Source organism: Klebsiella sp. B345, from assembly GCF_051131735.1.
Classification (GTDB): Bacteria; Pseudomonadota; Gammaproteobacteria; order Enterobacterales; family Enterobacteriaceae; genus Klebsiella.
Genome location: NZ_CP180443.1, coordinates 2,577,722 through 2,633,180, shown reverse-complemented (window position 1 = coordinate 2,633,180; position 55,459 = coordinate 2,577,722). Strand labels below are relative to the sequence as shown.

At 57.1% G+C, this 55,459-nt stretch carries 56 protein-coding genes (2 of these 56 cut by a window edge); 27 read left to right on the top strand and 29 right to left on the bottom strand.

Going from position 1 to position 55,459, the window contains the following annotated elements; genetic code table 11:
* The 14 genes from ACMYSO_RS12460 to ACMYSO_RS12395 all read right to left on the bottom strand — a co-directional run.
* On the bottom strand, window positions 1–947 hold the 5' portion of the coding sequence (locus ACMYSO_RS12460) for a beta-ketoacyl-[acyl-carrier-protein] synthase family protein (protein WP_434670682.1). Its footprint begins 223 nt before the window's first position; only the first 947 of its 1,170 coding nucleotides appear in the window; the start codon lies at window positions 945–947; the stop codon falls past the left edge of the window.
* A gap of 1 nt (window position 948) precedes the next feature.
* A complete protein-coding gene (locus tag ACMYSO_RS12455) occupies window positions 949–1,533 on the bottom strand; it encodes a DUF3261 domain-containing protein (RefSeq protein ID WP_434670680.1) in 585 nt (194 codons plus the stop codon).
* Entirely contained in the window at window positions 1,530–3,854 is a 2,325-nt protein-coding gene (locus ACMYSO_RS12450; protein WP_434670679.1) for an MMPL family transporter, read from the bottom strand. Before ACMYSO_RS12450 ends, ACMYSO_RS12455 begins: the two co-directional genes overlap by 4 nt.
* A complete protein-coding gene (locus ACMYSO_RS12445) occupies window positions 3,823–4,428 on the bottom strand; it encodes a LolA family protein (RefSeq protein WP_434670678.1) in 606 nt (201 codons plus the stop codon). The genes ACMYSO_RS12450 and ACMYSO_RS12445 overlap by 32 nt, the downstream gene beginning before the upstream one ends.
* On the bottom strand, window positions 4,425–4,847 hold the full coding sequence (locus tag ACMYSO_RS12440) for an acyl-CoA thioesterase (RefSeq protein WP_123757260.1): 423 nt from the start codon (window positions 4,845–4,847) through the stop codon (window positions 4,425–4,427). The genes ACMYSO_RS12445 and ACMYSO_RS12440 overlap by 4 nt, the downstream gene beginning before the upstream one ends.
* Before the next feature lie 3 nt (window positions 4,848–4,850).
* On the bottom strand, window positions 4,851–6,542 hold the full coding sequence (locus tag ACMYSO_RS12435) for a glycosyltransferase family 2 protein (RefSeq protein ID WP_434670677.1): 1,692 nt from the start codon (window positions 6,540–6,542) through the stop codon (window positions 4,851–4,853).
* Complete coding sequence (locus tag ACMYSO_RS12430; protein WP_434670675.1) at window positions 6,533–6,886, bottom strand: ApeI family dehydratase; 354 nt, start codon at window positions 6,884–6,886, stop codon at window positions 6,533–6,535. The genes ACMYSO_RS12435 and ACMYSO_RS12430 overlap by 10 nt, the downstream gene beginning before the upstream one ends.
* Window positions 6,873–8,231, bottom strand: coding sequence for an AMP-binding protein (locus tag ACMYSO_RS12425; RefSeq protein ID WP_434670674.1), 1,359 nt, complete (start codon window positions 8,229–8,231; stop codon window positions 6,873–6,875). Before ACMYSO_RS12425 ends, ACMYSO_RS12430 begins: the two co-directional genes overlap by 14 nt.
* The gene (locus tag ACMYSO_RS12420) at window positions 8,228–8,809 is read right to left on the bottom strand and encodes a hypothetical protein (protein ID WP_434670673.1); all 582 of its coding nucleotides are present in this window, start codon (window positions 8,807–8,809) and stop codon (window positions 8,228–8,230) included. Before ACMYSO_RS12420 ends, ACMYSO_RS12425 begins: the two co-directional genes overlap by 4 nt.
* A gap of 5 nt (window positions 8,810–8,814) precedes the next feature.
* Window positions 8,815–9,066, bottom strand: coding sequence for an acyl carrier protein (locus tag ACMYSO_RS12415; protein WP_434582666.1), 252 nt, complete (start codon window positions 9,064–9,066; stop codon window positions 8,815–8,817).
* A gap of 10 nt (window positions 9,067–9,076) precedes the next feature.
* Window positions 9,077–9,334 carry a phosphopantetheine-binding protein gene (locus ACMYSO_RS12410; protein ID WP_123757266.1) on the bottom strand — a complete coding sequence of 86 codons (258 nt, stop codon included), beginning with the start codon at window positions 9,332–9,334 and terminating at the stop codon, window positions 9,077–9,079.
* The gene (locus ACMYSO_RS12405; RefSeq protein ID WP_434670796.1) at window positions 9,315–10,118 is read right to left on the bottom strand and encodes a lysophospholipid acyltransferase family protein; all 804 of its coding nucleotides are present in this window, start codon (window positions 10,116–10,118) and stop codon (window positions 9,315–9,317) included. Before ACMYSO_RS12405 ends, ACMYSO_RS12410 begins: the two co-directional genes overlap by 20 nt.
* A gap of 8 nt (window positions 10,119–10,126) precedes the next feature.
* On the bottom strand, window positions 10,127–10,849 hold the full coding sequence (locus tag ACMYSO_RS12400; RefSeq protein ID WP_434670671.1) for a beta-ketoacyl synthase chain length factor: 723 nt from the start codon (window positions 10,847–10,849) through the stop codon (window positions 10,127–10,129).
* A 481-nt stretch (window positions 10,850–11,330) separates the two neighbouring features.
* On the bottom strand, window positions 11,331–11,720 hold the full coding sequence (locus ACMYSO_RS12395) for an LptM family lipoprotein (protein WP_434670670.1): 390 nt from the start codon (window positions 11,718–11,720) through the stop codon (window positions 11,331–11,333).
* A gap of 415 nt (window positions 11,721–12,135) precedes the next feature.
* Here ACMYSO_RS12395 and ACMYSO_RS12390 point away from each other — a divergent pair, with 415 nt between their 5' ends.
* Window positions 12,136–13,356 carry an MFS transporter gene (locus tag ACMYSO_RS12390; protein ID WP_434670668.1) on the top strand — a complete coding sequence of 407 codons (1,221 nt, stop codon included), beginning with the start codon at window positions 12,136–12,138 and terminating at the stop codon, window positions 13,354–13,356.
* Here the strand turns inward: ACMYSO_RS12390 and ACMYSO_RS12385 are convergent, their stop codons facing one another.
* On the bottom strand, window positions 13,357–13,914 hold the full coding sequence (locus ACMYSO_RS12385; protein ID WP_123757270.1) for a DcrB family lipoprotein: 558 nt from the start codon (window positions 13,912–13,914) through the stop codon (window positions 13,357–13,359).
* Between the two features lie 73 nt (window positions 13,915–13,987).
* On the bottom strand, window positions 13,988–14,653 hold the full coding sequence (locus ACMYSO_RS12380; protein WP_434582672.1) for a 7-cyano-7-deazaguanine/7-aminomethyl-7-deazaguanine transporter: 666 nt from the start codon (window positions 14,651–14,653) through the stop codon (window positions 13,988–13,990).
* Window positions 14,654–14,863: 210 nt separating this feature from the next.
* On the opposite strand from ACMYSO_RS12380, the gene tusA reads away from it, so the two are divergent.
* Window positions 14,864–15,109, top strand: a complete 246-nt coding sequence (gene tusA / locus ACMYSO_RS12375; protein WP_434582674.1) for a sulfurtransferase TusA — start codon at window positions 14,864–14,866, stop codon at window positions 15,107–15,109.
* A gap of 109 nt (window positions 15,110–15,218) precedes the next feature.
* Here tusA and zntA read toward each other — a convergent pair whose 3' ends face one another.
* Both zntA and ACMYSO_RS12365 read right to left on the bottom strand, forming a co-directional pair.
* Entirely contained in the window at window positions 15,219–17,417 is a 2,199-nt protein-coding gene (gene zntA / locus ACMYSO_RS12370; protein ID WP_434670667.1) for a Zn(II)/Cd(II)/Pb(II) translocating P-type ATPase ZntA, read from the bottom strand.
* A 78-nt stretch (window positions 17,418–17,495) separates the two neighbouring features.
* Entirely contained in the window at window positions 17,496–18,122 is a 627-nt protein-coding gene (locus ACMYSO_RS12365) for a lysoplasmalogenase (RefSeq protein WP_434670665.1), read from the bottom strand.
* Between the two features lie 141 nt (window positions 18,123–18,263).
* Here ACMYSO_RS12365 and ACMYSO_RS12360 point away from each other — a divergent pair, with 141 nt between their 5' ends.
* Window positions 18,264–18,623 carry a DUF2500 domain-containing protein gene (locus tag ACMYSO_RS12360; RefSeq protein WP_434670664.1) on the top strand — a complete coding sequence of 120 codons (360 nt, stop codon included), beginning with the start codon at window positions 18,264–18,266 and terminating at the stop codon, window positions 18,621–18,623.
* 9 nt (window positions 18,624–18,632) lie between these two features.
* Here ACMYSO_RS12360 and ACMYSO_RS12355 read toward each other — a convergent pair whose 3' ends face one another.
* Window positions 18,633–18,911: a DUF1145 family protein gene (locus ACMYSO_RS12355; RefSeq protein WP_434670662.1), complete on the bottom strand. Its 279-nt coding sequence runs from the start codon at window positions 18,909–18,911 to the stop codon at window positions 18,633–18,635.
* Window positions 18,901–19,497, bottom strand: coding sequence for a 16S rRNA (guanine(966)-N(2))-methyltransferase (rsmD, locus tag ACMYSO_RS12350; RefSeq protein ID WP_434670660.1), 597 nt, complete (start codon window positions 19,495–19,497; stop codon window positions 18,901–18,903). Before rsmD ends, ACMYSO_RS12355 begins: the two co-directional genes overlap by 11 nt.
* 191 nt (window positions 19,498–19,688) lie before the next feature.
* Between rsmD and ftsY the strand changes: the two genes are divergently transcribed.
* From ftsY to rpoH, 4 genes are all read left to right on the top strand, one after another.
* Window positions 19,689–21,320, top strand: a complete 1,632-nt coding sequence (gene ftsY, locus ACMYSO_RS12345; protein WP_434670658.1) for a signal recognition particle-docking protein FtsY — start codon at window positions 19,689–19,691, stop codon at window positions 21,318–21,320.
* Window positions 21,321–21,322: 2 nt separating this feature from the next.
* On the top strand, window positions 21,323–21,991 hold the full coding sequence (ftsE, locus tag ACMYSO_RS12340; RefSeq protein ID WP_123757278.1) for a cell division ATP-binding protein FtsE: 669 nt from the start codon (window positions 21,323–21,325) through the stop codon (window positions 21,989–21,991).
* Window positions 21,984–23,042 carry a permease-like cell division protein FtsX gene (gene ftsX / locus ACMYSO_RS12335; protein WP_123757279.1) on the top strand — a complete coding sequence of 353 codons (1,059 nt, stop codon included), beginning with the start codon at window positions 21,984–21,986 and terminating at the stop codon, window positions 23,040–23,042. The genes ftsE and ftsX overlap by 8 nt, the downstream gene beginning before the upstream one ends.
* A 260-nt stretch (window positions 23,043–23,302) precedes the next feature.
* Window positions 23,303–24,157 (top strand): RNA polymerase sigma factor RpoH, encoded by an 855-nt coding sequence (gene rpoH / locus ACMYSO_RS12330; RefSeq protein WP_123757280.1) that lies wholly within the window; start codon window positions 23,303–23,305, stop codon window positions 24,155–24,157.
* A gap of 51 nt (window positions 24,158–24,208) precedes the next feature.
* Here the strand turns inward: rpoH and ACMYSO_RS12325 are convergent, their stop codons facing one another.
* Window positions 24,209–25,732 carry a PLP-dependent aminotransferase family protein gene (locus tag ACMYSO_RS12325; protein WP_434670656.1) on the bottom strand — a complete coding sequence of 508 codons (1,524 nt, stop codon included), beginning with the start codon at window positions 25,730–25,732 and terminating at the stop codon, window positions 24,209–24,211.
* Window positions 25,733–25,850: 118 nt separating this feature from the next.
* Between ACMYSO_RS12325 and ACMYSO_RS12320 the strand changes: the two genes are divergently transcribed.
* The 3 genes from ACMYSO_RS12320 (at window position 25,851) to livJ (ending at window position 29,867) form a co-directional block, all read left to right on the top strand.
* Window positions 25,851–27,116, top strand: a complete 1,266-nt coding sequence (locus tag ACMYSO_RS12320; RefSeq protein WP_434582686.1) for a 4-aminobutyrate--2-oxoglutarate transaminase — start codon at window positions 25,851–25,853, stop codon at window positions 27,114–27,116.
* 145 nt (window positions 27,117–27,261) lie between these two features.
* On the top strand, window positions 27,262–28,506 hold the full coding sequence (locus tag ACMYSO_RS12315; RefSeq protein WP_434670655.1) for an aromatic amino acid transport family protein: 1,245 nt from the start codon (window positions 27,262–27,264) through the stop codon (window positions 28,504–28,506).
* 257 nt (window positions 28,507–28,763) lie between these two features.
* The gene (gene livJ, locus ACMYSO_RS12310; protein WP_434582688.1) at window positions 28,764–29,867 is read left to right on the top strand and encodes a branched chain amino acid ABC transporter substrate-binding protein LivJ; all 1,104 of its coding nucleotides are present in this window, start codon (window positions 28,764–28,766) and stop codon (window positions 29,865–29,867) included.
* Window positions 29,868–30,031: 164 nt separating this feature from the next.
* On the opposite strand, the gene panM is transcribed toward livJ, so the two are convergent.
* Entirely contained in the window at window positions 30,032–30,415 is a 384-nt protein-coding gene (gene panM, locus ACMYSO_RS12305; RefSeq protein WP_434670654.1) for an aspartate 1-decarboxylase autocleavage activator PanM, read from the bottom strand.
* A 545-nt stretch (window positions 30,416–30,960) separates the two neighbouring features.
* On the opposite strand from panM, the gene livK reads away from it, so the two are divergent.
* From livK to livF, 5 genes are read left to right on the top strand one after another with little or no spacing between them, the layout of a single operon-like run.
* Entirely contained in the window at window positions 30,961–32,070 is a 1,110-nt protein-coding gene (gene livK / locus ACMYSO_RS12300) for a high-affinity branched-chain amino acid ABC transporter substrate-binding protein LivK (RefSeq protein ID WP_434670653.1), read from the top strand.
* 53 nt (window positions 32,071–32,123) lie between these two features.
* The gene (livH, locus tag ACMYSO_RS12295) at window positions 32,124–33,050 is read left to right on the top strand and encodes a high-affinity branched-chain amino acid ABC transporter permease LivH (RefSeq protein WP_123757287.1); all 927 of its coding nucleotides are present in this window, start codon (window positions 32,124–32,126) and stop codon (window positions 33,048–33,050) included.
* Window positions 33,047–34,324, top strand: coding sequence for a branched chain amino acid ABC transporter permease LivM (gene livM, locus ACMYSO_RS12290; protein ID WP_434582690.1), 1,278 nt, complete (start codon window positions 33,047–33,049; stop codon window positions 34,322–34,324). The genes livH and livM overlap by 4 nt, the downstream gene beginning before the upstream one ends.
* On the top strand, window positions 34,321–35,088 hold the full coding sequence (gene livG, locus ACMYSO_RS12285) for a high-affinity branched-chain amino acid ABC transporter ATP-binding protein LivG (RefSeq protein WP_434670651.1): 768 nt from the start codon (window positions 34,321–34,323) through the stop codon (window positions 35,086–35,088). Before livM ends, livG begins: the two co-directional genes overlap by 4 nt.
* Window positions 35,089–35,090: 2 nt before the next feature.
* The gene (livF, locus tag ACMYSO_RS12280; protein ID WP_123757290.1) at window positions 35,091–35,804 is read left to right on the top strand and encodes a high-affinity branched-chain amino acid ABC transporter ATP-binding protein LivF; all 714 of its coding nucleotides are present in this window, start codon (window positions 35,091–35,093) and stop codon (window positions 35,802–35,804) included.
* A 46-nt stretch (window positions 35,805–35,850) separates the two neighbouring features.
* On the opposite strand, the gene ACMYSO_RS12275 is transcribed toward livF, so the two are convergent.
* The 4 genes from ACMYSO_RS12275 to ACMYSO_RS12260 form a co-directional block, all read right to left on the bottom strand.
* Window positions 35,851–37,446, bottom strand: a complete 1,596-nt coding sequence (locus ACMYSO_RS12275) for a UxaA family hydrolase (RefSeq protein ID WP_434670650.1) — start codon at window positions 37,444–37,446, stop codon at window positions 35,851–35,853.
* A gap of 34 nt (window positions 37,447–37,480) precedes the next feature.
* Window positions 37,481–38,791 (bottom strand): MFS transporter, encoded by a 1,311-nt coding sequence (locus ACMYSO_RS12270; RefSeq protein ID WP_434670795.1) that lies wholly within the window; start codon window positions 38,789–38,791, stop codon window positions 37,481–37,483.
* Between the two features lie 18 nt (window positions 38,792–38,809).
* Window positions 38,810–39,709 carry a dihydrodipicolinate synthase family protein gene (locus ACMYSO_RS12265; RefSeq protein WP_434670649.1) on the bottom strand — a complete coding sequence of 300 codons (900 nt, stop codon included), beginning with the start codon at window positions 39,707–39,709 and terminating at the stop codon, window positions 38,810–38,812.
* Window positions 39,710–39,931: 222 nt separating this feature from the next.
* A complete protein-coding gene (locus ACMYSO_RS12260) occupies window positions 39,932–40,699 on the bottom strand; it encodes an IclR family transcriptional regulator (protein ID WP_434670648.1) in 768 nt (255 codons plus the stop codon).
* Window positions 40,700–40,979: 280 nt separating this feature from the next.
* Between ACMYSO_RS12260 and ugpB the strand changes: the two genes are divergently transcribed.
* The 5 genes from ugpB (at window position 40,980) to ugpQ (ending at window position 45,940) form a co-directional block, all read left to right on the top strand.
* Window positions 40,980–42,296, top strand: a complete 1,317-nt coding sequence (ugpB, locus tag ACMYSO_RS12255) for a sn-glycerol-3-phosphate ABC transporter substrate-binding protein UgpB (protein WP_434582692.1) — start codon at window positions 40,980–40,982, stop codon at window positions 42,294–42,296.
* Window positions 42,297–42,401: 105 nt separating this feature from the next.
* Window positions 42,402–43,289 (top strand): sn-glycerol-3-phosphate ABC transporter permease UgpA, encoded by an 888-nt coding sequence (gene ugpA, locus ACMYSO_RS12250; protein ID WP_434670646.1) that lies wholly within the window; start codon window positions 42,402–42,404, stop codon window positions 43,287–43,289.
* Window positions 43,286–44,131, top strand: a complete 846-nt coding sequence (gene ugpE, locus ACMYSO_RS12245) for a sn-glycerol-3-phosphate ABC transporter permease UgpE (protein ID WP_123757293.1) — start codon at window positions 43,286–43,288, stop codon at window positions 44,129–44,131. Before ugpA ends, ugpE begins: the two co-directional genes overlap by 4 nt.
* Window position 44,132: 1 nt before the next feature.
* On the top strand, window positions 44,133–45,203 hold the full coding sequence (locus ACMYSO_RS12240; protein WP_434670644.1) for a sn-glycerol-3-phosphate import ATP-binding protein UgpC: 1,071 nt from the start codon (window positions 44,133–44,135) through the stop codon (window positions 45,201–45,203).
* Window positions 45,200–45,940 (top strand): glycerophosphodiester phosphodiesterase, encoded by a 741-nt coding sequence (ugpQ, locus tag ACMYSO_RS12235; protein WP_434670642.1) that lies wholly within the window; start codon window positions 45,200–45,202, stop codon window positions 45,938–45,940. Before ACMYSO_RS12240 ends, ugpQ begins: the two co-directional genes overlap by 4 nt.
* An 18-nt stretch (window positions 45,941–45,958) precedes the next feature.
* Here ugpQ and ACMYSO_RS12230 read toward each other — a convergent pair whose 3' ends face one another.
* Window positions 45,959–46,282 carry a DUF2756 family protein gene (locus ACMYSO_RS12230; RefSeq protein ID WP_123757296.1) on the bottom strand — a complete coding sequence of 108 codons (324 nt, stop codon included), beginning with the start codon at window positions 46,280–46,282 and terminating at the stop codon, window positions 45,959–45,961.
* 180 nt (window positions 46,283–46,462) lie between these two features.
* Between ACMYSO_RS12230 and ggt the strand changes: the two genes are divergently transcribed.
* Window positions 46,463–48,205, top strand: a complete 1,743-nt coding sequence (gene ggt, locus ACMYSO_RS12225; protein ID WP_434670641.1) for a gamma-glutamyltransferase — start codon at window positions 46,463–46,465, stop codon at window positions 48,203–48,205.
* 53 nt (window positions 48,206–48,258) lie between these two features.
* Here ggt and yhhY read toward each other — a convergent pair whose 3' ends face one another.
* Together yhhY and ACMYSO_RS12215 are read right to left on the bottom strand one after the other, a co-directional pair.
* Window positions 48,259–48,735, bottom strand: a complete 477-nt coding sequence (yhhY, locus tag ACMYSO_RS12220) for an N-acetyltransferase (protein WP_434670794.1) — start codon at window positions 48,733–48,735, stop codon at window positions 48,259–48,261.
* Window positions 48,736–49,002: 267 nt separating this feature from the next.
* Complete coding sequence (locus tag ACMYSO_RS12215; protein ID WP_434670640.1) at window positions 49,003–49,650, bottom strand: bactofilin family protein; 648 nt, start codon at window positions 49,648–49,650, stop codon at window positions 49,003–49,005.
* A 298-nt stretch (window positions 49,651–49,948) separates the two neighbouring features.
* On the opposite strand from ACMYSO_RS12215, the gene ACMYSO_RS12210 reads away from it, so the two are divergent.
* The 6 genes from ACMYSO_RS12210 to asd all read left to right on the top strand — a co-directional run.
* Window positions 49,949–50,986: an oxidoreductase gene (locus ACMYSO_RS12210; protein WP_434670639.1), complete on the top strand. Its 1,038-nt coding sequence runs from the start codon at window positions 49,949–49,951 to the stop codon at window positions 50,984–50,986.
* Between the two features lie 121 nt (window positions 50,987–51,107).
* Window positions 51,108–51,803: a pirin family protein gene (locus tag ACMYSO_RS12205; protein WP_434670637.1), complete on the top strand. Its 696-nt coding sequence runs from the start codon at window positions 51,108–51,110 to the stop codon at window positions 51,801–51,803.
* A gap of 113 nt (window positions 51,804–51,916) precedes the next feature.
* Window positions 51,917–52,912, top strand: coding sequence for a gluconate operon transcriptional repressor GntR (gene gntR, locus ACMYSO_RS12200; RefSeq protein ID WP_123757301.1), 996 nt, complete (start codon window positions 51,917–51,919; stop codon window positions 52,910–52,912).
* Window positions 52,913–53,098: 186 nt separating this feature from the next.
* A complete protein-coding gene (gntK, locus tag ACMYSO_RS12195) occupies window positions 53,099–53,629 on the top strand; it encodes a gluconokinase (RefSeq protein ID WP_434670636.1) in 531 nt (176 codons plus the stop codon).
* Window positions 53,629–54,969 carry a gluconate transporter gene (gene gntU, locus ACMYSO_RS12190; RefSeq protein WP_123757302.1) on the top strand — a complete coding sequence of 447 codons (1,341 nt, stop codon included), beginning with the start codon at window positions 53,629–53,631 and terminating at the stop codon, window positions 54,967–54,969. The genes gntK and gntU overlap by 1 nt, the downstream gene beginning before the upstream one ends.
* 428 nt (window positions 54,970–55,397) lie before the next feature.
* Window positions 55,398–55,459: the beginning of an aspartate-semialdehyde dehydrogenase gene (gene asd / locus ACMYSO_RS12185; protein ID WP_154144988.1), read on the top strand. The gene runs 1,045 nt beyond the window's last position; 62 of the gene's 1,107 nt are visible here — the first part of the coding sequence; the start codon lies at window positions 55,398–55,400; the stop codon falls past the right edge of the window.

The following is a 55,459-nucleotide window of genomic DNA, read 5'->3' as shown; positions in this document are numbered from 1 at the left end:
GTGTGCCCGGTAAGGTGTTTGGTAGAGCTGCACGGTACGTGATCCCCGAACAGCGCCTGGACGACCTGCGACTCCACCCGATCGTTTAGCGGAGTCGCGGTGCCGTGCAGGTTGATATAGCCCACGTCATCCGCACTGATACCGGCATCATTGAGGGCCATGGCAATCGCACGGATCGCCCCCTCGCCCTGTGGATGCGGGGCCGAAATATGGTAAGCGTCGCTTGACTCGCCGACCCCCAGTAGCGCGATGGACTGCGGCTCGCGGGTGAGCAGCATCAACGCCGCCCCTTCACCAATGGTGATCCCGCTGCGGTCGCGGGCGAAGGGCTGGCACCGCGTGGGGGAGAGCGACTCGAGGCTGTGAAAACCATTCACCGGCATTCTGCTCAGGGTATCGGCGCCGCCGACGATAGCAACGTCGGCGAGCCCGGCGTCAATCAGCCGGCGTCCGCTGATAATAGCCCTGGCGCTGGAAGAACAGGCGGTAGAGAGGGTAAATGCCGGGCCGTCTAACGCCAGCCAGTGGCTCAGGAAGCGCGAAGGATCGCCCAGCTCCTGCTGTGGGTATTGCCAGTCGGTGCTGGCGTGGCCGTTGAGGGTGCGATCAACGTGAATATCCCCCTCGTCGAGCCCGGAGGTACTGGTCCCGAGCACCACCGCCACTCTGTCGTGGCCGAAACGCGTGATGGCTTCGTCAACCTGGGGACGAATCTGCGCCAGTGCCGCCAGCAGCAGCTGGTTGTTGCGCGAGCGATGGGCGGCAAAGCGGTCGGGGATCGTTGGCAGGGTGGCATCAACGCCGCCGAGCACGGCCTCGGGGACTCCCCGTAGCCAGCCGGCGCGCGGTTGCATCCCCGGCGCCACGCCACACGTCAGGTTGGCGGCGATCTCATTGGTATCGTTGCCGAGCGCATTGATCATGCCAACTGCAGAAATATAGATCATCTCAGTCACCCAGATATTGAATGGTGATGTGGTATTTGAAAGCCAGCTGCTCGATGCTGATGGGCATGCGTTTCCCCTGGCGGTTCAGATAGACGATAGCCGTGACCAGCTTGCCCTGCGCATTGCGTAGTTCCCGGCGATCGCCGCTGTCGGCCAGGGTCCAGCCGGCCGGCAGCTGTTTCTGCCAGACGGCGATCGGCCAGTGGCTGAGCATGACATCCGCCAGCACCTGGCTGGCGGGCGGCAGCTGCGGCACCACGATGGATTGTTCAGCGCGCAGCCCGCGTTGATCGTAGGTGACGAGAAACAGACGGATCCCCACTGACGAGAGGCCGGCGAGGGTGATTTTTTGGTCGTCGGCATTGAGCATCACCAGCAGTGACTGGGTCTGGCCGTGAAAACGCCCGGTCAGCAGCTGCTGCGCGCTCAGCGGCGGTGCGATCCCCGGCGGCGGCAAGGTGACGCGGGTCCCCGGCTCCAGCCAGGCCTGGGGGCGGCCGTCCTGCGGTTTTTGTGAGTGGCTGCACCCGGCAAGGATCAGGGTGGCAACCAGCGCGGCGGCGCGCCACAGTCTGTGGGTGATCATCGTATTTTTTTCTCTTTTTTACCGGGCATCGCCATCGGTGACAGCAGGAAGGCGGTGAAAATACCGCTGACCAGCACAATGCCAAAACTGCTGATGGCCTGAGTGGCGCTGAAGACCAGCATGCCCAGGGTCAGCAAGGTGGTCATCATGGCCAGAATAATCGCCAGCAGCGACGTCAGCGGCGTACCGCGAGGGTTACTGAAAAACAGGGTGTAGTTGATGCCAATCCCTAACACCAGCACCAGCGCCAGCAGTGAAAACAGATTCACAGAATGGCCGCTCAGGCTGAGCGCCGCCAGCCCGCAGCCTAACGACAGCACCGACGGCACGAGGCTTTTCAACCCGCTACGCCAGCCGAGGCGCAGCATCGCGCCGCAGGCGATCACCGCCAGCGCCACCGCCAGTAGCCCCGTCAGAATATGGCGATAAAGGGCGAACAGGCCGTCAAAGGTGCTTTTTCGGTCAACCCACGCCACGCCGGGTTGTTGTTCGCTCAGCGCCTGCAATGCCGCGCTATCTTTTACGCCGTCAACCGGGATCAGCACGCCGCTTTCCCCGCCTTTCAGGGTCAGCCACAGCAGGCGCCAGCCTTCACTGGCCGGGCTGGCAAGCCACTCCTCAACCGTGACCGGTATGGCGTTAAGATCGACATTAACCGTCTGCACGCCGGCCTGCTGCAGCGCCTGGCTGACCGCCGGGACTGCGGCCTTTAGCAGCCCCAGGTCCTGGCGCTGGCGGGCCAGCGAATTAAGCGGCAGCGGGCGATACCCGGCGATCGTTCCCTGTTTTTTGGCCTGTTCTAGCTCCGGGACAAAGGTCTCCAGCCGTTCCAGGGTTTGCTGCGGGGTCGCCCCGTAGACAACGAACCATTTCTGGTCGACGCTCTGGCCGGTTAAGGCCACGATGGCCTTTTCCTGGGCCAGGATCTGCGGCGGCAGCGCCTGCAGCTGCGAGATATCGTCATCAATACGCAGCGTGGCGATCCCGGCCAGTGATACCAGCGCCAGCGCCAGCGGCAGGCCGAGGTACAGTTTTTTACTGCGCCGCCATGCCGCCAGCCAGCGCAGCATCGGCACCATTGCCGGAACCGGGCGAACCGGCAACCCGCGGGACAGCAGCGGGTGCCAGAAAATCACCGTCAGGCAGGAGGCGCTCAGCCCGACGGCGGCAAACACCGACATCTGGCGAATACCGGGGAACGGGGCGAGCATCATAATAAGATAGGCCACCACCGCGGTCAGCAGGGCCAGCAGCAGCGCGCTGCGTACTTTGGCCAGGCTTTGCCACGGCGTGCTCTCGTGGCCGTGGACCATCCGTTCCGTCAGATAGTAGAGCGTATAGTCGGCGGAGATGCCGATAATGCTCATGCTCATCACCAGTGTCATCAGATGCAGCTCACCGAACAGCATCAGCGTGGCGACGGTGCCCGCCAGCCCGCCAATACCTACGGAAATCAGACACAGCACCAGTGGCCGCAGCGAGCGGAAGGTCACGATGATTAGCAGCATCACGCCGAGTATCGTGGCGATGCCGAGCGTGGAAATATCCTGCTTCGCCTGCTGGCTGGCGTAGTCGCTGTAAAAGACCGTACCGCGCGACAGCAACTGCGCCTGCGGGTAGCGCGCTTTGAAGGTCTGCTCCAGCCCGGAAAGGGTGGTCACCAGGCGGTGCGTCTGCTGCATATCGAAAGAGGAACCGGCCAGTTCGCCGTGGATCAGATACCAGTGATTGCCCTGAGCATCCTGGGTGACCAGCCAGCCCTCTTTCAGCTGCAGGCGCTGGCCGCTTTTTGCCATCGCCAACTGCGAGCCGCGCATCAGCATCAGCGGATCGCTGTGCAGCTCTTTGCCGCTGACGCCGGAGAAGGCGGAATAGAGCTGGGAGAGCACCCACTGCGCCTGCGCGCCGCCGCCGTTTTGCAGACGGGCGCGGGTCTCGGAGTCGATCATCCCGTTGCGGTGCTGCCAGAAGAAGCTGCCCCAGGCCTGCTGGCTGGCGGCATCCATCGGGCCTTTGACCTCCGCCAGCGCATGGGACTGTTGCAGCAGGCTGAGCCACGCTTGCGCTACCTGCGGGTCGGCCTGCTTGCCAGAGCTCACCAGCCAGACCAGCTGCCGGTCAAGGCGCTGGGTAAAGCCTTCGTTGAGCGCCGGCGGAATGGCGCCGAGGGTCTGTTTCGGCAGCATGGCCAGCACGCTGCTGTTGATACGCGACTGCGGCAGCAGCGTCAACAATACGCCCAGCATCAGCAGGCAGACCAGTCCCCACAGCAGCGCAATGCTTCGACGGTTACGGTGCGGTAAATCGTTGTCGTTCGTCATCGGTCAGGTGCGCGGGAGTCAGTTGATGTTGCGATAGCGTGATGTCGGTGCGATCGCCCTGTTTATCATTGAGCTGGATGTGGTCGAGATAGGTCTGCCCGGCCAGATCGATGGTGGCGAAGATCTTATCCAGCGGGGTGGTGAGCGGCGTCAGGCTCAGGGTCCAGCGTCCCTGGCCCTTATCGCTAAATTCGACGCGGAAATTCTGCTCCAGCACGCGGCGGTCGGCCTGGAACAGGGCGCGCAGCAGGTGGTTGAACTGGAACATCTGCGGGTTGTTTTCGGCGGTGATGGTTTGCGGCGGCTGGCCGTTGATCACCTGGACCATCCGTTTATCATCCAGCAGCAGCTGCATCGGGAACGGCGCGGTTTGATCCCACAACAGGCCGGTGTCGCGGGCGATCAACATCGTGCCCTGGGATCGCAGCGGCTGCGGCAGATCCTTAATAGTGCGGGTTTGATCGAAGTGGGCGCGGATCACCGGCTGTTCGGTAAAGCGCTGCTGAAGATCGTCCAGCGTCAGGGCGCTGACCAGCGGGCTGAGCAGCAGCGCCAGCAGAGGCCACCATCTCATGGTTTCACCCCCATGCGCTCAAACAGAATATCCGGGCTGACAAAGCTCATCTCACGGCTCTGCTCATGGACCGCCACCTGAATGGTGTAGCCTGTGGTGGTGCGTTTCCCGCTGTCGGCGGCGAAAATCTCATAGCCGATGCGCAGCCGGTTTTCGTACTCTTCGAGCCGGGCGCGCACGCGGATACGCTGTTCAAAGGTCAGCACATCGCGGTACTTCACGCGGGTGTCCACCACCGGCCAGACGTAGCCGGATTCTTTCATCTGACGGTAACCGTAATTAAACTGGTTGAGCAGCGCCTCGCGGGCAATCTCAAAGTAGCGAAAGTAGTTGCCGTGCCACACCACACCCATCATATCGACGTCGTGAAACGGGATGGTCAGCTCTACTTCGGTAGTAAAACGGGGATCGTTAAGCACCCTTTACTCCTTCTCTTTGGCATCCGGCAACTGCCAGAAGTCGAAAAAATTGAACCAGTCCAACGGTGACTGGAGCGCATAGTGTTCCAGGCGCTGCGCGTAGCGTTCGACCGTCTCCTGCAGGGCCGCCTGGCGTTCAGCCCGCGGCAGCACCAGCGGATCGGCAAAGGGTTCGCAGTGAATATGCAGCTTGCCCTGCTGGCGCAGTGCAAAAATAAGCTGTACCGGGCAACGCAGAATGGCGGCCAGAATAAACGGCCCCTGCGGGAAGGGGGCCGGCTGGCCCATAAATTCACTCCAGCAGACGCGCCATTCGCCGCCGCGCTGGGGCGTCACGGCAATGCGATCGCCGACGATAGCCACCCATTCGTTACGCTCCAGCTTCTCTTTCAGCAACATGGCGGTATCCGGGCCGATATCGTTGACCGGTATCAGGTTCACCCCGGCCTGCGGCGCCATCTCTTCCATGATCTGCTTAAAGCGGCGGGCGTTCTCGCTAAACACCAGCGCGTTAATGACCTGACCGCCCTGCAGCTGCGCCAGCGCCCGACAGGCTTCGACATCGCCGAGGTGCGAGGCCAGCAGCAGTTTGCCGGTCGGGGTGCCGTTATTGAGCGCGGCTTCGGCTCCAGGTGCGAAAACGACATCACGATCGAAGCGTAACTCCCCGCGCCAGCTGGCGATTTTATCGAGCATTGCGTCACCAAAACGCAGGAAATGGCGGTAGCTGGTGAGCTGCGCCGGCAGCGGCTGCTGGCGGGCGGCCAGCTGTGTTCGCACCCGGGCCAGCCAGTTCTGTGAGGCGCGACGGGCACGATGCGCCGTCAGCCAGTAAACGCCGACCACCGGGTAGAGCAACCATGAGAATACGTTGCGGCCCAGGAGACGCCACACCAGCAGCATCAGCCGCATTCCCCACAATCCTCTGACCTCATCCTGGCGCGCCCAGTGGGTCGCCCGGCGGCGGCGCAGCAGGGAAGGGATGCGCGGCAGCATGCCAAGGAACAGGCGGGTGTGCATCCACGAGATGCGGCAGTTGTCCTTCAGGGCGTCGAAATGAGACAGCCCGTCGGTGGGATAGGTGACCCGGGTCGGGACAAAATAGCTGTCATGACCCTGCCAGTAGAGGCGCACCATGACTTCAGTATCGAAATCCATTCGCTTACCCAGCGCTACGCGCTGCGCCAGCTGCAACGTCGGGCCAATCGGGTAGACGCGAAAGCCGCACATGCTGTCTTTCAGCTGCAGCGAGAGGGTTTCAATCCACACCCAGATATGGGTTATCCAGCGGCCATACAGCCGCGAGCGAGGAATGGAGTCGTCGTAAATGGGCTGGCCGGAAATCAGCGCGGTGGGGTGCGCCTGTGCCTGCGCGAGCAGCCGGGGAATATCCTCAATAGCGTGCTGGCCGTCGGCATCCACCTGCACGGCATGGCTGAACCCGGCGTCCGCGGCGGCCTGCAGACCGCGGATCACGGCGCAACCTTTGCCAGCGTTCTCCGCCAGGCGGATCAGCATCAGGTTAGGTTCCTGCAGGGCCAGCTGCGCCAGGACCTCGCGAGTTGCCGCGTCGCTGCCATCATCGACGACGATGCAGGGCAGGGCGAAAGGCTGCAGGCGCGCAATGACCTGCGCCATCATGGCGCCGTGGTTGTAGCAGGGGATCACCACACAGGGATTGACGATTAGCGACATAGGCGGATCTTCCCGCTGCTGGCGATATGACGCGCCTCACCATCGTGGCGTTGATAGCTGAAGGCCAGGATCTGGCGCTCGGGCTGCCAGCTGAGGCTGAGGGTGACGGTGGTCTCCGGCAGCAGCGGCGCCTGAAATTTAACGTTTTGAATGCCCTGGAACCGCCAGCCCGGCGCCAGCAGGGTGGTGGCATAATGCATCACCCAGTCCAGTTGCGCGACGCCGGGCAGCAGCGGCTGGACGGCAAAATGACCGCGAAACCACGGCAGGTCCGGGTCGAGATGCAGAACAATCTCCACCTGTTGGGGTTGTGCCTGATGGCGTTCAATCTCACGGGGTTTCAAGAAACAACTCCTGTAATTGCGCATAGACACGCTTGTTCATGCTGTTGACCGGAATGTCGTCGATAACGCGCCAGTAGCGGGGGATGGCGACCGGCTCCAGCGTCGGGCGCAGGGCCCGCCGCCACGTTTTTTCAAGGGCTTTGCTGGCGTGTTGCCACGTCTGGCGGGTGTGCTCATCCAGCACCAGCAGGACGCCGATATTCTGGCGACCGCCGCGGGTCACAAGCAGCGCGACCGCGTCGCGAATGCCTTCCAGCTCCAGCAAGCGCTGTTCAATGTCGCTGAGCGAAATGCGCTTTTCTTCAATTTTCACGACCCGTCCACGGCGGCCTGCCAGCTGGAAATGACCGTTGGCGGTGAACTGCAGGTTGTCATCGAGCAACAGGCCATCTTCTTCGGCTATCAGCGGTGAAAAAACGCGAAACGCCTGGTTTTGTGGCATAAATCTGACGCCGGGTAGCGGCTGCCAGTCGCCGTCTGGCCGATCGCGAAAACGCCAGGCCAGAACGCCGGTTTCGGTGCTGCCGTAAATCTCGTCCGGCCAACGTTTAAGCCAGCCAAATGTGCGGGTGACATCCTGCCAGGCGAGCAGGCCCCCGGCGGAGATAATGAGCTCGACCGGCGGTGGCGTCAGCCGGGCATCCAGGCGTTTTAATAAGGCCGGACTGCTGATAAACGCATAACGATGCTGTGGGTTGAGGGCGCTAAGCTGTTCGGCGTAGTTCAGCGTGGTGGCGTGCAGCGGCAGGCCAAGCGCCATCGGTAAAAACAGGCGGAAGGTCAGGCCGTACAGGTGCTGGGGCGCCACCGAGGCGACAATGCGGCAGCCGGCTAGCCGTTCGCCAAAGTGCGCGGCCAGCAGGGCGGCTTCGCGGTCGAGGCACACCAGCGGCTTGATCACCCGCTTCGGTTGTCCTGTTGACCCGGAGGTGAACAGCTCCACGCAGGCGTCATCGGCGATATCGCGTAGCGCGATGGATTGTGCTGGGTCCTGCGGCGAACTGCTGATGGTCAGCGCCGGGCCGTTCCAGCCGAGAGGTTTATCGCTGAGCAGGCCATCAAACAGCGCCCGCTGTTCATTCAGCAGCGAAACCCGGCTGTGCCCCGGCATCATCGGCGTTTTGCCAGCGTGCAGGGTGGCCAGCAGCGCCACCAGAAACAGGTAGCTGTTGTCGAAGCACAGCGCCCAGCGCTGGCCCTGCTGCTGGTCCAGATAAGTTACCCAATGCGCGACATCGTGGCGCAGGTGGTCGACCGTCCAGCGTTGCTGGCCTTGCCAGGCGATGAGGGTATCGGCGGGGCGTGGGGCGCTCAGCCAGCGAGAGATGGGCAGTGGCGCGTTCATCCGGCGTCTCGCTTTATGACCCGGCGGCGTACCAGCCACTCTCCGGCCATCAGCGTCCCCATCAGCAGGTAGGCAATCATGCCATTCCAGGCGGTCCACAGCGCCATATCGCCATGCAGCGCGGTGAACAGGGCGATACTGCCGTTGGCGATAAAAAACAGGCTCCAGATCTGCGTGACCCGGCGGGTATAGCGGATAGCCGCGGCGGGAAGCTGAGGGTCCTGAATACGTGCCAGGCGTTCAACGATCGGCATCGCCGACCACAGCGAACCGCCGAAAATGGTCAGCATCACGGCGTTGACCACCACTGGGTAAAATAGCAGCAGCTGGTGCGTTTTCAACACATAGCTGGTCGCGCACAGCGTGATACCGGCCAGCGCCACGACCTGGGTGACGATGCGCAGAGGCCCGGCCTGACGCCGGGACTGCGTGAAGCGTAAAAACAGCAGCAGCGCCATCAGCGGAAGCAGCCAGTGCAGACTGTTATGCGCCAGACCCAGCCAGATTAACACGGGCCAGGCGAGCAGCAGCAGATTCGTCAGCAGCGGTATCCCCCGACGCGAAAAGGCCTCCGACATGCGGATCAGGCTTCTCGGGAGAGACGTTCTAGCGCATCAACGACATCCTGCACGGTGCGCACGGCTTTAAACTCTTCGGCCTTAATCTTCTTGCTGGTTTTCTTTTGCAGGTGGACGATCATGTCGACCGCGTCAATGCTGTCCAGCTCGAGATCTTCGTACAGGCGCGCCTGCGGCGTGATGTCCTGGGGATCGATCTCAAACAGTTTGACCAGCAGTGCCGAGACTTCTGCGTAAATATCTTGTGGTTCAGTCATGGTACGTGCCTCAGGTTCGTTGAGCGTGGATAAAAGCGGCCAGGGTAGCAACGGAGAAAAAGTGTTGGCGCATCTCGTCGCTTTCGGCAGAGAGCACGACGCCATACTGGTTTTTCACCGCCAGCCCCAGCTCCAGGGCATCAATCGAATCCAGACCGAGTCCATCACCAAAGAGTGCTGCATCGGTGTCGATGTCGTCAGGCGACAGTTCGTCCAGATTCAGCGTAGTTATTATGAGTTTTTTAATTTCAAGATAGAGCGCTTGCATCATTAATTCCTGAGCCAGGCGTAGTACCTGATTGTAACTGGAGCAAAAGATGCCGGTTGAGCTGCCTCGCCGCCAGGGACGGTTCATGCAGGTTGGCATCGTAAAACTGGCTTATATCTACCCGCTCGCGTACCTCGATGGTAAACAGCGGTTTGGTTGGCGGCGCATCGTACCATTTGCACTGCTTACCAAGCATGTGCTCGCTGCAGCGGATCGTCACGATCCGTACATCGCTGGCACAACGCACGGCAATATTGGCCGCGCCGCGTTGTAATGTCATTTTCTCGCCGGGGCGGGTACGGGTGCCCTCAGGAAAGATCAGGATGGTATCGCCCTGCTGCAGTCGCTGCAGGCAGGCGGGCAGTAGTGAATCAGCCTGGTCGTTGATCAAATAGTCCGCCGCGCGGATCACGCCGCTGACGAAAGGGTTGTTGAGTAAGGCGCTTTTCACCAGGCAGTCGGTCTCGGGCATGATCGACGCCAGCATTACATAATCAATCAGGCTGGGATGGTTGGCGACGACCAGGCACCCGCGTTCCTGACGCAGAATTGCTTCGCCCTCAATACGGTAGTCCAGCACGCCGACGGTTCGAACCACCGTTAAAAAGAGGCGGAAGCTGGCCCCGATGCTGCGTCGTGCCAGACGACGACGGCGGGTTTTATTCCTCACCACCACCAGCAGCAGGTTGAACCAGATAAGAGACAGCACTAATCCACCGAGGCCAAACAGGGCGAAACAGACGCCGGTCATGGCGCCACGCCAGACCCGGTTTACGCCCTGCATAACGCCGCTCACGCGCGACTCCAGCACCACTGCAGGCGTTCGCCCGGCAGGGTAAAGTCGGTGTGGTCTTGCAAGTAGTGCTGTAAAAACAGCAGGCTTTGCGGCAGGTCAGGCTCTTCGTCGCGCACGTCGCCTGTCGTGGCGCAGCGCCACGCGTCACCGGCCTCGATCACCAGCGCCAGCGCGTAGGGCCAGGTGGGCATGGTAGGGGCCAGTTGCGGATGGTAAAACTCCGGCAGTTGACCGTCGAAATCGACCATCAGCACCCGCTGATAGCCGGCGTTCAGCAGGCACATCACTTCGCATAACCCTTGCTGGAAGGAGTCCCGTCCGGCACAGAGCGAAGAGGAGGTAATCGGATGTTGAGCAGTGATGGTCAGATTGCCCACCGCTGAGTTGTGTACCGAAAGCGCGAAGTCGGTAGGAGAGATGTCCTGCCCCGTCGCCAGAGCGTGGAGGAGGCGATAGTTGCGCTCCAGTTCCCCGTGGCGGCTGGTGTACAGCACGGCGTCGATGTGATGACGGCGCAGCATTGCCAGTCCACACTCCACGGCGAGCTTGCTCCCCGAACTGAGTCGTCTGGCGGCCATCATCGGTAATTCACTTAATTTTGCCTGCGGCGCTGCCGGATCGATGGCGTGCGGCTGCCGTGACCATTGCTGCCACTGCGCTGTTTCGCTAAGCCCAGGGGCTCTGCCCTGCCAGTCAACTATGTTTAGTGAGAATTTCATCAACGCGCATCCGCGATAAACCGGTGATTCCAGCTACGTTTTTTGAACGCCGCTTTGTATTTTCTTCTGGCCCGCGAATACAGTATGGCTAACGTCTGAACCAACGGCGTGTTACCAGCCAGGATTTTTACCGCTCGGCTTTTTCTGCCGAACGGGTATCTGCTGCTCAGTGCAGAGTGAGGGCATACTGGCAAGCATATTCACCGCCTGGCAAATTAGGTGGTGAAGTCAGCGCGTATTTTCATTATTTTCGCATGCCAGTGCAATTTATTATGGTAATTATTCGCGGCTGATAGCGATATTCCGTTATTCCATCAACAGGCCGATGACTACTCTCTGACATTTCCGCCACAAATTGCCGCAGCAGGCAGGCGAATACATAGGAGAATGCCGAATTCACTCCCGCCATCCCTATTTTTCAGCATGAGGAAGCGTATCAGTACTTCCTCAGGAAACAATAGCGATGGCGGAGGTAAGGTAGTTAGCGAATCGCGTCAGCGGCCAGGTTGGCCTGAATATCTTTATCCAGATTATGTACCCAGCGGTTGTAGTTTTTATGGATCTTCCCGCCGGAGGCCATCAGATTGAAGCTGCTATCGTAATGAATGGCATAGCCGTTGGCGGAGTACGGAATACGGACTTCAGCAATATGGTCGCGAACCTGCTGGCGGGCTTTGATGACGCCGGGTGCCGGCTCTGTCATGATCCACTGACGCTGAACACCGGCCCGCAGAATGGCCTGCTTGACCTGGTCGGCACTGTGACCGGCGCTGACGGTGGTCTGAATTTGTTCAACCGGCGCCGTACGTGCGCAACCTGCCAGGGTACCGGCGACGGCAATAACGGCCAGCCACTGCATAAACTTTCTCATAAACACTCCTTGTTGAATTAGGGGAATACCACGCAACGGTGGCTGGTGAAAAATATCATCAGTCAAAATAAAACCCCAGATAAATAGCGATGGCGATTTCAATTTTTTCCCAACCGGCAGTTTTGATCATAAAAGCGTGCGGACCCGAGTGGCGCTCGCTTCAGGTGATGCTGAACGTGCGCTATAACCGTGCAATGGCAATTTATCTTGCTCAGAACGCTAACATTATTTTTTCCGGCAAGTTAATAATTCGCAATATTTAGCCACAGCGCCTGAGTTATTTAAATATAGACAAGGCGATACTTCCCATACGCCGCCGGTATGCTGCTGAAACGTGATTTTATGCGTAGCTGGCTGCTTTTGTGTGGGCGACGTGGTAATAGTGAAACACTGTTGTAAAAATCTGGTGAACCCAATGCCCGAACCCGTCGACGAACCGGCGCTGAATGGATTGCGCCTCAATCTGCGGATTGTTTCAGTTGTGATGTTTAATTTTGCCAGCTACCTGACGATTGGCCTGCCGTTGGCGGTACTGCCCGGCTATGTACATGATGTTATGGGGTTCAGCGCCTTCTGGGCTGGGCTGGTTATCAGTTTGCAATACTTTGCCACGCTGCTCAGTCGCCCGCATGCCGGGCGTTACGCTGACCTGCTGGGGCCAAAAAAGATTGTCGTCTTCGGGCTGTGCGGCTGTTTCCTCAGCGGCCTGAGCTATCTGCTGGCGGCGGTCGGCGGCGACTGGCCGCTGATCAGCCTGACGCTGCTGTGCCTGGGGCGCGTAATTCTCGGCATTGGGCAAAGCTTTGCTGGTACCGGTTCGACCTTGTGGGGCGTGGGCGTCGTTGGCTCGTTGCACATCGGACGGGTGATTTCGTGGAACGGTATCGTGACCTACGGGGCGATGGCAATTGGTGCACCACTTGGCGTGCTTTGTTATTCCCTCGTGGGGCTGAAAGGGCTGGCGTTGACGATTATGGCCGTGGCGCTGGTGGCGATTCTTTGCGCACTGCCAAAAGCAGCGGTCAGGGCGACCAGGGGCAAGGTCATGTCGTTTCGCGCGGTGCTCGGCCGGGTCTGGCCATATGGCATGGCGCTGGCGCTGGCGTCCGCGGGTTTTGGCGCGATCGCGACCTTTATCACGCTGTTTTACGATGCCAAAGGCTGGGATGGCGCGGCGTTCGCGCTGACGTTGTTTAGCTGTGCGTTTGTCGGCACCCGTCTGCTATTCCCCAACGGTATTCAGCGTCTGGGCGGGCTGAACGTCGCGATGCTGTGCTTCAGCGTGGAGATCGTCGGGCTGTTGCTGGTGGGGCTGGCAGAAACGTCGTTGATGGCGAAAATCGGTACCTTCCTGGCCGGCGCCGGTTTTTCGCTGGTTTTCCCGGCGCTGGGCGTGGTGGCGGTGAAAGCGGTACCGCAGCAGAATCAGGGCTCGGCGCTGGCGACCTACACGGTATTTATGGATCTTTCGCTAGGAGTGACCGGGCCGTTGGCAGGCTTGCTGATGGCGTGGGTCGGCATATCGGCGATTTATCTGGTGGCAGCAGGGCTGGTGGCGGTGGCGCTGGTGTTAGGCTGGCGGTTAAAAAAACGGCCCCCGGTGGTTGAACCGGAGGCCGCGACGCCGGGCCAGTAGTTACTGGATGGCGAGGGTATTGATGATGCTTTCCGCTTCAGTCTGCGCCTGCTGCTGGTTATCTGCTGGCAGGGTGATCTGCAGGGTCAGCAGTTTGTCGTCAATCTTGCCGAGCAGTACGGAAGACCATGCGGTCTGACCCTTGGCGGAGATGATGCTGTCCAGCTGTTGCAGGGTGTGGCCTTTGACCTCAACTGATTTATTGGTCACGACCTGCAGCTGCGGATCGCGGCTGCGCTGCTGCTCTTCCAGGCGCTGAGCCAGCACGCTTAACTCTTCATTGGTGCTGTCGCCGACAATCACAATCACCGCTTTTTGCCCGGTGACGTCAGAGTAGACGTGCATATTGTTGGACTGAGTACCCAGCTTGCCGCTCTGATCGGTCATTCCCGCCGGCAGGGAGAAACTCAGCTTGCCATCCAGCAGGCTAACGGTTTGTCCACTGGCGTTGCTCTGTGCTGCAGCCCCTTCGGTTGGCGTTTTTGAATCGCTGTTATCACAGGCCGCAAGACCTACAACCAGCAGGCCAATACCGACATATTTAACCAAATTGCGCATTGACTTCTTCCTTTCGATAAACGGCCATTAACGGCTCATCCGTGTATCTTATCACATCAACCTGTGAGTACTCTTAACCTGGCTGCAATGCCGATAAATCAGATTTATCTGCCAGTTTTTTCATCAGCATATTCAATAGCATGCCATACATCGGCAGGAAGAAGACAATGCTGATCAGCACCTTGAAGCTGTAGTCGACAATCGCAATCTCTCCCCAGTTCGCCGCCATAAAAGGGTCCGGGCTGCGCCAGAACGCGATAAAGAAAAAGGCCAGCGTATCGCTGACGTTGCCGAACAGGGTCGAGGCGGTTGGCGCCAGCCACCAGCGGCGGTTTTGACGCAGGCGATTAAAGACGTGGACATCAAGGATCTGACCCAGCGCGTAGGCCATAAAGCTGGCGGCCGCAATACGGGCGACGAACAGGTTAAAGTGGGTCAGCGCGGCGAAACCCTGCCACTCGCCCATATAGAACAGGGAGGAGACGCCGTAAGAGATCAGCAACGCCGGGATCATCACGGCCAGGATAATGCGTCGTGCCAGCGGCGCGCCGAAAATCCGCACCGTCAGATCGGTGGCGAGGAAAATAAACGGAAAGCTGAACGCGCCCCAGGTGGTATGAAAACCGAAAATGGAGATCGGGAGCTGCACCAGATAGTTGCTGGAGGTGATCACCAGCAAATGGAAAAGCGAAAGCCAGACCAGCGCTTTTGTACGCTGTACGGTAGTAAAGGGACTCATATTGTGACCTTTTTAGTGATTGGGGTGAGGGAACCCAATAAATCAATACTCGCGAGCGATGTGCCTGCGCGCGTGTACCAGTATGAAGCGGCAGAATGATACTGCGTTGCGCGGGTATTGCAACGGTTGTTTTTCGCGCAAACGTTAACCTGACTTGCGCAGCGCAAAAGTGGCGGTAAACTAGGGCCGTTTTGTTGATGTGAGATGAAAATGACCGAACTTTTCTCCAGTCCTGACCACACGCTGGATGCTCAGGGCCTGCGTTGCCCGGAACCGGTAATGATGGTACGCAAGGCCGTACGTACCATGCCGGTGGGTGAGACGCTGTTGATTATCGCCGACGATCCGGCGACTACCCGCGATATTCCAGGGTTTTGCCGCTTTATGGAACATGAGCTGGTTGCCGAGGAAACTCAGGCGCTGCCTTACCGTTACCTGATCCGCAAAAGCCACTGATTTGCTTCAGGCTTCCCCGGAGGCGGTGCTGCGCACCTGTCCGGGCTACCTGACTGCACAGCCTGTAGCCCGGGCAAGGCGCATCAAGCGTCGCCCCGGAGCTTGCCACTTACTTCTGACGTAACAGTCGCAGAGCGTTCGCGGTGACCAGCACCGTCGCGCCGGTATCCGCCAGCACCGCCAGCCACAGCCCGGTTAATCCAAGCAGGGTGGTAATAAGGAAAATCCCCTTCAGCCCAAGCGCGATGGCAATGTTCTGCCGGATATTGGCGTGAGTGGCGCGGGCCAGGGTAATCATCTGTGCCAGGCCGGTTAAACGGTTATGGGTTAAGGCGGCGTCGGCGGTCTCCAGCGCCACGTCGGTCCCGCTGCCCATGGCGATACCGATGGTTGCGGCCTTCATTGCCGGGGCGTCATTAATCCCGTCGCCAACCATTGCCAGCGGCGCCTCGGCGTTGAGCGCCGTCACCGCCGTGACCTTATCGGCAGGCAGCAGCCCGGCGCGGAACGCCAGCCCCAGCTCCCCGGCAATCGCCGCTGCCGCGCGTGGATTATCTCCGGTAAGGATCACCCCTTTGACTCCCAGACGATGCAGATCGTCGACCGCCTGACGGGCGTCGTCGCGGAGCGTGTCCTGCAACGCCAGAATACCCAGCAGCGTCTGCCCGCGTTGCACCAGCACCACCGTCTGCCCGGCGTTTTCCAACTGCTGGATCTGCGACTCATGGTGCGGCGCACTGCCGTTACCCGCTGCGCAAATCAAGATTCGATGGCCGTCGACCTCGGCTTCAATTCCGGAGCCTGCCAACGCGCGCTGGTTGCGGGCCGAGGGGATCACCAACTGGCGCTGCTGTGCTTCCCGCACAATGGCCTGCGCCAGCGGATGGCTGGAGCCTTGCTCCACCGCCGCTGCCAGCGCCAGCAGACTGTTTTCATCTTCATCGCTCAGCGCGATGGTGGCGGTGACGCGCGGCCGGCCGACGGTCAACGTTCCGGTCTTGTCAAAGGCGACCTGGCGCACCTGTCCCAGCTGTTCCAGTGCCGCACCGCCCTTAATTAACGCCCCGCGACGGGCTGCCACGGCCAGCCCGGAGGTAATCGCCGCCGGCGTGGAAATAACCAGCGCGCAGGGGCAGCCGATCAGCAGCAGCGTCAACCCTTTGTAGATCCACGGCAGCCATGCAGCGCTAAAGAACAACGGCGGGACGATCGCCACCAGCAGGGCGACGACCATAATGGCTGGCGTATAGACCCGGCTGAAGCGATCGATAAAACGCTCAATCGGCGCCCGACGCTCCTCGGCCTCTTCAATCAGCTTCAGAATACGGTCAATGGCGCTGTCGCCCGGTTCAGATATGACTGTCAACTGCACTAGTCGATCGACGCTGGTGGCGCCTGCCGCCACGCGCTCGCCTGAGCGACGTTCGACCGGTACGGATTCACCGGTTAACGCGCTTTCATCGAAGCTGGCAAACGGCGTCAGCAGTTGGCCATCGGCGGGTAAACGGCCGCCGGCGGCGACTTCAATCACGTCGCCGGGACGCAAATCGCGCTGGACGACGGTTTGCCGCTCGCCGTTGCGTACGCGAATGGCGGTATCGGGTTTTAAGGCCATCAGCGCGCTCACGCCCTGGCGGGCACGGCTGGCGGCCCAGCCTTCAAGACGTTCGCCAATCAGAAACAGCAGCAACACCATCGCCGCCTCGGCGGTGGCGCCGATAAACAGCGCCCCGATGGCGGCAACGCTCATCAGTGTTTCAATGGCAAACCAGCTGCCGCTGCGGATCAAGCGTATGGCCTGGCGTGCGACAGGCCACAGTCCCACGAGGGTGGTGGCGATGAACGCCAGCTCGCCCAGCGGGTGGTTGAACTGTTCCAGGCCCCAGCTCAGCGCCATCATCAGCACCAGCGTCACCAGAGGCAGGTTTACGCGCAGACGTGAGACCTTCGGCACCGGGGCGCTTTCATCGCGTAACGTATAGCCTGCCGCGCGTACCGCACTTTCAATACGGTCGCGGACGTCGCCATCGGCGTTCACCAGCAGCTTTTCGGTGGCAAATACCACCTGAACCTGGCTGACGCCCTCGACCTGGCGCACGGCGGTTTCTACCTTGCGGGCGCAGGCGGCGCAGTCCATCCCTTCGACTAACCAACGGTAACGTGCTTCGTTGAACGGGGCGTTTTCAGGCGGCGTGGCGGTAGCACAGGCGGACTCCGTGCAGCAGCTGTCAGCCTGCGCAGTCACTGGTTTTAATTTGAATGACGAGAATTGCGGGACTTTTTTATCCTGAGCTTCTGGAGTCGACATGAGACCCTCCGGGTAATGATAATTTTCTCATTACCCGAAGGATACACTCTGGAGTCGACTCCAGAGTCAAGCGATTAATTACAGGTACAGCGCGCGGACAATCAGGAAGTGGCCGGCGAAGTAGAAGGCGGCAGCAATCGCGTTATCGGCGCGGAAGCGACGGCGATAGTGGCTGATCAGCCAGACGATATTGCTGAGCAGCAGGAATGACGCTCCCGCAAAGCCCGAAAGCGCGGTATCCGTCGGGCGGAAGAACCACAGCTCGCCGGCCAGCCAGACCATCACCAGCGTCATACCGATAAAGGTAAACACCGGCATCCGTAGCTCCTCAAGCCGGCTCCAGATCACCGCCAGCAGCAGGGCGCCGATAACCAGCAGGACCAGCGGCAGCGGCCAGAAAAATGACATCGTCATCTGGCTGGCAAACCAAATGGTATAGAGCAGGTGCGACAGGAAAAAGGCGCCGACTGCATACATTATCCGCTGGCGTGGCAGCAGCGTTAGCGCATCGCCCAGCAGCGACGCGCACAGTCCGGCGAGCACCAGATAGCTGATGGCATTGAACATCGGCGCCTGCCAGGCCAACAGCAGCAGCAGGATCAGGGTGACGGGTTTAAAAACCCAGCGTTGCCACGTGGGGCCGCGATAGGATGCATCGACAAAAAGCCATGCGGAGAAACAGACAGCAATAAACGACCAAAGCATAGTAAGTCCTTGTATCTGTTATTATTAAGTGATTGGTGTATTGACGGTACTGAATTCTAGTGTAGTGGTTCGGAGCGGCAGATGACAATGTTAATCAAGGCGCGGTATGCTTATTCCTGAGAATTCTTATGGGTTAGATGAATGAGTAAGGTACCGCTGTTTTTTGTCGTCGTCGTCGCCATTATTGTGGTGGCCGCCTCGCTGCGCTATGTGCAGCAACGACGGGAAAATATGAATAATGACGCCGCGCCAGTGCTGCAAAAGCGGGTGGTGGTGAGTAACAAGCGGGAAAAGGTGATAAACGATCGCCGTTCGCGCCAGCAGACCGTGACGCCTGCCGGCAGCGATATTCGCTACGAGGCCAGCTTCCGGCCAGAGACCGGTGGGCTGGAGGTCAGTTTTCGTCTTGAAGCCGCGCAATATCATGCGCTGTGCGTCGGCGACCGGGGGATGCTGAGCTTTCAGGGCTCAAGGTTTGTCGCGTTTACGCCAGAACCCTGAGCCGGTCTGTCATTTCTTACGCAGCGTGGCCTTGAGCTTTTTCTGCCAGGCCACCAGTTCGAACACGCCAAAGACAAAAATGCGTATCTGCTCAAAGCGCCCGAGCGGCGGGGCATCTTTCGGCTGGGTGGCTTTCAGCAGCGTCAGCTGCAGGCCGTGCATCAGGATCATAAAGATCAGCGCGACGTTAACGAAAATATTCAGCGGCTTCGGGAAAGGCTGAAACAGGTTTAATAACAAAAACGCCCACACGCACAGCATCAGCACGCGGCCAAAATTAATCAGCATGATTTTCTCCTTGTGCCTCACGTTGGTAGAGACGGTAGGCGACCTGTCCGGCCACTTTTTCACGATACAGATGCCAGTTGACCGGCACCGGCGGTAAGCCATTTTCGACTTCGCTCTCGACGTAGACGAGCGCTTCATCGGCGAGCCAGCCGTTATTTTCCAGCAGGCGCAGCGTCTCTTCCAGCAGTCCTTTGCGGAACGGCGGGTCGACAAACACGATCTGGTGCGGCGTGCCGGGCTGATTCAGGTAGGTGAGCGTGTTCGTATTGACCACCTTGCCGTGAGCCGCTTTCAGCGTCACCAGGTTTTTTTGCAGCTGTTGGGCGACGCCGCGCTCCATTTCCAGCAGCGTGGTATTTCCCGCATAGCGCGAAAGCGCTTCCAGCCCCAGGGCGCCGCTGCCGGCGAAACAGTCGAGGCAGTGCGCCTGCGTCATGACCGGCGCCAGCCAGTTAAACAGGGTTTCGCGGACCCGGTCGGTGGTCGGGCGCAGGCCCGGGCTCTCCGGCACCGGTAATTTTCGGCCTCGCCATTGTCCGCCAATAATGCGGATCTGGCCGCTGCCTGCGTGGTTTGGTTTCTTCATCTCTTTGCTCAGGTCTCCACTTTCAGCCCGCTATTCTAGCGATCGAACGCGGATGACGAAACCTTAATCCGGGGGCGGTGATGCGAGTTAAGTTAAGTGATAGACTATCCGACTAATTTCATCATTTTTCAGCTTCCGCGCGTGATATGCCGAAGCTGTGCCATGAATAAACAGCGGGAGTGTCGTCGCAAATGGCAAAAGAGAAAAAACGTGGCTTCTTTTCCTGGCTGGGCTTTGGACAAAAAGAACAGGCGCAGGAAACCGAAAGCGAACAAAAAGTAGAAGGGCAGGACGAGGTTGTCGGGCAGCATCCGACAGAGACGCTGCCTGAGCAGACGGTTGCGACGCCAGAAGCGGATGCGGTTAACGCACCGGCGGTAGAAAAAGAGGATCCGGAGACCTTTGCGGCCGACGTTGTGGAGGTCACAGAGCAGGTGGTTGAGCGCGAGCTGCCGCCGGTGGTTGAAGACGTCGCGGTTATTGAAGAACCTGCTGTCGACGTGGCGCCGGTTGAAGACGTCGCGGTGGTTGAAGAGCCTGTGGTCGATGAGCCTGTAGTCGATGAGCCGCAGGTTGAAGAGATCGCGCTGGTTGAAGAACCAGAACCCGTGGTTGAAGCGCCTCGGATTGAAGAAGTTACTGTTACCGAACCGCTGGTCGAGGCGAGCCTTGCCCAGCCGGTTGTGGCGGAAGCGGTAGTCGACCTCGCGCCGGAGCAGGTGATGGCTGAGCCAGACGCCAGCGTTGCCGACGATGCGGTCATCGAAGAAGAGTCAGAACCAGCGCTGTCTGATGAAGAACTGGAAGCCCTGGCGCTGGCGTCACAGCCTGTTGATGATGAGCACGAAGAAGAAGAGACCCAGGCGGAAGAGACTGCCCAGCAGGAGCAGGAAAAACCGACCAAAGAGGGCTTCTTCGCCCGGCTGAAACGTAGCCTGATTAAAACCAAACAGAACCTCGGTTCCGGATTTATCAGTCTGTTCCGCGGTAAAAAAATCGATGATGATCTGTTTGAAGAGCTGGAAGAGCAACTGCTGATTGCCGATGTTGGTGTGGAAACGACCCGCAAGATCATTACCCATCTGACCGAAGGCGCCAGCCGTAAACAGCTGCGCGACGCAGAAGCGCTGTATGGCCTGCTGAAAGAAGAGATGGGCGGCATCCTGGCGAAAGTCGATGAGCCGCTGAATGTTGAAGGGAAAACACCGTTTGTTATTCTGATGGTTGGCGTCAACGGCGTTGGCAAAACCACCACCATCGGCAAGCTGGCGCGTCAGTTCGAGCAGCAGGGTAAATCGGTGATGCTGGCAGCGGGAGATACCTTCCGTGCCGCGGCGGTCGAGCAGCTGCAGGTCTGGGGCCAGCGTAACAACATTCCGGTCATTGCCCAACATACCGGCGCGGATTCCGCATCGGTTATTTTCGATGCCATCCAGGCGGCGAAGGCGCGCAACGTTGATGTGCTGATCGCCGATACCGCCGGCCGTCTGCAGAACAAATCGCATTTGATGGAAGAGCTGAAGAAAATCGTCCGCGTGATGAAAAAACTGGATGAAGATGCGCCGCATGAGATCATGCTGACCATCGATGCCAGCACCGGGCAAAATGCCATTAGCCAGGCCAAACTGTTCCATGAAGCCGTTGGACTGACCGGTATTACGCTGACTAAACTGGATGGCACCGCGAAGGGGGGCGTTATCTTCTCCGTCGCCGACCAGTTTGGTATTCCGATTCGCTACATTGGCGTCGGTGAACGTATTGAGGATCTGCGTCCGTTTAATGCGGGCGACTTTATTGAGGCACTTTTTGCCCGAGAGGATTAATCATGATTCGCTTTGAACAAGTCAGCAAAGCCTATCTCGGTGGGAGACAAGCGCTGCAGGGGGTAGACTTTCACCTGCAGTCGGGCGAGATGGCATTTCTGACCGGCCACTCCGGCGCGGGGAAAAGTACCCTGCTTAAGCTTATCTGCGGTATCGAGCGGCCGAGCGCCGGGAAAATCTTATTCGGCGGCCATGATATTAGCCGTCTGAAGAGCCGGGAGGTGCCGTTCCTACGGCGCCAGATCGGCATGATTTTCCAGGACCATCACCTGCTGATGGATCGTACGGTGTTTGATAATGTGGCTATCCCGCTGATTATTGCCGGCGCCAGCGGCGATGATATTCGTCGCCGTGTGTCGGCGGCGCTGGATAAAGTCGGGCTGCTGGACAAAGCGAAAAACCTTCCCATCCAACTCTCCGGTGGTGAACAGCAGCGCGTAGGGATTGCCCGCGCGGTGGTGAATAAGCCAGCGGTACTGCTGGCGGACGAACCGACCGGTAACCTCGATGAGGCGCTCTCGGAAGGGATTTTACGTCTGTTTGAGGAGTTCAACCGCGTAGGGGTAACGGTTCTGATGGCGACGCACGACCTGGGGCTGATCTCCAGCCGCTCGTATCGCATGCTGACCCTGAGCGACGGTCATATGCATGGAGGCCACTGGGGTGAATAAGCGTGACGCAATAAATCAAATTCGCCAGTTCGGCAACAGGTTCGATCGCCTGCGTAACGGTGCTGGTGCGGGCGGTGGTGGCGGGCGCAATGCGCCGAAGCGGCCCAAAGCGACGCCAGCCCCGGCTTCCCGTAAGAGCAACGTCTTTAACGAACAGGTTCGCTATGCCTGGCATGGCGCGGTTCAGGATCTGAAAAGCACGCCGCTCGCGACCTTCCTGACGATCATGGTTATCGCCATCTCGCTGACGCTGCCAAGCGTCTGCTACATGGTGTACAAAAACGTCAATACCGCAGCAGCGCAGTATTATCCTACCCCGCAGATCACCGTCTACCTTGAGAAAACGCTGGATGACGATGCAGCGGCGCGGGTTGTCGGTCAGCTGCAGGCGGAGCAAGGCGTTGAGAAGGTTAACTATCTGTCGCGTGACGAAGCGCTAGGGGAGTTCCGCAACTGGTCTGGCTTTGGCGGCGCACTGGATATGCTGGAAGAGAACCCGCTGCCGGCGGTGGCGATTGTGGTGCCGAAGCTGGACTTCCAGGGGACCGAGGCATTGAATACGTTACGCGATCGGGTGACGCGTATTCAGGGCGTCGATGAAGTGCGCATGGATGACAGTTGGTTCGCGCGTCTCTCTTCCTTAACGGGATTAGTAGGACGCGTATCGGCCTTGATTGGCGTGTTAATGGTTGCTGCCGTGTTCCTGGTGATTGGCAACAGCGTGCGTCTGAGCATTTTTGCGCGCCGCGACACCATTAACGTGCAGAAGCTGATTGGCGCGACCGATGGATTTATTCTGCGTCCGTTCCTGTACGGCGGGGCGCTGCTGGGCTTTTGTGGCGCCTTCTTATCGCTGATTCTGTCGGAAATCATGGTGATGCGTCTGTCGTCAGCGGTGACCGAAGTGGCCCAGGTGTTCGGAACGAAATTTGAGCTCAGCGGTTTAGGCTTCGACGAGTGTCTGCTGATGCTGATCGTCTGCTCGATGATTGGCTGGGTCGCGGCCTGGCTGGCTACCGTCCAACATTTACGTCACTTTACCCCCGATTAAAAAAAGTCTGGTATAATCTTTCCCTGCACTGATGAATGTCTCTCTGCAGGGAAAGAGTCCCTGTTGTCTCTTCCCTACGCTTTCATATCCATGTCACATTTTGTGCGTAATCTATTCACATCGTTGCATGGAACTTGTGGATAAAATCACTGTCTGATACTAATGTGGGTGATATTCTCGTTGCTCATAAATGCTGGCATGTTTGTTGCCCATGTGATGGGAAGCCACCGCGCCAGACGATATCGATTGAGAGGATTTGAATGACCAAAGATATGCAAACTTTAGCTTTAGCCCCCGTTGGTAACCTGGAATCGTATATCCGGGCTGCGAACACTTGGCCGATGTTGTCGGCTGATGAAGAGCGGGAGCTTGCTGAAAAGCTGCATTACCAGGGCGATCTGGAAGCAGCGAAAAGGCTGATTCTGTCTCACCTGCGCTTTGTTGTTCATATTGCTCGTAATTACTCGGGCTATGGCCTGCCGCAGGCGGATCTGATTCAGGAAGGCAACATCGGCCTGATGAAAGCCGTGCGTCGTTTCAACCCGGAAGTGGGCGTGCGTCTGGTTTCCTTCGCCGTGCACTGGATCAAGGCTGAAATTCACGAATACGTCCTGCGTAACTGGCGTATTGTGAAGGTCGCAACGACCAAAGCGCAGCGTAAACTGTTCTTTAACCTGCGTAAAACCAAGCAGCGTCTGGGCTGGTTTAACCAGGATGAAGTCGAAATGGTGGCCCGCGAGCTGGGCGTGTCGAGCAAAGACGTGCGTGAGATGGAATCCCGTATGGCGGCGCAGGACATGACCTTTGACATGTCGTCGGACGACGAGTCCGATAGCCAGCCGATGGCTCCGGTGCTCTATCTGCAGGATAAAACCTCTAACTTTGCCGACGGCATTGAAGATGATAACTGGGAAGAGCAGGCGGCCAACAAGCTGACCGATGCGATGCAGGGCCTGGACGAGCGTAGCCAGGACATCATCCGCGCCCGCTGGCTGGACGAAGACAACAAGTCGACGCTGCAGGAACTGGCCGATCGTTACGGCGTGTCGGCTGAGCGCGTGCGCCAGCTGGAAAAAAACGCGATGAAAAAACTGCGTATGGCTATCGAAGCATAACGCGACCGCGTGAGCACTCGCCTCTTCGCAGGCACCTGATAACGCCCCACATTACGTTGGGGCGTTTTGTTTTTCTGCGCCTTCTCCGTTGGCCAGCACCTCGGGACATAACGTCTGCAGGCACTCCAGCAGAACCTGGAAGGCCGGCTCCATTTGCGTCTCTGGCAGGCTGGCAAACCCCATCAACAATCCCTTTTTACGCCGGGCCGTCAGGTAGTAGCGCGACAGCGGGCGCACCAGAATATGCCTGGCGTTGGCCATTTTGGCGATCGCCACATCATCCGCCTCGTCCGGCAGATTGAGGATCAGATGCAGGCCGGCATTATCGCTGAAATCTGACAACGCCTGCGGGTTGCAGTAGCGTTGGATGAGCTCCGTCAGGCAGGCGCGACGGCGGCTGTAAAGCAGGCGCATTCGGCGAATATGGGCGGAGTAGTGACCGGCATTAATAAACTCCGCCAGCGCCATCTGAATCAACGAGTGGCCGCCGCGGTAAAGCTCGGCATGGGCGTTTTTAAGATCGCCAATCAACGGCCGGGGTAGCACCACATAACCCAGCCGCAGTCCGGGATAGAGGGTCTTACTGAAGGTGCCGATGTAGACCACTGGCGCATCGGCGACCAGCCCCTGCAGCGCCGGGATCGGCTGGCCGGAAAAGCGAAACTCACTGTCGTAATCGTCTTCGACGATCCAACTGCCGTGTTGACGCGCCAGCGCCAGCAAGCGCTGACGACGCGCCAGCGTCATCACGGCCCCCAGCGGATACTGATGCGACGGGGTGACAAAAATCAGGTGCGGCGCCTCCTCAACCGTCTCCGGGGGGCACAAACCGTTGGCATCGACGGTCACCGGCTCGATCCGCACATCATTCATCCCCAGCACGTGGCGTATCCCCCAGTAGGATGGCTCTTCCACCCAGGCCAGGTCGCCGTTGTCACAGAGCATGCGCGTCACCAGGTCAATAGCCTGGTGGATCCCTTCGGTAATAAGAATTTGATCTGCCTGGCAATGCACACCGCGGGATACTCTGAGGTAATCGACGAGCGCCTGTTGCAATTCCGGCGTGCCGCCATTGCAGCTGTAGCTCAATCGCTCAGGCTTCGGGCGCCGGCTGATGCGGGCCTGAATCTTGCTGAACAGCGGATGGGGAAAGGCGTTGACGTCCGGCACGCCGGGGATAAAAGCCCCCCACTGACGCGGGCTGGCGCTGACGTGCGTGAGCAGACGCTGGCCGCGACGGGATAGGTAGGGAGTCGGTGCCGGGGGGCTGCTGTTTATATCGGTTTTATCAGCAGAATACGAGGCATCATGGCCTATTTTTGCGACAAATGTACCGCTTCCCCGTCGGGAAATAACATATCCTTCCGCCAGAAGTTGTTCATAAGTTGTTAATATGGTGTTTCTTGAAACGCCGAGCTCTCCGGCCAGATCTCGTGAAGGCGGCAGGCGGCTGTGGGGCGGTAAAGAGCCGTCCAGAATCGAGCGACGGACCGCGTTATATAAGCGTTTGTGCAGGAGTGGATCGGACTCTTCCTGCAATCTGACCAGCACCAGGTCGCCGACGAGTGAACGCAATTGGATCCCTCAGATAATCTAAATTGGTACTCGATTATAGGGCCAACTCCTGTGTAAATAAACGACATAGTTTCGAAATTGTTGCGATAACGTGACACACATGACAGGAGATTCGAGGGTGAAAAGTTCAGAACTGAATCAACGTCGCCAGCAGGCGACGCCGCGCGGCGTAGGCGTAATGTGCAACTACTTTGTTGAGAAAGCAGAAAATGCCACGCTGTGGGATGTGGAAGGCAATGAGGTGATCGATTTTGCTGCCGGTATTGCCGTGCTCAACACCGGCCATCGTCACCCGAAAATCGTTGAGGCCGTCGCACAGCAGCTGCAGGCTTTTACCCACACCGCGTATCAGATTGTCCCGTACGAAAGCTACGTCTCTCTGGCCGAGCGTATTAACGAGCTGGCGCCGATCGATGGCCCGGCAAAAACCGCGTTCTTCACCACCGGCGCTGAAGCCGTAGAAAATGCGGTGAAGATTGCCCGCGCCTACACCGGCCGCCCGGGGCTGATCACCTTCGGTGGCGGTTTCCACGGTCGTACCTTTATGACCATGGCGCTGACCGGCAAGGTCGCACCGTACAAAATCGGTTTTGGTCCATTCCCGGGGTCGGTGTATCACGGGGTCTACCCGAATGCTGCCCACGGTATTACCACTGCTGATGCTATGAAGAGCCTGGAGCGCATCTTTAAAGCCGATATTGGCCCGGACCAGGTGGCGGCGATTGTCCTCGAGCCGATTCAGGGCGAAGGTGGTTTTAACGTCGCGCCGCCAGAGTTTATGCAGGCGCTGCGTACGCTGTGCGATACCCATGGCATTCTGCTGATTGCCGATGAGGTGCAAACGGGCTTTGCGCGTACCGGGAAGCTGTTTGCCATGCAGCATTACGATGTGAAACCGGATCTGATGACGATGGCGAAAAGCCTCGCCGGTGGTTTCCCGCTCTCTGGCGTTGTTGGCCGTGCCGAGGTGATGGACGCTCCGGCACCGGGTGGACTTGGCGGTACCTATGCCGGTAACCCACTGGCGGTGGCGGCGGCTCATGCGGTCCTCGATGTGATTGATGAAGAGCAACTGTGCCAGCGCGCGGAGCAACTCGGCAGCCATCTGAAAGAGGTGCTGCAGCAGGCGCGTCAGCATTGCCCGGCGATTGTTGATATTCGTGGTCAAGGATCGATGGTGGCCGTCGAGTTCAACGATCCGCAGACTGGCGAGCCATCACCGGAGTTTACCCGCCAGATCCAACAGAAAGCACAGGAAAATGGCCTGCTGCTGCTGAGCTGTGGCGTTTATGGCAACGTTATCCGTTTCCTGTATCCGTTAACCATTCCAGACGCGCAGTTTACTAAGGCACTGGATATTCTGGCGCGCATCCTCAAGGGATAACACGCCACACGCCTGTGCGGCGGCAGGGAAGCCGAATAAAACAGGATGCTGCACAGGGGTTTTCGTTCTCAGCGTGAGTGGCTTATCACCCTGATATCACCTTTTTTCCGGCGGCGCAGATCGCCGGAATAAAACGGAAAATATTATGTCTGAAAATTCCACCTTTTCCTCGGTTCTGACGAACCGGGAGCGTACTGCTGTACCTACAAAATCCCTCAGTTTCGTTGAAGGGGTGTCGATGATCGTCGGGACCAACATCGGTGCCGGGGTATTGTCCATCGCTTATGCCTCCAGTAAGGCCGGTTTTCTACCGTTGCTGTTCTGGCTGATTATCGTCGGCAGCCTGACCACCATTACCATGCTTTATGTCGCCGAATCGACTCTGCGTACCCGCAAACATTTGCAGCTTAGCGGACTGTCGCACCGCTATGTCGGGCGCTTCGGGGCGTTGATGATGTTCCTGTCCGTATGTGTGAACAGCGTCGGCGCGTTGACCGCCTATATGACCGGCAGCGGCAAGTTACTGCATTCGCTGTTCGGCATCTCCCCGGCTATCGGCAGCGTGCTGTTTTTTATCCCGGCGGCAGGCGTGCTCTATCTGGGGCTGAAGGCGATTGGTCGCGGTGAGAAGTTTATCAGTATCGGCATGGTGGTGATGATTGCCGTGCTGGTTACCGCTACCTTACTCAAAGATACAACCCAGGTCAGCTATCTGCTCGACGGTAACTGGCTGTACATGGTGCCGGTGTTCAACGTCGTCGCCTTCTGTTTCTCGGCGCAATATATTGTCCCGGAAATGGCCCGTGGGTTCGCCGATAAACCGGAGAAGCTGCCGAAGGCCATTATGGTCGGTATGGGGCTGACTTTTGCTCTGCTGGCGCTGGTTCCGCTGTCGGTGATTGCGCTCAGCGGGCTGGATAATATTTCCGATGTCGCGACCATCTCCTGGGGACGGGCGCTCGGTGAGTGGGCCTTTTTCTCTGCCAACCTGTTTGCCCTGTGCGCCATGCTGACTTCCTACTGGGGCCTGGGAGGCAGCTTCCTGACCAATATTTTCGACCAGTTCCGTCTCGGGAACGACGAACAGCCGGTTAAACGCCTGATGGTGCTGGTGGTTGTCGCGGTTCCGCCTTTTGTTCTGGCCTACAGCGGGATGGTGTCGTTTGTGAATGCGCTCTATTTTGCCGGGGTGTTTAGTGGAGTGATTTTGTCCATCATGCCGATTCTGATGCTCAAAGGCGCCCGCCAGCGTGGTGATATTACCCCGGGCTGGGTGTGTCCGGCGGCGATAACCCATCCGCTTATCCAGACCTTCATTGTGTTGCTGTATCTTTGTAGCGCCGTTTACGCAATAGCTTCCGCGTTGGGCTACCTGCCCGCCGGTTGGTAATCTGGCGACTTGACTCCACCGCGCCCGGTTGATCCTGGCGCGGTTTTTTATTTGTCACTTATCTGTTACATAGCCCGCAATTTTGTCATTTCAAATTCTCCTGAATGACGGTATGTTTAGCATAGTGTGCTGCAAAAGCGCAGGCGGCAGACCTTAAAATAGGCGTCATATGCTTTTCTTATGACTCAAATTAGAATAATGCGCTAAAAAACAACATCACAACAAATGCAAAAACCATAATAATGGGGAGCCTCAGGATGAACATGAAGGGTAAAGCGTTACTGGCAGGATGTATCGCCTTGATTATGAGCAATGCCGCGCTGGCAGAAGACATCAAAATTGCCGTGGTTGGCGCGATGTCTGGTCCGGTAGCGCAGTATGGCGACCAGGAGTTTACCGGTGCCGAGCAGGCGGTTGCTGATATCAACGCCAAAGGCGGGATCAAAGGCAATAAGCTGCAGATTGTTAAGTATGATGACGCTTGCGACCCGAAACAGGCGGTAGCGGTTGCCAACAAAGTGGTTAACGATGGCATTAAGTACGTTATTGGCCACTTATGCTCTTCTTCTACCCAGCCAGCATCCGATATCTATGAAGACGAAGGCATTCTGATGATTACGCCAGCGGCGACGGCTCCGGAGCTGACCGCGCGTGGTTATAAAATGATTCTGCGTACCACCGGCCTGGATTCTGACCAGGGTCCGACGGCGGCAAAATATATTATCGAGAAAGTGAAGCCGCAGCGCATCGCTATCGTTCACGACAAGCAGCAGTATGGTGAAGGCCTGGCCCGTGCGGTACAGGATGGCCTGAAGAAAGGCGGCGCGAACATCGTCTTCTTTGACGGTATCACCGCCGGTGAGAAAGACTTCTCCACGCTGGTTGCACGTCTGAAGAAAGAAAATATCGACTTCGTTTACTACGGTGGCTACCACCCGGAAATGGGGCAGATTCTGCGCCAGTCACGTGCCGCAGGCCTGAAAACGCAGTTTATGGGCCCGGAAGGCGTGGCCAACGTTTCGCTGTCTAACATCGCCGGTCAGTCCGCTGAAGGCATGCTGGTAACGAAGCCGAAGAACTACGATCAGGTACCGGCGAACAAACCGATTGTTGACGCGATTAAAGCCAAAAAACAGGATCCGAGCGGCGCGTTCGTCTGGACCACCTATGCGGCAATCCAGTCGCTGGATGCTGGCCTGAATCAATCCGCAGACCCGGCAGAAATCGTGAAATACCTGAAGGCAAACTCTGTTGATACCGTGATGGGGCCGCTGTCATGGGATGCGAAGGGCGACCTGAAGGGCTTCGAGTTCGGCGTGTTTACCTGGCATGCGGATGGCACCGCCACCGACGCCAAATAATTTAACCTTCGCCTTTCACGCTACAGGTGTGTTGGCTGTGCTGCTCATCCCCGGTCACTTACTAATGTAAGTGACCGGGGATTTCGACGCTTGCCGCCTGCCTGTAGCATGAAATCCTCGGTTAAATGAATGGTCATGCTATCGCCCGGATACCCGGGATGTTCTTAACGTTTTTCCCAGCCGTCCTGCTGTGCGCTAAAGCCCAGCGCCTGCATAAATGCCGACATTACCGACTTGTCTTCTACGCCAGCTGCGTTGACCCGCCAGCGGCCGATCTCCGGGTTATCTTGCAGGATCTCTTCCACCAAATATTGCCCGACGCCACGTCGACGGGTGACTTCGCGTACGCAGAGCGCGCTGAGCTCGCCTGCATCGTCACTTAACGTCACGCGCACGGCAGCCAGCAGACGCTCGTTAAAACGGGCAGCGTAAATCCGGTGATGGTCGTCCAGCGGGATCGCGTCGAGATCCTGTGACGGCCAAATTTTCCCTAAGTCGATGCGATCCTGTTCGCTGAAGCGCGGTAATCGAATAATGGTCAGTTTCATGCACAGCTTGCCCCGTCAAAATGAAGGGCTCAGTGTACCTAAATTTGCCGTCAGGCAGGGCGCTGTTTTTTTCCTGTTCATTAGGGGATTCGTTTTCCTGGGGTGATCAGAGTAGCGCAATGCGTCATGGATCGAAAAATAAGCAGAATTTTAACCTAATGTGCAGCGTTTTATTCCGCCTTATGTATCGTTATATTATGCTGGGAACGGGACTTTTTTTGTTTATCTTCGACTTATTTCAGAATATTATCTTCGCTTAATAGCCTGAAATATAGAGATTTTACTCTAAAATAAGGCAAAAACTTCGCTAAACCCTTAAAGACAATGGTAAAAGTAGCGTTGTTTAATAAAAGCACAGAATGCTTTTTAACCATAAAAATACAAAATATATAAACCCTAAATAATTCGAGTTGCAGGAAGGCGGCGACGCAGAGAATCCCCAGGAGCTTACTGAAGTAAGTGACTAGGGTGAACGAGTACAGCCAACGCCCATGCAGCTTGAAGTATGACGGGTATACACCACATCACGAACGGGGTTCTGCAGCATGAACAGGAACGCGAAAACGATTATTGCGGGGTTTGTCGCACTGGCGATGTCGCACACGGTTATGGCCAAAGATATTAAAGTTGCGGTTGTCGGCGCGATGTCCGGCCCGGTCGCTCAGTGGGGCGACATGGAGTTCAACGGCGCGCGCCAGGCAATCAAAGACATCAACGCGCAGGGCGGCATTAAGGGCGATAAGCTGGTTGGCGTTGAATTTGACGATGCCTGCGACCCGAAACAGGCCGTCGCGGTAGCGAACAAAATTGTTAACGAAGGCATCCAGTATGTCATCGGTCACCTGTGCTCTTCTTCCACCCAGCCCGCTTCTGACATCTACGAAGATGAAGGCATTCTGATGATCTCCCCGGGCGCCACCAACCCGGAACTGACGCAGCGCGGCTACCAGTACATTATGCGCACCGCTGGTCTGGACTCTTCCCAGGGGCCGACCGCCGCGAAATACATTCTGGAAAAAGTGAAGCCGCAACGTATCGCCATCATCCACGATAAGCAGCAATACGGTGAAGGTCTGGCGCGTTCCGTCCAGGATAGCCTGAAAAAAGCCAACGCTAACATTGTCTTCTTCGACGGCATTACCGCTGGTGAAAAAGACTTCTCGGCGCTGCTGGCCCGCCTGCAAAAAGAGAATATCGATTTCGTCTACTACGGTGGCTACTACCCGGAAATGGGGCAGATGCTGCGCCAGGCACGCTCCGTGGGCCTGAAAACCGTGTTTATGGGACCGGAAGGCGTGGGTAACGCATCGCTGTCTAACATCGCCGGTACAGCTGCAGAAGGCATGCTGGTGACGATGCCGAAACGCTACGATCAGGACCCGGCGAACAGTGCCATCGTCGAGGCGCTGAAAGCAGAGAAAAAAGATCCGAGTGGCCCGTATGTCTGGATTACTTACGCTGCTGTGCAGTCGTTAGCCCAGGCAATGGACAGAAGTAGCAGCCAGGAACCGCTGGACTTAATTAAAGATCTGAAAGCTCACGGGGCGAAAACCGTGATTGGGCCGCTGAATTGGGACGAAAAAGGCGATTTGAAGGGATTTGAGTTTGGTGTCTTCCAGTGGCATGCAGATGGATCATCCTCTGTCGCCAAATAAGATGCGTTATCCCACCGCCCGCATAAAACGGGCGGCATGAAAAAGGTTACCTTATGTCCGAGCAGTTTCTCTACTTTCTGCAGCAGATGTTCAACGGCGTCACGCTGGGCAGTACTTACGCGCTGATCGCCATCGGTTATACGATGGTGTACGGCATTATCGGCATGATTAACTTCGCCCATGGCGAGGTCTACATGATTGGCAGCTACGTCTCCTTCATGATCATTGCCGCCCTGATGATGATGGGAATTGATACCAGCTGGCTGCTGGTGGCCGCAGGTTTTGTCGGGGCGATTGTTATCGCCAGCGCCTACGGCTGGAGCATCGAGCGCGTGGCCTATCGGCCGGTGCGTAGCTCCAAGCGCCTGATTGCGCTGATCTCCGCCATCGGGATGTCTATCTTCCTGCAAAACTACGTCAGCCTGACGGAAGGGTCGCGCGATGTGGCGCTGCCGAGCTTGTTTAATGGCCAGTGGACGGTGGGCAGCAGCGAAAACTTCTCTGCGACCATCACCACCATGCAGTTGGTGATTTGGGTCGTGACCTTTGTGGCGATGCTGGCACTGACGCTGTTTATTCGCTACTCCCGCATGGGCCGCGCCTGTCGTGCCTGTGCTGAAGACCTGAAAATGGCGAGCCTGCTCGGGATTAACACCGACCGGGTGATTGCCCTGACGTTTGTTATCGGCGCGGCAATGGCGGCGGTAGCGGGCGTTCTGCTGGGTCAGTTTTATGGCGTTATCAACCCGTATATCGGCTTTATGGCCGGGATGAAAGCCTTTACTGCTGCGGTACTTGGCGGCATCGGTAGTATCCCTGGCGCGATGATCGGCGGGCTGATCCTCGGCATTGCCGAAGCGCTCTCTTCTGCCTACCTCAGCACGGAATATAAAGACGTGGTCTCCTTCGCGTTGTTGATTCTGGTGCTGTTGGTGATGCCTACCGGCATTCTGGGTCGTCCGGAGGTAGAGAAAGTATGAAACCGATGCATATTGCGATGTCGCTGCTGTCTGCAGCGATGTTCTTTGTTCTGGCCGGCGTGTTTATGGGCGTGCAGCTGGAGCTGGACGGCACCAAACTGGTGGTGGATACCGCCGCCGATATCCGCTGGCAGTGGATCTTTATCGGCACCGCGGTGGTCTTCTTCTTCCAGTTGATGCGTCCGCTGTTCCAGAAAACCCTGAAAAATGTCTCCGGGCCGAAGTTCATTATGCCGGCCATCGACGGGTCGACGGTGAAGCAGAAGCTGTTCCTGGTGGCACTGCTGGTGATCGCCGTGGCGTGGCCGTTTATGGTGTCGCGCGGTACGGTGGATATTGCCACCCTGACGATGATTTATATCATCCTGGGACTGGGGCTTAACGTGGTAGTAGGGCTGTCAGGCCTGCTGGTGCTGGGTTACGGCGGCTTCTATGCCATCGGCGCCTATACCTTTGCGCTGCTGAACCACTATTACGGCCTCGGCTTCTGGACCTGCCTGCCGCTGGCGGGCCTGGTATCTGCCGCCGCGGGCTTCCTGCTGGGCTTCCCGGTGCTGCGCCTGCGCGGTGACTATCTGGCTATTGTGACGCTGGGCTTCGGCGAAATCGTGCGTATCCTGCTGCTCAATAATACCGAAGTGACCGGCGGCCCGAACGGCATCAGCCAGATCCCTAAGCCGACGCTGTTTGGCCTTGAGTTTAGCCGTAGCGCCCGTGAAGGCGGCTGGGATACCTTCAGTAACTTCTTTGGTATGAAGTACGATCCGGGCGATCGGGTCATTTTCCTCTATCTGGTGGCGCTGCTGCTGGTGGTGCTGTCGCTGTTTGTGATCAACCGTCTGCTGCGCATGCCGCTGGGGCGCGCGTGGGAAGCACTGCGTGAGGATGAAATTGCCTGCCGTTCGCTGGGCCTTAGCCCGACGCGCATCAAGCTGACCGCCTTTACCATCAGCGCCGCGTTTGCCGGTTTTGCCGGGACGCTGTTTGCCGCACGTCAGGGCTTCGTCAGCCCGGAATCCTTCACCTTTGCCGAGTCGGCTTTCGTGCTGGCGATTGTGGTTCTGGGTGGCATGGGCTCGCAGTTTGCGGTGATCCTTGCGGCGGTGCTGCTGGTGGTGTCACGCGAACTGATGCGTGATTTCAACGAATACAGCATGTTGATGCTGGGTGGTTTGATGGTGCTGATGATGATCTGGCGTCCACAAGGACTGCTGCCAATGACGCGCCCGCAGCTGAAGCTGAAAAAAGTTCAGGCGAAAGGAGAGCAGGCATGAGTCAGCCATTATTATCCGTCAGCGGCCTGATGATGCGCTTCGGCGGCCTGTTGGCGGTCAACAACGTGTCGCTCGAGCTGCGCCCGCAGGAGATCGTCTCGCTGATTGGCCCTAACGGCGCCGGCAAAACCACGGTCTTTAACTGCCTGACCGGTTTTTATAAGCCCACCGGTGGGACCATTAAGCTGCGCGATCAGCATCTCGAAGGGTTGCCGGGTCAGCAGATTGCCCGGATGGGCGTGGTGCGGACCTTCCAGCACGTGCGTCTGTTCCGTGAAATGACGGTGATTGAAAACCTGCTGGTGGCGCAACATCAGCAGCTGAAAACCGGGGTATTTTCCGGGCTGCTGAAAACGCCATCCTTCCGTCGCGCTCAGAGCGAAGCGCTGGACCGTGCCGCCACCTGGCTGGATCGTATCGGCCTGCTGGAGCACGCCAACCGTCAGGCCAGCAACCTGGCCTATGGTGACCAGCGACGTCTGGAAATCGCCCGTTGCATGGTGACCCAGCCGGAAATTCTGATGCTGGATGAACCGGCTGCGGGTCTGAACCCGAAAGAGACCAAAGAGCTGGACGAGCTGATTGCCGAGCTGCGTAGCCATCACAACACCACCATCCTGCTGATTGAGCATGATATGAAGCTGGTGATGGGCATTTCCGATCGTATTTATGTGGTTAACCAGGGCACGCCGTTGGCTAACGGTACGCCGGAAGAGATCCGCAATAACCCGGACGTGATCCGCGCATACCTTGGTGAGGCATAAGTATGGAAAAAGTGATGTTATCTTTTGACAACGTGAGCGCCCACTACGGCAAGATTCAGGCGCTGCATAACGTCAGTCTGCACATTAATCAGGGGGAGATCGTCACCCTGATTGGCGCCAACGGTGCGGGTAAAACCACGCTGCTCGGTACGCTGTGCGGTGACCCGCGGGCCTCCAGCGGCAAAGTGGTCTTTGATGGTAAAGATATTACCGACTGGCAGACTGCGAAAATCATGCGTGAAGCGGTGGCGATTGTGCCGGAAGGGCGCCGGGTCTTCTCGCGGATGACGGTAGAAGAGAACCTGGCGATGGGCGGCTTTTTTGCCGACCGCGATCAGTTCCAGAGCCGCATTCAGTGGGTTTACGAACTGTTCCCGCGCCTGCTTGAGCGTCGTATTCAGCGAGCGGGCACCATGTCCGGCGGCGAGCAGCAGATGTTGGCCATCGGCCGTGCGCTGATGAGCCAGCCGCGTCTGCTACTGCTTGACGAGCCGTCCCTGGGGCTGGCGCCGATTATCATTCAGCAGATTTTCAACACTATCGAACAGCTGCGCGAGCAGGGGATGACCATTTTCCTCGTCGAGCAAAACGCCAACCAGGCGCTGAAGCTGGCCGACCGTGGCTACGTGCTGGAAAACGGCCACGTGGTGCTGGAAGATACCGGCGACGCGTTGCTGGCTAACGAGGCGGTACGCAGCGCCTATCTGGGCGGCTAATCCTGTACAGCACGCCCGGCGCAGGCCGGGCATGCTGCTGGCCAGATCACAGCTCCAGCGAGCGTTTCCACAGCATAAAATCATACTGTTCCAGCGTATCCGCTCTGGTACGCCAGCTGCCGCTGGCGGTGGCGATGATTTTCTCAAACAGCCCATCGGCGATGTCAGATAGCGGCGTGCCTTCGATAATCGGACCGCAGTCATAATCGATAATATCCGGCATTTTTTTGGCTAGCGCGGTATTGGTCGAGACCTTGAGCACCGGCACGATCGGGTTTCCCGTTGGCGTGCCCAGTCCCGTTGAGAAGATCACGATATTGCAGCCTGCGGCGACCAGTCCCGTCACCGCATCGACATCATTGCCCGGCGTACAAACCAGCGAAAGCCCGCGCTCGGCCATCGGCTCGGCGTAGTCGCAGACCGCGCTTACCGGCGCTCTTCCGCCTTTTTTGGCCGCTCCGGCGGATTTGATGGCATCGGTAATCAAGCCATCCGCAATATTGCCCGGGCTTGGGTTATCGGCGATGGTGGTGCCAAAAAAGTTAGCAACGTGTTCGTAGTTTTTCATCAGCGACAGAAACTTCTCTTTGAGCTCGCGATTGAGACAGCGGTGGACGATGTCCCCTTCCGCGCCGCACAACTCCGGGAACTCCGCCAGCCCGGAAGCCCCCCCGAGGGCAACAAGACGATCGGATACTTCACCCATCGCCGGGTTGGCGCTGATCCCCGAAAATCCGTCGGAAGCGCCGCATTTTACGCCCGTTTTTAACCGCGAGAGCGGTACCTCCTGGCGCTCGGCCACCGGGGCTTCGCGAATCGCGTTATAAGTAGCGCTTAACGCGTCCTGCATCATTTTTTCTTCGCTGCTCCAGTCCTGCTGCCGGAAGTAGATAACCGGCTTATTAAACTGCGGATTGCGTGTGGCGAGGGCGGTTTGGAAATCGACAATTCGCGCCTTTTCGCAGCCTAAGGCAAAGACCGTCACCCCGAGCACATTGGGGTGATCGGCATAGGCTGCCAGGACGTCGCACATCGTCATACTGTCTGAGGCCGCTCCGCCGCAGCCAGAAGTGACGGTAATGCAGCGAATGCCGTCAAGGTGGGGGAAGGGTAAATGGCGGTTATCATTCAGGGCATCGGTGGATGTGACCTGACGGGCGAAGTTTTTCAGGCTGTTATTGGCATAGCCGAGTGCGTCGTTCAGTGCATCGGTGACGCGCTGAACATTGCGGTTTTCACAGAATACCAGCGGAATCACCAGCCAATAGTTCGCGGTGGCGACCCGCCCATCTTCGCGGATGATGCCGCGAAATGTGCGATGCTGCCAGGCAGAGACATCGGGCTGCTGCCAGTGATAAGGCGCTTCGTCATTCAGCGACACCGGGGCCGCATAGTGTTTGATATTGTCGGTGGTGACGGCCTCGCCCCGGGTGATGGGTTGTGTCGCTTTACCAACCGGCACGCCGTACAGGGAGACGATATCGCCGGGATGGATGTCCTGAGTGGCGAACTTATGCTTGGCTTTGACATTGCTACGGAGAACGTACTCTTCATTGTTCCAGTTAACCCGCTGGTCTTTGCGTAAGTCTTGCAGTGCAACGATCAAATTGTCTGTAGGGTCAATTTTTAAGATGGTCTGCATGCTATGTATCCTTTTTTATCAGTGCCGCAGGATTTTAGTGGTGGGTAAGCGCGACGCCAGTGGTCGCTTTTCTGCCGGCGAGTGCGGCAATGAGCAAGGCGCAGCACACGGTGATGAGCGACAGGGCTATCAGTCCTGCCGAATCGTTACCGAAGAAGGCATCAACCTCAACGCGAATCAGCGGGGCAAGGAAACTACAAAAGGCGCCCATGGTGGTACAAAAACCGATGCTGGCCGCCAGCGCCGAGCCGGAAACGATCTGTGCAGGGAAAGTCCAGAAAATAGGTTGCACCGAGAGGAAGCCGATCGCCGACAGTGACAGCGCGGCAATAGCCAACACCGGGCCCGACCAGGCTGACACAAACAGTCCCAGCGCCGCCGCCAGCATGCACAGTACTGCAATCAACACCCGGCGTGCCGGCATTTTGTCCGCCAGTCGCGGAATGTAGTAGACCCCGACCGCGGAACAGGCCCAGGGGATGGCGGCCACGAGGGATTCTTTAAAACCCAGCGTGGAGCCCATCAGGGAGGCGACCTGCGATGGCAGAAAGAACATCAGTCCGTAAACGCTGATTTGGATGGTGCCGTAGATCAATGCCAGGTGCCAGACTTTAAGGCTTTTTAGTGCAGTGCTGACGCTGCTGGTTTCCGTCTGGCGCTGTTCCTGCTGCAGCTGGTTGATGAGCGCTTTTTTCTCGGCATCAGTCAGAAAGCGCGCTTTGGCCGGCGTATCATCCAGCCAGAACCAGGCGAAGATCCCCATAACGATGGCCGGGATCCCTTCGATGAAAAACATCCAGAACCAACCGGGCTTACCGAGAAATCCGTGCATTTCCAGCAATGCACCTGAAACCGGCGAGCCTAAGGTTAGCGCCAGCGGGACGCCAAGCACGAAAATACCTACCACGGAAGCCCGAACCTTGTTAGGGAAGTAGATCGAGGCCAGCAGCAGAATTCCGGGGTAAAAACCGGCTTCTCCTAAGCCCAATAAGAATCGCAGGATAATAAACTGGGCTTCCGTCTGCACCAGGCCGGTGAGCGCGGAGAGCACGCCCCACAGCACGGTGGTGATGCTTAACCATTTTTGCGCACCAATCTTATTCAGGATCAGGTTGGCGGGAATACCGAACAGCGCATAGGCGGCGAAAAATATCCCCGCCCCCAGGGCAAAGGCCGAGTTGGAGAGCCCAATATCGACCTGCATCGCCTCTTTGGCGAAGCCGACATTGACCCTGTCAATAAAGGCGATGAAGTAGAGGATAAACATCAGCGGAACCAGACGCTTCCACGATTTAGCGATCGCGGAATTGAGTACCGGGTTGTCGTAAGCAGTGATCGTTTTCATCATACCTCCACGGTGGGATCAGGCATCAATGGCAATACCAGCACGGGAAAGTATCTGTTGAATACTTTCGGTCTGGCCGATGGACAGCGAGTTAAAAGGCGCGGTGCAGCGGTCGGATTGAATAATTCCGCGCAGTTGTAATGCTTTTTTAAACGTCGGGATGAAAGGATCGTTAACCGCATAAATATCCATTAAATCATCGACTTTTTGCTGGAATAACGACACCTTGCTGAGGTCGTTGTCGCTAAACGCTTGCATCCAGTCGCGGAAGATTTCAGGACAAATATTGGATAACCCGCCGATACAACCATTTCCGCCCGATAAAACGTTGTGCGCGAAGTTGTTATCGTAACCGGCGTAGACTTCAAAATCCGGGCGTTCGGATTTGACCTGGCGAATGATCTGCGCCGTATGACCGGTGTCTGGAATCGTGTCTTTCAGGCCGATAATATTGGGGAACTCGCGGGCGAGTCTTAGGCAGACGTCGGGTGAGACGGAGTAGCCGGTACGTTCCGGGAAGTTATAGATAAAGATTTTGGCCGCGGTACGGCGCGCTATCTGGCTGTAAAAGGTATAGATTGCCTCATCGGTCAGGCGGAAGTACCAGGGGCTGATAATCATCACGCCATCCAGCCCGCATTCATCGGCATAGTTTGCCAGTTCAACGCACTCGTCAATATCCATGCGGCTGGTTCCGGCGTAGGCCTTTATTCCATCACGCGGAAACTCCGCTGCCATATGAATAATCTGACGGGACGTTTTCATATCCAGAGAGAAAAACTCGCCGGTACTGCCCATGACGACAAATCCGGAGACGCTATTTTTGATGAAATCATACAGTCGGAAATTACCTTCCGGATCCAGTCTGCCCTGGCTATCAAATACCGTGACGGCAGGGGTGATGTAACGACTTTGCATGTTATGCTCCTTTTGTTCGTATATACAAACTGTGTTTGTATTTGCAATCAAGCATAAGTAAACATGATGAGAATACGAAGTCAAACCGACGAAAAAGTGGCGAAAAAATGATTAATTCAATGAATTGATGGAGAAATAGACAGCTGAGTCAGGTGCCACAGTAGGTGATTAAATATCGGTAATGTGTGTGTAATCACACTTCCTGTGGCCGGGAGAGGACGGTCAGTAGTTTTTGATTTCGGGCAGCTTATTCAGCACGCTTTCGATACGCGCTTTCGCGTTTTTTAAGGACTGGATCACCTGCTGTGTTTTTTCCTCGCTGGCCCGGAAGGCCGGTAAGGAGACGCTGATGGCCGCCAGAATGGTCTCTTTTTGCTGCAGGGGAACGGCGAAGCAGATTGTGTCTTCATTCACTTCCCGGTTGTCCATGGCATAGCCGTTGCTGGCGACCTGGGTTAACTGTTGACGAAGCTCGGCCATGCTGGTGATGCTGCGTGGGGTGACGCAAGGCAGACCCTGCGGGTAAAGTTCCTGAATCTCGTCATCACGGTGTTTATGCAGCAGCGCTTTACCCAGCGCGGAACAGATCGCCGGAAGGCGAGTGCCGACCTTAGAGACCAGCTGTACGGTCTGGTCGCCCTGCACTTTATCCACATAGAGCACCCAGGCGTCGTCGAGGATACCGAGCTGGCAGACTTCGTTGCATTCGTTGACGACCGCCTGCATCTCGCTATTAATCATTTTTAGCCAGAACTCTTTTTCAACGGTGGCGCTGGCGAGGACTGCGCATGAGATCCCGAGCGTATAAATGCCGTTGCGCTCATCGTGGCTGATATATTTCCGGTATTGCAACGACTTCAGAATGGGGAAAATCGTTCCTTTAGAAATATCCGTTTTGAGCGACAGCTCAGACAGCGTCATCCCATCCACATTGGCTAATGTTTCGAGAATAAGTAAAACGCGCTCGGTGGGTTTGTGAAGCGTCTTCATGTTTGTCCTTGTGACGGTTCGCCGGAGAGTGCTCTTAAACGAACTCTATTTAACTACAGATTGCCACTTATCTGTAGCCCGGCCGGGAATTATCCCCATGACGTGTCACAGCTCCCACTTTCCTGTCTCCGATCTTTCATCGTCTTGCCATCTCTTTGACGCCTTACTATCTTTTTTTGTAATAAAAAAGTTATTTTTCTGTAATTCGAGCATGTCATGTTACCCCCGCGAACATAAAACGCGTGAAATCGCGCATCTGGAACAACAAGAGAGATAACCGATGATATCGTTACGACATACAGCTTTAGGACTGGCGCTCAGTCTGGCATGTGCCGGTCAGGCGCTGGCAGTCACCACCATCCCGTTCTGGCACTCAATGGAAGGGGAGCTGGGCAAAGAAGTTGATTCTCTGGCGCAACGTTTCAACGCAGCCAATCCGGATTACAAAATTACGCCGGTGTACAAAGGTAACTATGAACAGAGCCTGAGTGCCGGTATTGCTGCATTCCGTACCGGTAACGCGCCCGCGCTGCTGCAGGTGTATGAAGTCGGTACCGCGACGATGATGGCCTCGAAAGCCATTAAGCCGGTGTATCAGGTGTTCAGTGATGCGGGCATTAAGTTCGATGAATCGCAGTTCGTGCCGACCGTTTCCGGTTACTACACCGATTCAAAAAGCGGCCATCTCCTCTCCCAGCCGTTTAACAGCTCTACGCCGGTGCTGTACTACAACAAAGACGCCTTCAAAAAAGCCGGTTTAGACCCGGAGCAGCCGCCGAAAACCTGGCAGGAGCTGGCCGCCTATACCGATAAGCTGAAAGCGGCGGGCATGAAGTGCGGTTACGCCAGCGGCTGGCAGGGCTGGATCCAAATTGAAAACTTCAGCGCCTGGCATGGTCTGCCGGTGGCGACCAAAAACAACGGCTTCGACGGTACCGACGCGGTACTGGAGTTCAACAAGCCGGAGCAGGTGAAGCATATCGCCATGCTGGAAGCGATGAACAAGAAGGGCGACTTCAGCTACTTCGGGCGCAAAGACGAGTCCACCGAGAAGTTCTATAACGGTGACTGCGCCATTACCACTGCCTCTTCCGGTTCGCTGGCGGATATTCGCCAGTACGCCAAATTCAACTACGGCGTGGGCATGATGCCGTACGACGCCGACGTGAAAGGCGCGCCGCAGAACGCCATTATCGGCGGAGCCAGCCTGTGGGTGATGCAAGGTAAAGACAAAGACACTTACACCGGCGTGGCGAAATTCCTCGAATACCTCGCTAAACCGGAAATCGCCGCGGAATGGCACCAGAAAACCGGCTATCTGCCGATCACCACCGCCGCGTATGACCTGACCCGCCAGCAAGGCTTCTACGAGAAAAATCCGGGCGCGGATATCGCCACTCGCCAGATGCTGAACAAGCCGCCGTTGCCGTTCACCAAAGGCCTGCGTCTGGGCAACATGCCGCAGATCCGCACCATTGTGGATGAGGAACTGGAGAGCGTGTGGACCGGTAAGAAGACGCCACAGCAGGCGCTGGATTCAGCGGTTGAACGTGGTAACCAGCTGCTGCGCCGTTTCGAGCAGTCGACGAAGTCTTAACCCTGTGCCCGGCGGCGTGATGCTGGCCGGGCCTGTCGTTCGAGATTTTGTAGGCCGGGTCGGGCGCATGTCGCCTCCCGGCGTTTTCTGAAGAAGAGTTCCCTTATGTCATCATCCCGTCCGGTATTCCGCTCGCGTTGGTTGCCCTATGTGCTGGTCGCGCCGCAGCTGATTATCACCGTTATTTTCTTTATCTGGCCCGCGGGTGAAGCGCTGTGGTATTCGCTACAAAGCGTTGATCCATTTGGTCTTTCGAGTCAGTTCGTTGGTCTGGACAACTTCATGACCCTGGCCCATGACCCGTACTATCTGGCCTCGTTCTGGACCACCATTAAGTTCAGCACGCTGGTGACCTTCAGCGGCCTGATCATCTCCCTGTTTTTTGCGGCCCTGGTGGACTACGTCGTGCGCGGCAGCCGCTTTTATCAGACCCTGATGCTGCTGCCCTATGCGGTGGCGCCAGCGGTGGCGGCAGTACTGTGGATTTTCCTCTTTAACCCCGGGCGCGGGCTAATTACTCACTTCCTCGCCGAGATGGGTTACGACTGGAACCATGCGCAAAACAGCGGCCAGGCGATGTTCCTGGTGGTCTTTGCGTCGGTCTGGAAGCAGATCAGCTACAACTTCCTGTTTTTCTTCGCGGCATTGCAGTCAATTCCGCGATCGCTGGTCGAGGCCGCCGCCATTGATGGCGCCGGGCCGGTGCGGCGTTTCTTTAAGCTGGCGCTGCCGCTGATCGCGCCGGTCAGCTTCTTCCTGCTGGTGGTCAACCTGGTCTACGCCTTCTTCGATACCTTCCCGGTGATCGATGCGGCTACCGCCGGTGGCCCGGTACAGGCGACTACCACGTTGATCTATAAGATCTACCGCGAAGGCTTCGCCGGTCTGGATCTCTCCGCTTCCGCTGCCCAGTCGGTGGTGTTGATGCTGCTGGTAATTGTGCTGACGGTGGTTCAGTTCCGCTATGTTGAAAGTAAGGTGCGCTACCAATGATTGAGAACCGTCGCGGGCTGACGATTTTCAGCCACACCATGTTGATCGTGGGGATTGCGGTGATCCTGTTCCCGCTGTATGTCGCGTTTGTCGCGGCGACGCTGGATAACAAGGCGGTGTTTGAGACGCCGATGACGCTGATCCCCGGCGGGCACCTGCTGGACAACATGGCCACCATCTGGACCCAGGGCGTCGGGGCGAACAGCGCGCCATTCTGGTTGATGATGCTTAACAGCTTCATCATGGCATTCGGCATCACGGTGGGGAAAATTGTGGTGTCGATGCTCTCGGCATTCGCCATTGTCTGGTTCCGTTTTCCTCTGCGTAACCTGTTCTTCTGGATGATTTTTATCACCCTGATGCTGCCGGTTGAGGTCCGTATTTTTCCGACGGTAGAAGTTATCGCCAACCTGAAAATGCTCGACAGCTACGCCGGACTGACGCTGCCGCTGATGGCCTCGGCGACCGCCACCTTCTTGTTCCGCCAGTTCTTTATGACGCTGCCGGATGAGCTGATTGAAGCGGCACGTATCGACGGTGCTTCGCCGATGCGCTTTTTCCGCGACATCGTGCTGCCGCTGTCGAAAACCAATCTTGCGGCGCTGTTTGTGATCACCTTTATCTACGGCTGGAACCAGTATCTGTGGCCGCTGCTGATTATCCAGGACGTCAACCTTGGCACCGCGGTGGCGGGCATCAAAGGCATGATCGCCACCGGCGAGGGCACCACCCAGTGGAACCAGGTGATGGCGGCGATGCTGCTCACGCTTATTCCCCCGGTTGTTATTGTTTTAACCATGCAGCGTGCGTTTGTGCGTGGCTTAGTGGACAGCGAGAAATAAAATGGCAGGTTTAAAACTACAGGCAGTAACCAAAAGCTGGGATGGCAAAACCCAGGTGATCCAACCGCTGACGCTGGACGTCGCGGATGGCGAATTTATCGTGATGGTCGGTCCGTCCGGCTGTGGAAAATCGACGCTGCTGCGCATGGTGGCCGGTCTTGAGCGCGTCAGCAGCGGCGATATCTGGATTGACCGCAAGCGCGTTACCGAAATGGAACCGAAGGATCGCGGTATCGCGATGGTGTTCCAGAACTACGCCCTCTACCCGCACATGAGCGTCGAAGAGAACATGGCCTGGGGGCTGAAGATCCGCGGGATGGGCAAAGGGCTGATCGCCGAACGGGTGCAGGAAGCGGCGCGTATTCTGGAGCTTGATGGCCTGCTGCAACGTCGCCCGCGTGAGCTGTCAGGCGGCCAGCGTCAGCGTGTGGCAATGGGCCGCGCGATTGTGCGCGACCCGGCGGTGTTTCTGTTTGATGAGCCGCTGTCCAACCTCGATGCCAAGCTGCGGGTGCAGATGCGTCTCGAACTGCAACAGTTGCATCGTCGCCTGAAAACCACCTCGCTGTACGTCACCCACGATCAGGTAGAAGCGATGACCCTTGCCCAGCGGGTGATGGTCATGAATAAAGGGATTGCCGAACAGATTGGCACCCCGGTGGAAGTTTACGAAAAACCGGCCAGCCGTTTTGTTGCGAGCTTTATCGGCAGCCCGGCGATGAACCTGCTGGAAGGGCGCGTTAGCGCCGAGGGGAATGACTTTGAGCTGGAGGGCGGCATGCGTTTGCCGCTGAATAACGGGCATCGTCAGTACGCCGGGCGTAAGATGACGCTGGGTATCCGCCCGGAGCATTTTGCATTAAGCTCCCAGGCGGAAGGTGGCGTACCGCTGGTGATGGATACGCTGGAAATTTTAGGTGCCGATAACCTGGCCCACGGGCGCTGGGGCGAACAGAAGCTGGTGGTCAGATTGCCACACCAGCAGCGTCCAGCGGCGGGCTGTACGCTGTGGCTGCAGCTGCCCAGGGAACATCTGCACCTCTTTGATGGTGAAACAGGACAACGCGCATGAGTCACTGGCCTTATCCCCACATCGTCGCCCATCGTGGCGGCGGTAAACTGGCGCCGGAAAACACCCTGGCGGCCATCGACGTTGGCGCGCGATTCGGCCATACGATGATCGAGTTCGACGCCAAGCTGTCGAAAGACGGCGAGATCTTTTTGCTGCACGATGACAATCTGGAACGCACCAGCAACGGCTGGGGCATTGCCGGAGAGCTGCCGTGGCGCGATCTGCTGAAAGCCGATGCCGGAAGCTGGTACAGCGCCGAATTCAAAGGTGAGCCGCTACCGCTGCTGGCTGAGGTCGCCGACCGCTGCCGTCAGCACGGCATGATGGCGAATATCGAAATTAAGCCGACCACCGGCACCGGTCCGCTGACCGGCAAAACGGTGGCGCTGGCGGCCCGCGAGCTGTGGCAGGGCATGACCCCGCCGCTGCTCTCGTCGTTTGAAATTGATGCGCTGGAAGCCGCCCAGCACGCGGTGCCCGAGCTACCGCGCGGGCTGTTGCTGGATGAGTGGCGTGAAGACTGGCGCGAGCTGACCACCCGATTGGGCTGCGTGTCGATTCACCTCAACCACAAGCTGCTGGATGCGGCGCGCGTTGCCCATCTGAAGGAGGCTGGCCTGCACATCCTCGTGTATACCGTGAACCAACCCCAGCGGGCGGCAGAGCTGTTACGCTGGGGCGTCGATTGCCTCTGCACCGACGCCATCGACGTTATCGGCCCCGATTTTCAGCCCTGAGCTGACTGCAGGCGGCGCCTATGGCGTCGTCTGCTGATGCAGCATTCCCCCGTTGCTATTCGGCAACATCTGCTGTGACGAATTCAAATTCCCGCTCTGGGTGACCCGCTGCTGATTATTGTTGAGCTGGGTCTGAAGATGCTGCTGCTGGGCGCGAGTCTGGTTCTGCATATCCTGTTTCAGCATGCTCTGGTGCTGCTGCTGCTGGACCTGCATCTGGTTCTGCATCCGCTGCTGGCTGGGGACAACATACCCCGGTTGGTTGGGGTTGTTGGTGGTGTTAAGCGGCTGCGCCAGGACGCTGAGCGGCATCAGTGCCGCCAGAAAAAATAGTGCTTTCATCGTTCTCTCCTCCCGTGTGTGGGATCGCTTAAGTGTACCTCCTTTCCGGCATAACAATGATTTTTTAAGACTTATCAGCCAGGCTTAAACCCTGAATATTTCGTGTTGTCGGCAACGTACAGGCAGCCTGAAGTATTTAGGGTGTATACGGGGATAAAAATACATTTCAGGAGTAAGACAATGATAACAAAACGTTTATGGCGTCAGGTGGTCATCGCAGTTTTGCTGGCCGGCGGGAGTTTTACCGTCGCGGCAAATCCCGCCCCGTCGCCGGTATCTTACGGTGTTGAAGCGGATGTCTTTCATCCGGTTCGCGCGCAGCAGGGAATGGTGGCCTCGGTGGACGCGCTGGCCACCCGGGTTGGGGTCGATATTTTACGCCAGGGCGGGAATGCCGTTGATGCCGCGGTGGCGGTGGGCTATGCGCTGGCGGTCACGCATCCGCAGGCCGGTAACATTGGCGGCGGCGGGTTTATGATGCTGCGGACCAAAGACGGGCACACCACGGCGATAGATTTTCGCGAAATGGCGCCGGAGCAGGCCACCCGGGACATGTTCCTCGATGACCACGGCAACCCGGACAGTAAAAAATCGCTCACTTCGCATCTGGCCTCCGGTACTCCGGGCACCGTTGCTGGCTTCTCATTAGCGCTGGAAAAGTACGGCACGCTGCCGCTCAACAAGGTGATGCGACCGGCTATCAAGCTGGCAGAAGAGGGCTTCACGGTTAACGATGCGCTGGCTGATGACCTGAAAACCTACGGAAGCGAAGTCATCCCACAGCACCCAAACAGCAAGGCCATCTTCTGGAAAAACGGCGAGCCGCTGAAGAAGGGCGACAAGCTGGTACAAAAACAGCTGGGGAAAAGCCTCGAGCTGATCGCCGAGCACGGCCCGGATGCGTTTTATAAAGGGGCGATTGCCGATCAGATCGCCGAAGAGATGCAGAAAAACGGTGGCCTGATAACCCGGGCGGACCTCGCAGGCTACAAGGCGGTTGAGCGTACGCCGATTGCCGGTGAGTACCGTGGTTACCAGGTGTTCTCGATGCCGCCGCCGTCGTCCGGTGGGATCCACATCGTGCAGATCCTCAATATTCTCGAAAACTTCGATATGCAGAAATATGGCTTCGGCAGCGCAGACGCCATGCAGGTGATGGCGGAGGCCGAAAAACATGCCTATGCCGACCGCTCGGAGTATCTCGGTGACCCGGACTTTGTTAGCGTGCCGTGGCAGGCCTTAACCAACAAGGCTTACGCTAAATCGATTGCCGATCAGATTGATATCAACAAAGCTAAGCCCTCCAGCCAGATCCGTCCCGGCAAGCTGGCGCCCTATGAAAGCAACCAGACCACCCACTTCTCGGTGGTGGATAAAGACGGCAATGCGGTGGCGGTCACCTATACGCTGAACACCGTTTTTGGCACCGGGATTGTCGCGGGCAGTTCCGGGATCCTGATGAATAACCAGATGGATGATTTCTCGGCAAAACCGGGCGTACCGAACGTCTACGGGCTGGTGGGCGGCGATGCCAATGCCGTCGGGCCGAAAAAACGTCCGCTGTCGTCGATGTCGCCGACCATCGTAGTGAAAGAGGGCAAAACCTGGCTGGTGACCGGCAGCCCGGGCGGCAGCCGCATTATTACCACCGTCCTGCAGATGGTGGTGGATACGATTGATTTCGGCATGAACGTCGCGGAAGCCACCAACGCGCCGCGCTTCCACCATCAATGGCTGCCAGATGAGCTGCGGGTGGAGAAGGGCTTTAGCCCGGATACGCTGAAACTGCTGGAACAGAAGGGGCAAAAAGTGGAGCTGAAGGAGGCGATGGGCAGCACACAGAGCATTATGGTTGGCCCGGACGGCACGCTATACGGCGCTTCTGACCCGCGCTCGCCGGGGGATTTAACCGCAGGATACTGAGTCAATGGCCGGGCTGCACGTCGTGCGCCCGGCCTGTAGCCCTGTCTTAAGTTCTACTTCAGGCGCGCCATAAAGTGCGCATCGACATACTCGCCGTTGCGCAGCGCGAATTTCCGTCCGGTCCCTTCAACGACAAAACCATATTTGCGATAGACGGCAACGGCGGCGGCGTTATCGGCAAACACCGTGAGCTCGATCCGCTCAACCCGCAACCAGTTATCGCACAGGCCGATCATTTCGCGCATCAGGGCGCTGCCAACGCCGCGACCCTGGAACGGCGCCGCCACGGTCATCCCGAAAGTAGCGACATGGCTTCGGCGTGGTCGGGGTTCGACGCTGAGCATCAGGTGGCCGACGACCTGCTCGGCGATCGTGGCAACCAGGTGGTGGCCGTGCGGCCGGGGTTTTAGCCGTTCCTGCCACATTTCCATTGACGGATGCGGGAGCTGTAGCGTGTCGTGATAGACCTCCGGGTGTGCAGTCAGCTGGCGTAAAGGTTCTGCATCGCGCGGTTCAGCGTGGCGTATCACTATCTCACTCATTCCTCTTCTCCCTTGTACCTGAATATCAGGCTTTGTGTGCTCAATGGTTCTTTTAAACATCCCTGACTTTAAAAAAGGCGTCAACGGCTAATTTTTGCAAAAAGAGGTAGACAAGTGCGAATGAGAATGATTATTATTGTCCTGCATTCAGGGAGACCCTTGCGGAAAGCCTGAAAGCACGACATTGCTCACATTGCTTCCAGTATTACTTTAGCCAGCCAGGTGCTGGCTTTTTTTTTGCGTTTTTTCAGGCCCTCACGCGGAAGGGGTGGTCGATAGCGCGGCCTCCGTCCCAGGTTTTTTCTCTCCACGATTGTTTTTCAATAATGGCGCTTCAGGTTTGTCGCTCAGTGCCGGCATGACCTCAGCCTGGCCGCAGAATACGGCGCCTTTTTTCATCGCCAGGGTGCTGTAGATCAGAGTCCCGGTCACCCTGCCGTTTTCCTCGATTTCAATGCTGTCACTGGTGCACTGGCCTGCCACGCTGCCGTCAATAATCAAGGTGCGACAAACGATATTGCCTTCGACTCGCCCGCCATGTTTGACCGTAATCTGGCTCTCTTTCGCATCGATGTTACCTGCCAGAGAGCCATAAATATCGACGTTACCATCGGCAACGATATTGCCTTCCACATTGACGCCGCTGGCAACCACTGTGGGTTCATGGGATTTACCGGGTTCGTGATGCGTGGTGGCCTCATCGTAAGAGGAGGCGGGCGTCAGGGGAGTATTCTTCTTTTTGAACATGAGTTTAACCTGCTGGTACTGGAAATGAAGGATGAAAGCGGTGATGGAAAGTGCGGCTGCCAGCCCGACCAGGTGCATGGCCTCGAAACACCAGGCCACCAGTCCCAGCAACCAGCAGAGCAGCGCGCTGTTTAACGCAAAATATCGTCTTTCCATGTAGGTCGATGGTGCTTCCTGGACTGCGTTGGCGGCAGTGATTTGCCCCTGGAACGGAATGGTATAAACATCATCCGCTCTGGATTCTTGTCTCCCGACTTTACACGCAAGGAACAAGGCTTTGATAGCAATTTAGTTTAAAATAGTATTACTTATCATTAAGTTATAAATATTTAGTATGTGTAATGATTGAAATATTCTGCAGATAAATTTCTGCAGTCGCTGGCCGGGAAAGAGTTAAGTTCCTCGCCGGGGTGCGTTATGGTTAACGGCAGAAACCTCAACAAAGGACGGTATTATGATTCTGCATTGCGCATTTATCGGATTCGGTAAAAGCACCACCCGCTACCATCTGCCCTATGTTCTGCACCGTAAAGACCGCTGGCACGTCGCACATATCTATCGCCGCAGCGCGAAGCCCGAAGAGCAGGGGCCGCAGTACTCGCATATCCACTTCACCAGCGATCTTGATGAGGTGCTCAATGACCCGCAGGTCAAACTGGTGATTGTCTGTACCCATGCGGATAGCCATTTTGACTATGCAAAACGGGCGCTGGAGGCGGGCAAAAACGTGCTGGTGGAAAAACCGTTCACGCCAACGATGGCAGAAGCGAAAGCGTTGTTTGCGCTGGCGAAGAGCAAAGGCCTGACGGTGACGCCGTACCAGAACCGTCGCTTTGACTCCTGCTTCCTGACGATGAAAAAAGTTATCGAGAGCGGAAAACTCGGCGAGATCGTCGAAATTGAGAGCCACTTTGACAACTATCGTCCGGTGGACGGTGGCAAACCGGGGTTGCCGCAGGACGGCGCGTTCTACGGTCTTGGCGTGCACACGATGGATCAGATTATCTCGCTGTTTGGTCGCCCGGACCGCGTGGCCTATGACATCCGCAGCGTGCGTAATAAAGCCAATCCGGATGATACCTTCGAAGCCCAGTTGTTCTACGGCAACATGAAAGCCATCGTCAAAACCAGCCATCTGGTGAAGCTGCCTTATCCGAAGTTTATCGTCCACGGTCATCGTGGGTCGTTTATTAAGTACGGCATCGATCAGCAGGAGACCAGCCTGAAAGCCAATATCATGCCGGGGGAAGCTGGTTTTGCCGCGGATGACAGCATCGGTGTGCTGGAATATGTTGATGACACCGGCGTCAGCGTGCGTGAGGAGATCGGCGTAGAGTCGGGTGACTATGGGCGGGTCTATGATGCGCTGTACGACACCCTGGTGAACGGACGGGAAAATTACGTCAATGAATCTGAGGTTCTCACCAATATGGAGATCCTCGAACGCGGCTTTGAGCAGCCTTCTCCATCCGCAATAACCCTCATGAAATAAGCTTTTTTGGCTCCTCGGTTCTTGTTCATATTTTTTGAACAGAGGAGTCAATTTTCACCCTCTATGATCGTCAGTGGAATGAGTCCACACTTATTCCATCGAAAACATACGGGGGTGCAACATGATCTACTTACGCAAAGCTAACGACCGCGGTCACGCTAACCATGGCTGGCTGGATTCCTGGCATACTTTCTCTTTCGCTAACTATTACGACCCGAACTTTATGGGCTTCTCGGCACTGCGCGTGATTAACGATGACGTGATTGATGCCGGTGAGGGCTTCGGTACCCACCCGCACAAAGACATGGAAATCCTGACCTATGTGCTGGAAGGGGCGGTTGAACACCAGGACAGCATGGGTAACAAAGAGCAGGTGCCTGCCGGTGAGTTCCAGATCATGAGCGCCGGTACCGGTGTTCGTCACTCGGAATACAACCCGAGCAGCACCGAGCGTCTGCGCCTGTATCAAATCTGGATTATGCCGCAGGAAAACGGGATTACTCCGCGCTACGAACAGCGTCGCTTTGATGCTCTGCAGGGCAAACAGCTGGTGCTGTCGCCGGATGCTCGCGAAGGCTCGCTGAAAGTGCACCAGGATATGGAGCTGTACCGCTGGGCGCTGCTGAAAGATGAACAGTCAGTACATCAGATTGCCGCTGAACGCCGCGTGTGGATCCAGGTCGTGAAGGGCGAAGTGACCATCAACGGGACCAAAGCGACAACCAGCGATGGCCTGGCGATTTGGGATGAGCAGGCTATTTCTGTTCACGCCGACAGCGATAGCGAAATCCTGCTGTTCGATCTGCCGCCGGTCTGAGCCCTTGTTGAACAAGTCTAAATTAATTGCCCAACCTTCCCAAACATCCGGGAAGGTTGGGCTTTGTCCGTGATAAACTGAGAAAATGTCTCCCGTTTATCACAGTCAGGACGATGAAAAAGAAAAGACCCGTACTTCAGGATGTAGCCGATCTTGTCGGCGTGACCAAAATGACGGTCAGTCGCTTTTTACGTAACCCGGAACAGGTTTCCGAGGCTTTGCGTGGCAAGATTGCCGTTGCTCTCGATGAACTGGGCTATATCCCCAATCGTGCGCCTGATATCCTCTCGAATGCGACCAGCCGCGCTATCGGCGTGCTGCTGCCGTCGTTAACCAACCAGGTCTTCTCGGAAGTGCTGCGCGGCATTGAAAGCGTCACGGATGCTTTCGGCTATCAAACGATGCTGGCGCACTACGGCTATAAGCCGGAGATGGAAGAGAAACGTCTTGAATCCATGCTCTCCTGGAACATTGATGGCCTGATCCTCACCGAACGCACCCATACTCCCCGCACGCTGAAGATGATCGAAGTGGCCGGCATTCCGGTGGTCGAATTGATGGATAGCCAGTCGCCGTGTCTCGATATCGCCGTGGGTTTTGACAACTTCGACGCCGCACGACAGATGACCGCTGCGATTATTGCCCGCGGCCATCGCCATGTGGCTTATCTTGGTGCGCGCCTCGATGAACGTACTATCATCAAACAGAAGGGCTACGAGCAGGCGATGTTTGATGCCGGCATGACGCCTTACAGCGTGATGGTTGAACAGTCGTCGTCCTACTCATCAGGGATTGAGCTGATGCGTCAGGCGCGCCGGGAGTACCCGCAGCTCGACGGTATTTTTTGTACCAACGATGACCTGGCGGTCGGGGCGGCATTTGAGTGCCAGCGCCTGGGATTAAAAATTCCGGATGACATGGCGATTGCTGGTTTCCACGGCCATGATATTGGTCAGGTGATGGAACCGCGGCTTGCCAGCGTGCTGACCCCGCGTGAGCGCATGGGTCGCATTGGCGCCGAACGCCTGCTGGCGCGTATCCGTGGTGAAACTGTTACGCCTAAGATGTTAGATTTAGGTTTCACATTGTCACCGGGCGGATCTATTTAATCCGACAAGTTTGAAGTAGATCACACATATTCATTTCTGGCACGAATGGTGATTGCTTATCCCTTAGTCCGGCATGACAATGTTACCGATAACAGTTACCCGTAACAATCAATCTGTATGCGAGCCTTCCATGCTGTATTCCTGCAGCTTGCGCGGCCTCGCATATGTGTCCAGTGGGAGGAAGCTTTGAGCACGACTAACCATGATCACCACGTCTATGTCCTGATGGGCGTTTCCGGCAGTGGCAAATCCGCTGTCGCCAGCGAAGTGGCGCATCAACTGCATGCCGCGTTTCTTGATGGCGACTTTCTGCATCCGCGCAGCAATATCAATAAGATGGCCGCCGGTGAGCCGTTAAATGACGACGACCGTACACCGTGGCTCCAGGCGTTGAACGACGCCGCTTTTGCTATGCAGCGCACCAATAAAGTTTCGCTGATTGTCTGCTCCGCATTGAAAAAGAGCTATCGCGACATTCTGCGTAAAGGTAACCCGAACCTATCGTTTGTCTACCTGAAAGGGGATTTTGACCTGATCGAAAGCCGTCTGAAGGCGCGTAAAGGCCACTTCTTCAAAACCCAGATGCTGGTGACGCAGTTTGAAACGCTGCAGGAGCCAGGCGCAGACGAAGGCGATGTCTTAATCGTCGATATTGATCAATCGCTGGAAGGCGTGGTCGCGAGCACCATTGAGGTGATCAACAAAGGCAGTAACTAGTGAGTACTTTAACGCTTGTTTTAACCGCAGTCGGCTCCGTTTTGCTGCTGCTGTTTTTAGTCATGAAGGCACGTATGCATGCCTTCGTGGCCTTGATGGTGGTTTCTATTGGTGCCGGTCTCTTTTCGGGAATGCCGCTGGATAAGATCGCAGCGACCATGGAAAAAGGGATGGGCGGTACGTTGGGCTTCCTGGCGATAGTCGTGGCGCTTGGTGCGATGTTCGGCAAGATCCTCCATGAGACCGGCGCGGTCGATCAGATAGCCGTGAAGATGTTGAAATCTTTCGGCCATAACCGCGCCCATTATGCGATTGGTCTGGCCGGGCTTATCTGTGCGCTGCCGCTGTTTTTCGAAGTGGCTATCGTACTGCTGATCAGCGTCGCCTTCTCGATGGCGCGCCATACCGGTACCAACCTGGTGAAGCTGGTGATCCCGCTGTTCGCCGGCGTTGCTGCCGCGGCGGCATTCCTGCTGCCAGGACCGGCGCCGATGCTGCTGGCATCACAGATGCACGCCGATTTTGGCTGGATGATTCTGATTGGTCTGTGCGCGGCGATTCCGGGAATGATTATCGCCGGTCCGCTGTGGGGCAACTTTATCAGCCGCTATGTAGAACTGCATATTCCTGACGATATCAGTGAGCCGAGCCTCGGTGAAGGCAAGATGCCGTCATTTGGCTTTAGCCTGTCGCTGATTCTGCTGCCGCTGGTGCTGGTTGGGCTGAAAACCGTCGCCGCACGCTTTGTGCCGGTAGGCTCTACGACTTATGAATGGTTCGAGTTTATCGGCCATCCGTTCACCGCGATTCTGGTGGCCTGTCTGGTGGCGATTTATGGTCTGGCGGTTCGTCAGGGCATGGCAAAAGACCGGGTCATGGAGATCTGCGGTCACGCGCTGCAGCCGGCGGGGATTATCCTGTTGGTTATCGGGGCGGGCGGTGTCTTTAAACAGGTGCTGGTGGATTCTGGCGTGGGCCCGGCATTGGGTGAAGCCCTGACCGGTATGGGTCTGCCGATTGCCGTGACCTGCTTCGTACTGGCGGCTGCGGTGCGTATTATTCAGGGCTCTGCGACCGTGGCCTGCTTAACCGCCGTCGGGCTGGTGATGCCGGTGATTGAGCAACTGAACTACAGTGGTGCGCAAATGGCAGCGTTGTCCATCTGTATCGCCGGCGGCTCCATCGTAGTGAGTCACGTCAACGATGCGGGCTTCTGGCTGTTCGGTAAATTTACCGGCGCCACCGAAGCGCAGACGTTAAAAACCTGGACGATGATGGAAACTATCCTCGGTACCACCGGTGCCATCGTCGGTATGATCGCGTTTACGCTGCTGAGCTAAACGTTGGTCACCTCGCCCGGCTGAGCGATGCAACGCCGGGCGATATTTCCCTCCGCTATCACCCGAAATTACCTTCCTGCTGAGCGCTGCGAAAAATGTATTAATCCTCGTAAAGCCGCACCAGCTCTGGGTTTGTGCGAACCGTCCCTTCACATGTCAGTAGCCCCATTTCCGGACGATTTCATAACCCAGATCAATAAATCAGCGGCAGAAAATATTCCCTTCCCCGGGCAATATACCGATAATCTTTAGGGTTTCCTGGATGCTGCTGGCAACAGAGGTGGCGTGAATAATAAGCTGCTTTTCTGATTGCCGCGCAATCATTGATTAATTTCACTTGCGACTTTAGCAGCATTTTGTAATGTGAGGGATGATCCAGTAGGAAACTGGCTTGGCACAAACAGCACACATCTCCCAGGAAATACGTTATGAAAAATGTTGGTTTTATCGGCTGGCGCGGAATGGTCGGCTCTGTACTCATGCAACGCAT

Excerpts from the sequence above, each read along its gene's own strand:
- ACMYSO_RS12455 (WP_434670680.1), bottom strand. The coding sequence starts at position 1,533 with ATGATCACCCACAGACTGTGGCGCGCCGCCGCGCTGGTTGCCACCCTG.
- ACMYSO_RS12450 (WP_434670679.1), bottom strand. The coding sequence starts at position 3,854 with ATGACGAACGACAACGATTTACCGCACCGTAACCGTCGAAGCATTGCG.
- ACMYSO_RS12445 (WP_434670678.1), bottom strand. The coding sequence starts at position 4,428 with ATGAGATGGTGGCCTCTGCTGGCGCTGCTGCTCAGCCCGCTGGTCAGC.
- ACMYSO_RS12435 (WP_434670677.1), bottom strand. The coding sequence starts at position 6,542 with ATGTCGCTAATCGTCAATCCCTGTGTGGTGATCCCCTGCTACAACCAC.
- ACMYSO_RS12425 (WP_434670674.1), bottom strand. The coding sequence starts at position 8,231 with ATGAACGCGCCACTGCCCATCTCTCGCTGGCTGAGCGCCCCACGCCCC.
- ACMYSO_RS12420 (WP_434670673.1), bottom strand. The coding sequence starts at position 8,809 with ATGTCGGAGGCCTTTTCGCGTCGGGGGATACCGCTGCTGACGAATCTG.
- ACMYSO_RS12415 (WP_434582666.1), bottom strand. The coding sequence starts at position 9,066 with ATGACTGAACCACAAGATATTTACGCAGAAGTCTCGGCACTGCTGGTC.
- ACMYSO_RS12410 (WP_123757266.1), bottom strand. The coding sequence starts at position 9,334 with ATGCAAGCGCTCTATCTTGAAATTAAAAAACTCATAATAACTACGCTG.
- ACMYSO_RS12405 (WP_434670796.1), bottom strand. The coding sequence starts at position 10,118 with ATGCAGGGCGTAAACCGGGTCTGGCGTGGCGCCATGACCGGCGTCTGT.
- ACMYSO_RS12400 (WP_434670671.1), bottom strand. The coding sequence starts at position 10,849 with ATGAAATTCTCACTAAACATAGTTGACTGGCAGGGCAGAGCCCCTGGG.
- ACMYSO_RS12395 (WP_434670670.1), bottom strand. The coding sequence starts at position 11,720 with ATGAGAAAGTTTATGCAGTGGCTGGCCGTTATTGCCGTCGCCGGTACC.
- ACMYSO_RS12390 (WP_434670668.1), top strand. The coding sequence starts at position 12,136 with ATGCCCGAACCCGTCGACGAACCGGCGCTGAATGGATTGCGCCTCAAT.
- ACMYSO_RS12385 (WP_123757270.1), bottom strand. The coding sequence starts at position 13,914 with ATGCGCAATTTGGTTAAATATGTCGGTATTGGCCTGCTGGTTGTAGGT.
- ACMYSO_RS12380 (WP_434582672.1), bottom strand. The coding sequence starts at position 14,653 with ATGAGTCCCTTTACTACCGTACAGCGTACAAAAGCGCTGGTCTGGCTT.
- tusA (WP_434582674.1), top strand. The coding sequence starts at position 14,864 with ATGACCGAACTTTTCTCCAGTCCTGACCACACGCTGGATGCTCAGGGC.
- zntA (WP_434670667.1), bottom strand. The coding sequence starts at position 17,417 with ATGTCGACTCCAGAAGCTCAGGATAAAAAAGTCCCGCAATTCTCGTCA.
- ACMYSO_RS12365 (WP_434670665.1), bottom strand. The coding sequence starts at position 18,122 with ATGCTTTGGTCGTTTATTGCTGTCTGTTTCTCCGCATGGCTTTTTGTC.
- ACMYSO_RS12360 (WP_434670664.1), top strand. The coding sequence starts at position 18,264 with ATGAGTAAGGTACCGCTGTTTTTTGTCGTCGTCGTCGCCATTATTGTG.
- ACMYSO_RS12355 (WP_434670662.1), bottom strand. The coding sequence starts at position 18,911 with ATGCTGATTAATTTTGGCCGCGTGCTGATGCTGTGCGTGTGGGCGTTT.
- rsmD (WP_434670660.1), bottom strand. The coding sequence starts at position 19,497 with ATGAAGAAACCAAACCACGCAGGCAGCGGCCAGATCCGCATTATTGGC.
- ftsY (WP_434670658.1), top strand. The coding sequence starts at position 19,689 with ATGGCAAAAGAGAAAAAACGTGGCTTCTTTTCCTGGCTGGGCTTTGGA.
- ftsE (WP_123757278.1), top strand. The coding sequence starts at position 21,323 with ATGATTCGCTTTGAACAAGTCAGCAAAGCCTATCTCGGTGGGAGACAA.
- rpoH (WP_123757280.1), top strand. The coding sequence starts at position 23,303 with ATGACCAAAGATATGCAAACTTTAGCTTTAGCCCCCGTTGGTAACCTG.
- ACMYSO_RS12315 (WP_434670655.1), top strand. The coding sequence starts at position 27,262 with ATGTCTGAAAATTCCACCTTTTCCTCGGTTCTGACGAACCGGGAGCGT.
- livJ (WP_434582688.1), top strand. The coding sequence starts at position 28,764 with ATGAACATGAAGGGTAAAGCGTTACTGGCAGGATGTATCGCCTTGATT.
- panM (WP_434670654.1), bottom strand. The coding sequence starts at position 30,415 with ATGAAACTGACCATTATTCGATTACCGCGCTTCAGCGAACAGGATCGC.
- livK (WP_434670653.1), top strand. The coding sequence starts at position 30,961 with ATGAACAGGAACGCGAAAACGATTATTGCGGGGTTTGTCGCACTGGCG.
- livH (WP_123757287.1), top strand. The coding sequence starts at position 32,124 with ATGTCCGAGCAGTTTCTCTACTTTCTGCAGCAGATGTTCAACGGCGTC.
- livM (WP_434582690.1), top strand. The coding sequence starts at position 33,047 with ATGAAACCGATGCATATTGCGATGTCGCTGCTGTCTGCAGCGATGTTC.
- livG (WP_434670651.1), top strand. The coding sequence starts at position 34,321 with ATGAGTCAGCCATTATTATCCGTCAGCGGCCTGATGATGCGCTTCGGC.
- livF (WP_123757290.1), top strand. The coding sequence starts at position 35,091 with ATGGAAAAAGTGATGTTATCTTTTGACAACGTGAGCGCCCACTACGGC.
- ACMYSO_RS12275 (WP_434670650.1), bottom strand. The coding sequence starts at position 37,446 with ATGCAGACCATCTTAAAAATTGACCCTACAGACAATTTGATCGTTGCA.
- ACMYSO_RS12270 (WP_434670795.1), bottom strand. The coding sequence starts at position 38,791 with ATGAAAACGATCACTGCTTACGACAACCCGGTACTCAATTCCGCGATC.
- ACMYSO_RS12265 (WP_434670649.1), bottom strand. The coding sequence starts at position 39,709 with ATGCAAAGTCGTTACATCACCCCTGCCGTCACGGTATTTGATAGCCAG.
- ACMYSO_RS12260 (WP_434670648.1), bottom strand. The coding sequence starts at position 40,699 with ATGAAGACGCTTCACAAACCCACCGAGCGCGTTTTACTTATTCTCGAA.
- ugpB (WP_434582692.1), top strand. The coding sequence starts at position 40,980 with ATGATATCGTTACGACATACAGCTTTAGGACTGGCGCTCAGTCTGGCA.
- ugpA (WP_434670646.1), top strand. The coding sequence starts at position 42,402 with ATGTCATCATCCCGTCCGGTATTCCGCTCGCGTTGGTTGCCCTATGTG.
- ugpE (WP_123757293.1), top strand. The coding sequence starts at position 43,286 with ATGATTGAGAACCGTCGCGGGCTGACGATTTTCAGCCACACCATGTTG.
- ACMYSO_RS12240 (WP_434670644.1), top strand. The coding sequence starts at position 44,133 with ATGGCAGGTTTAAAACTACAGGCAGTAACCAAAAGCTGGGATGGCAAA.
- ugpQ (WP_434670642.1), top strand. The coding sequence starts at position 45,200 with ATGAGTCACTGGCCTTATCCCCACATCGTCGCCCATCGTGGCGGCGGT.
- ACMYSO_RS12230 (WP_123757296.1), bottom strand. The coding sequence starts at position 46,282 with ATGAAAGCACTATTTTTTCTGGCGGCACTGATGCCGCTCAGCGTCCTG.
- ggt (WP_434670641.1), top strand. The coding sequence starts at position 46,463 with ATGATAACAAAACGTTTATGGCGTCAGGTGGTCATCGCAGTTTTGCTG.
- ACMYSO_RS12215 (WP_434670640.1), bottom strand. The coding sequence starts at position 49,650 with ATGGAAAGACGATATTTTGCGTTAAACAGCGCGCTGCTCTGCTGGTTG.
- ACMYSO_RS12210 (WP_434670639.1), top strand. The coding sequence starts at position 49,949 with ATGATTCTGCATTGCGCATTTATCGGATTCGGTAAAAGCACCACCCGC.
- ACMYSO_RS12205 (WP_434670637.1), top strand. The coding sequence starts at position 51,108 with ATGATCTACTTACGCAAAGCTAACGACCGCGGTCACGCTAACCATGGC.
- gntR (WP_123757301.1), top strand. The coding sequence starts at position 51,917 with ATGAAAAAGAAAAGACCCGTACTTCAGGATGTAGCCGATCTTGTCGGC.